This window comes from Cytobacillus oceanisediminis (assembly GCF_004366035.1).
Lineage (GTDB): Bacteria > Bacillota > Bacilli > Bacillales > Cytobacillaceae > Cytobacillus > Cytobacillus oceanisediminis_C.
Window position 1 is genome coordinate 227,629 of record NZ_SOEE01000007.1, and the last position, 57,671, is coordinate 285,299.

Below are 57,671 nucleotides of genomic sequence, written 5' to 3' on the forward strand. Positions count from 1 at the left end.
TGGAACGGGCTCTCTTAAAGGCAATCCATTCACTTGAAGTGAAGGGAAATGATTTGAAATCACCTGGCTTATCAGCTAAATCGATTTCCTCACTTGAGGAACTGCTGTTAAAGCAGACTGATGAAAGATTTTTTACCGTGATTGAATTAATCCGTAGAAATTACTCATTGGAAGCTTTACACTATATCACAAAAATTGATTATTTCTATCTCAATATACTCAATGAAATGGTAGAGCTGGAAAGACAAATTTCTGCTTTAACACTTGATGAAGCAACAAATGAAGAGCTGCAGCTATTTAAGGAAAAGGGTTTCAGTGATAAGTTTCTTGCATTGGAATGGAAAGTTGCGGAGAAAGCAGTCAGGGACAAACGCAAAAAGGCTGGCATTCTTCCTGCCTATAAAATGGTTGACACATGTGCAGCTGAATTCGAAGCACAATCAAATTATTATTACTCCAGTTATTTTGGCGAAAATGAACAAGTAAAGAGTGATAAGAGGAAAGTCCTGATTATCGGAAGCGGCCCCATCAGAATTGGCCAGGGCATTGAATTTGATTATTGCTCCGTCCAGGGAGTATTTGCTCTGAGGGATGAAGGCGTCGAGACAATCATGATCAATAATAACCCTGAAACTGTAAGCACGGATTTTACAACCGCTGACAGGCTTTATTTTGAACCGCTAATTCTTGAGGATATCTTAAATGTGATTGAAGCAGAAGGGATTTCAGAAGCCATTGTGCAGCTTGGCGGGCAGACAGCTCTGAATCTGGCATCCGAACTTGAAAGTTATGGTGTTACCCTGCTCGGAACTGACTCAAATACCATTGATGCATTAGAGGATCGGAAGCTTTTTTATCAGCTATTGGATGATTTGAATATCCCGAGGATAAAGGGAGATGTTGTCCACTCAGAAGCAGAGCTAAAAGAAGCAGCTGAAAACATTGGATTCCCGATTCTTGTCCGCCCATCCTATGTTATTGGAGGCAGAGGAATGGAACGTATTTCTTCACCAGTTGAGCTGGAGGGTTATTTGGAGAAAAGTGATGTCCCTTATCCGATTTTAATTGATCAATTCGTGCATGCTTCAGAAGCTGAGCTTGATCTGGCAGCAGACGGAAATCATATCTGTGCACCTGCAATTATGGAGCATATTGAAAAAACGGGTGTTCACTCTGGCGACAGCATGTCCGTTCTCCCCCCGCAAAATCTTTCAGAAACTGTGCAGAAGAAAATGCTAGCCTATGCAAAAGCCATTGTGCAAAAGCTCCGGTATAAAGGACTCATGAATATTCAGTATATCGTTAATGGCGAAGAGGTATTTATTCTTGAAATAAACCCTCGTGCAAGCAGAACTGTACCAATTATCAGCAAGGTCACAGGCGTACAGCTGGTGGAGATTGCGACAAAAATATTGCTTGGGAAATATAGTTTGTCGAAAGATGAAATTCCGGCTGCTGCAAAACTCCCATTTGTATGTGTGAAATTCCCGGTTTTCTCTAATTATGCCTTAAAGGGATTGGACAGCAAAGTGGGTCCTGAAATGAAATCAACTGGAGAGGCCATTTCACTTGCACCAAATTTTGAGGCAGCAATCAGAAAGTCTTTCCATGCTGGTTTAAATGGTGCTAAAGGCAAATGTGTCGTAATTGCAAACTCTCCAGAAACAGAAGAATTAACTCATTATATTAATAAGGCTAAAGTAGTGCCTGTTTTTCTGACTCAAGACAATATGGATTGGAGTGCCCAGGAAACCTTCGCCTTATATAATCCTGGCATAAGTGAAGAAGATAAAAGAATGAGAGAAATGGGAACCAAAAACAGAATTTTGACTTTCAGCGAAAAAGAAACGCTTATTGCATTATTAAAATCAATGTCTGCTGGCGAGTGGGATGTTAAATCCATTGAAGATTGGCAGGGCATTAAAAATAATACTGGAGAAAAGGAAGTGGGCGTCCTATGATTTCAATTCAGGCTGCTGATAACAGTATAAATATAAAAGGAAAAGACTTTCTAACACTTGCAGACTTTTCATCAGAGGAGATTAAGAGTCTGCTGGAAAAAGCAAAGCAATTAAAAGAAGCCCATCTGCAGGGTGCAGAAACATCCATCCTAAAAGGCAAAATTCTTGGGATGATTTTTGAAAAGTCATCAACACGTACAAGAATTTCCTTTGAGGCAGGTATGCTGCAGCTTGGGGGCCATGCCTTATATTTAAACAGCCAGGACCTGCAGCTTGGAAGAGGTGAAAGCATTGCGGATACAGCTAAAGTGCTTTCACAGTATGTTGATGCGATTATGATCCGCACTTTCTCCCATACGAAGATCCAGGAACTGGCTCATCATGCGGACATACCGGTCATTAACGGCTTGACCGATCTTTATCATCCGTGCCAGGCTCTTGCCGATCTGCTTACAATCGAAGAGAAAAATGGGGAGTTAAAAGGGCAAAACCTGGTATATGTAGGCGATGGCAATAATGTGGCCCATTCTTTAATGATTGCTTCTGCCAAGATGGGGGTAAATATCACGATTGCCTGTCCTGCAGGGTATGAGCCAGATAAATCTGTTCTCCAGCAATCACAAGAGTTTGCCGGACAAAGCGGTTCAAAGGTAGTGATAACGTCTAAACCTGAAGAAGCGGTTGCTAATGCCGATGCCATCTATACAGATGTCTGGACGAGCATGGGTCAGGAAGCAGAGAATGAACAGAGGCTGAAAGACTTTGCTGATTATCAGGTTAATGAATATCTTGTCCAAAAAGCCAAAAAAGATTATGTCTTTTTGCATTGCCTGCCTGCCCATCGGGGTGAGGAAGTTACAGCGGGGGTCATTGATGGAAACAATTCTGCTGTCTTTCAGCAGGCTGGAAACAGACTTCATGTTCAAAAAGCCATTCTTTCAGAGATACTATAATGGAAAAGCCTTCTCAGCGCAGAGAAGGCTTTTTTATTAAGATAGGAAATAAACCAGCGGTCCAACAATAAAACAGTAAATTGCAAAATACTTCAGGTTCCCTTTAGCCATAATATTCATAAACCATTTTAAAGAGAAGTAAGATGCAGCCAGTGAGGCAACAAAGGCAACTGTATAGGGCAAAGCATATTCAGATAAATTGGGATCCGTTAATATGTCATTAAAACCAAGAATCATTCCGCCTGCGCTTACCGGGATATATAAAAGGAAAGAAAACCTTAGAGCGGTTTCCTGTTTCATCCCGAGCCCCATTGCGGCTACAATAGTGGCACCGGAACGGCTGATTCCCGGTATCAGGGCAACTGCCTGTGCAAGTCCTACTATGATTGCATCCTTATAAGATAATTCAGCATCATTTTTCCGTCCGCGTAAATTACGGATCAGCCACAGTGCAAGTCCTGTGACGATAAGAGTAATCCCAACTGTTTTTATATTGGCAAGGTGCATATCGATAAAATCCTCGAACAAAATCCCGATGACACCTGCGGGAATGGTCCCAATAATCAAGTAAATGATAAACCGAAAGTCTGATTCGGCCTGTTTATCTTTGGTTGTAATGTAGGCAAGGCCATTTCGGATGAGTCTCATAATATCTTCCTTGTATATAAGCAGCACAGCTAATAATGAGGCTGTATTTACAAGGAGGGCAAAGCTAAGGCCTTTAATGTCAAGCCCGAAAAAGTGCTGGGCAATCTCCAGATGCCCGCTCGATGAAATGGGAATAGGCTCTGTAAATCCCTGAAATAATCCCAAAAAGAAGTATTTAAGCAATGTCAGAAAATCAGTCACAAGTAAAATCCTCCATAATGAAATCTAATACCCCCCCATTTAACTATAAAAAGGACAGCAGAGTAAAGTGATATCCCCTTCTTGCTTTTGTGCGATGCCAATAGTTTCCCTCATGAGAGATGCAAGAGTGGAAATAATAATAAGTGATTTACGATTAAAGGAGGTATTCAGCATGGGGCAAAACAGACAATTTAAGCCTGGCCAGAAAGCGCCTAATAATGGAATTTATATAGAAATTGGCGAAACGGGAAGTAATGTCAATAATCCTCAAATGCTTAAAATGAGAGCTGGGGACCAATTTCCGGAAACATCCAATCATAACCGGCTATGGACGTATAAAAGAAAGCCTTGATTTTGATTATTGATAAAGAAGATAGGGAATTAGTATAAAAAATAGAGCCATCCCAATTGCGGATGGCTTTTTAGACTTAGAATAAAATGCTGGAAACTTTACATATGAAAAGATTGGCTTATAATAAAATCAAAAGGTCAAATAAGGTCAAAAAGGAGGTTGCACAGTGGATTTAAATCGAATGACAGAGCGGCTTCAGGAAGGGTTATTAAATGCACAGTCCATAGCCATACGCGAGCAGCATCAGGAGGTGGATGAAGCACATTTGTTCCTGGCTTTAATGGGGCAGGAAAACAGCCTGATATCATTAATACTGTCAAAAATGCAGATACCGGCTGATTCTTTTAATAATAAAATGCATGAAGCATTGAGGAAAAAACCGCAAGTGTCTGGTTCAGGAACGGAACAAGGAAAATTGTATATAACCGGTAAACTGCAGCGGCTGCTGGCGGAAGCAGAAAAATATATGAAGATCTATCAGGATGATTTCATGTCAGTTGAGCATGTTTTCATGGCTGCTGCAGCAGCGGAAACCGAAACGGCAGCAGTTTTAAAGTCATATGGAATCAATAAAGAAATAGTGGAGCAGTCGATTAAGGAGATTAGGGGGAATCAGAGGGTGACATCGCAAAATCCGGAATCAACATATGAGGCTTTAAAAAAATATGGACGAGATCTTGTTGCAGAGGTGAAACAGGGGAAAGTTGATCCTGTAATTGGCCGTGATAGTGAAATCAGGCATGTCATTCGCATCCTTTCAAGGAAAACCAAAAATAATCCAGTTTTAATAGGCGAACCTGGGGTAGGAAAGACAGCTATTGTCGAAGGATTGGCACAAAGAATTGTACGTAAAGACGTGCCTGAGGGCCTCAAGGATAAAACCATTTTTGCCCTTGATATGAGCGCTTTAATTGCCGGGGCCAAATTCCGGGGTGAATTCGAGGAAAGATTGAAAGCTGTATTAAATGAGGTTAAGAAAAGCGAAGGCAGAGTTCTTCTTTTTATAGACGAACTTCATACCATTGTTGGAGCGGGCAAGACAGAAGGCGCAATGGATGCAGGGAATATGCTGAAGCCTATGCTTGCAAGAGGGGAACTGCACTGTATAGGAGCTACCACACTTGAGGAACACCGCAAGTATATCGAAAAAGATCCAGCCCTGGAACGGCGTTTTCAGCAGGTATTGGTACAGGAGCCGGATGTAGAGGATACAATCTCAATTCTCAGAGGGCTGAAGGAGCGCTTTGAAATCCATCATGGAGTCAATATCCACGATCGGGCTATAGTGGCTGCCGCAACCTTGTCAGACAGGTATATTACAGACCGGTACCTTCCTGATAAAGCAATTGACTTGGTTGACGAAGCTTGTGCCATGATCAGGACTGAAATCGATTCAATGCCATCAGAGTTGGATGAAGTTACAAGAAGAGTCATGCAGCTTGAGATAGAAGAAGCAGCATTACGAAAAGAGAGTGATGAAGGAAGCAAGCAGAGACTTGCAGACCTGCAAAAAGAACTGGCTGAATTAAAAGACCAGGCTAACAGCATGAAAGCAAAATGGCAGCTTGAAAAAGAAGGAATCCAGAAAGTTCAGGAAAAACGGGAGCAGCTTGAGAAAATGCGCCGTGAGCTGGAAGAAGCGGAAAATAATTATGACTTGAATAAAGCTGCAGAACTGCGTCATGGAAGAATCCCTTCTTTGGAAAAGGAATTGAAAAATCTTGAAAGTGCTGTTAACGAGAATCAAGGGGACCGGCTGCTGAGAGAAGAAGTCACAGAAGAAGAAATTGCCGGCATTGTGGCAAGGTGGACAGGTATTCCAGTAGTTAAACTTGTTGAAGGTGAACGTGAAAAGCTGCTTCGCCTTGAAAGCATTCTTCACGAAAGAGTGATTGGCCAGGATGAAGCTGTGCAGTTTGTGTCAGATGCTGTCCTTAGGGCAAGGGCAGGAATTAAAGATCCGAACCGCCCTATTGGCTCTTTCATCTTTCTGGGCCCAACTGGGGTAGGCAAAACAGAATTAGCTAAGGCACTTGCACAGTCACTATTCGATAGTGAAGAACAAATAATCAGAATTGATATGTCCGAATATATGGAAAAACATGCTGTATCAAGATTGATTGGTGCTCCTCCGGGGTATGTAGGGTATGAGGAAGGCGGTCAGCTGACAGAAGCTGTAAGAAGGAAGCCATACTCAGTAATCCTGCTTGATGAAATTGAAAAAGCCCATCCTGAAGTATTCAATATCCTCCTGCAGATGCTTGATGATGGAAGAATCACTGACTCAAAGGGCCGCACGGTTGATTTTAAAAATACGGTTATCATTATGACTTCCAATATTGGCTCCCATTTTCTTCTGGAACGTTCTCCTGGTGAAGATATATCCGAAGAAACAAGAGACAATGTACTTGGACAGCTGCGGAGCCATTTCCGTCCAGAATTTCTGAACAGAGTGGACGAAATTATTCTGTTTAAGCCTTTAGCTCTTAATGAGATAAAGAGTATTGTTTTAAAATTAATTACTCAGCTTCAAGCAAGATTATCCGATCAGCATATTAAGTTGAGTATAAATGATAATGCCAAAGAATATATTGCAGAAAACGGATTTGATCCCGTCTATGGAGCAAGGCCGCTCAAGCGCTTTATCCAAAGGAACGTTGAAACAGCACTAGCCCGCAAAATAATCGCAGGTGAAATTAAGGATTACAGTGAAGTTGTCATATCCGCAGATAACGGCAAAATGGAACTGCTGATAAAATAGGGAACAAATGAAAAGAATCATCCTGAATCAATCAGGATGACTCTTTTCATTTCCTGCATAAGCAGCAGATTAATGAAGTCCTTCTTTCTCAACAGGACCTTCAGGAATGATGGAAGCGACAACAAAAATTAAAACACTTGTCCCAACCGCCAGAATGGAGCCGGTTACAAAATCGTATGGCGCTCCAAGCATTGAAGAAACTACGTACGTTAACATTTGAACAAGAAGGAAAGTCCAGAAGAATGTCCAAAAGAATCTCATCTATTTCACCTCTAACATAATTAATCCCTTTTCATATTAGCATAAGCTATTAAAGAAATAAATTTATTTTTACATCCTATACATGTACTTTTCAGCTCTCTGATTGGATACATCCTGCTTCATAATGAACTTGTCTAGAACTAGGCAAATCCCCCATTCATTTTAATTTTACTCACATACATTATTATGAACAAACTTGCAAAGGAGTTTTACTATGGAAAGCCGGAACTTCCAGCTGGATACAGAATGGTGCATGATTCATTACCCAGATAAACCTAGTGGTTTCGGTATCCTGATTATTGGGGATGATCGGCACTTTGTTGACAGAAACTGCAGTTTTTGGACTCAAAATGAAGGGAAATATTCATTAATTAAGAAGCTCAGGGAAGATGGCTATACGATTTTTTATTCAAATCTTTATGGGAGGAACTGGGGGAACGATCAAGCTGTCGATAAGGCTAAATGCTTGTATGAACATATTCTGCGAACGGAAATTATTAACGAAAAGATCCATATTATTGCTGAGGGCATGGGAGCATTGGTAGCCCTTAGATTATTGCATGAAATGAGCGATTTAATCCGTTCAGCCGTATTAATCAATCCTATCCTTTCACTAAAGCACCATCTTGAACAGGAAAAAGAGCATAAATTTTTTTACAAGAAACTATTAAAAGAACTGGCAGTTTCATATGAAATAGAAACGGATAAAATAGCGGATCTGCTCAGCAGGCATGAAAAAAACCTAACAACGGGCCTTAAAGTGCCAGTCAGAATCATTCAGGTACTGGCGGGCGGAAGAGCTTACAAGCAATCAGATTATTTAAAGAAACGATCGATACAATGGGAAAATGAAAATAGCCCTATCTCTGTGTTTTATATCCTTCCAGATAAAAAACAGCGAATGTCTTCTCAAATGACAAACTTCTTTAGAAAATATGAAAAAGTTCTATAAAAATCTGCTGCCATTCCGTAAAGAAATAAAGACAATCCCTGAAGCATAGTATACATTAATATGCTTCTAAGGAGGAGTGAAAATGGACAGGGCGGTAATAGTAGGGACGTTTGAATTTATAGGATTCAGCCTGTGCAAGCATCTGCTTGAACAGGGCTGTGAGATAGATGGAATTCATTTCAATAAGGATAAAGAAGATGCTTTAATCAACGAAAAACGCCTGGCAATCGGACGGAATGCCAACTTCTATGAAAAAAACTATTCATCATGGATTAATTCTAAAAGAGAAATAATAAAAAATGATGCAATTTTTATAGATATATACGATTTATATATAAAGAATGAGCTCGCCTCTTTAAGGGAGAAGGAGCTTATTGAGGAATTTCTTTTAAAAAACTTGTCCGAATTCAAGGACCAGCAAGTGAAAATTGCATTCCTTCTCCCTATTCAGTGGCTTAAAGACATCAGCAGAACACACAGCCGCTTGGAAGATGTTATTGAAATCCTTAGAGAAAACAATATTTCAGTTTCATGCTTTTACATGCCTGTCATATACGGTCCTTGGCAGCCAAAGGAATTTAGCTTTCACCAGGCTCTTGCCAATGGAAAAAGAGTAAGGATAAATGAAAGGGAATGGATACATGACGCTATTTTCATTGAGGATCTTATTTGTTTCTTATCGGATTGTGCAGATAAGCCTTTAGGAGAATCCTGCCTTTTAATGAGCAGCGTCACTGGGCATTGGCAAAAATGTGCAGAATACCTTTCACTTGCCTATAATGAAAATTGGCACACTCCCGATCTGGCAAAAGGAAAAGTAATTGAAAAAGCGATTGTGTGTTCTGTGAAATTCTCCGAAGGTCTTGAGAAACAAAGAAGCCATATTCTTTCTATAGAGAGCCCGGATGGTTTGTAAAGTAGAAAAAAAACTTTTCAATTAACATATAGACAAGGTAGAATTGAATTAGTCTGGTAAAATAAACCGGTCATACCATTAGTATGAAGTGAAAGACAGAGAGGCGGAGAAAAAGGAGATGCATAAGACATTAGTGAAATTCGGGATCCTTCTTTTGTGCCTTCTTTTATTGGCCTCCTGCAGACAAGCTATGTCTACAGGAAAACTTGAAAAAGCTGGATTATTAGTGCCCGATACCGTCAATGATCAGGTATGGGGGACCAAAGGCTATAAAGGCATGTTAAAGATTCAATCCCATTATAATGTGGAGGTTTATTATAAAGAGGGCATGAATTCTGAGATGGTTGTTGAAAGAGCTGTTAAAGAGTTTGATCAAAAAGGTGTAAACCTTATTTTTGGACATGGCAATGAATATGCGGCATACTTTAATAACATTTCTAAAAAATACCCAGACATTCATTTTGTCAGTTTTAATGGTGATGCCAAAAATGACAACACCACCAGCTTGAATTTTGAAGCCTATGCAATGGGATTCTTTGGGGGCATGGTTGCAGGCCATATGACGAAAACCAATAATATAGGAATACTCGCAGCTTTTGAATGGCAGCCGGAGGTAGAAGGTTTTTATCAAGGTGTAAGCGAAATTGATGAAGATATAAACGTGCAAATCCAATATGTCGGCAACTGGGACAATGATAATAAAGCCATAGCTCTTTTGGACAAAATGATTGCCAATAAGACAGATGTTGTCTATCCAGCTGGAGATGGGTATAATGTTCCTGTCATCGAGAAACTAAAAGAGGAAGGGCTCTACGCCATCGGCTATATTTCCGACCAGTCTGATCTGGGTGAATCAGTCGTCCTGACCAGTACGGTTCAGCATGTCGATGTTTTGTATGAACTAGTGGCAGAAAAATTCAACGAAGGCGAACTGGAATCTGGAAATTTAACTTTCGATTTTCAGGATGAGGTTATTTCACTCGGGAAATTCAGCCCTGACGTCGACGAAGAATTCAAAAAAGAACTAAACGCCGCCATAGAGAAATACAAAAAAACAGGCAAACTGCCCAACGAGTAATTGCTATACATAGGAGGTACTACAGGATGCAGCTAAACGAAAAAAATATGGAATTCATGCAAATCGCCATGAAATACCTGCCAGAAGCCAAACAGCAGCTCGACGAAGCAGGTATTGAACTATCCATGGAAATGATCCAGCCATTCATGAACCTATTCACTAAAGTCATGAACGAAGCCTACGAAATGGGCAAAGCGGATGCTTTGAAAGAGAGTGAGTAATAGGGAACCAGCCTTTGGGCTGGTTTTTTGTTTGGACTCGTGCGATAGGACAGCGTGAAAAATAAAGTCAGCGCGTCAGTCAAAAAAGTCCACGCCGAAATAGGAAGAAGAAACCGTGCGGAAATCAAAAGAGCACGCGCATAAAGAAGGAGTGTGTCTCTTATGGTAAGAAGATTCTCGTGCAAAAGGAAGGATTTCGCGATGAAATAGGAGGAGTCCGAGAGAAACCAAAGAATCCCACGCAAAAGAGAAGTGCGCGCGTAAACCAATGATATCCGCGCACAAATGAAAAGGGTCCGCGCCGAAACAGGAAGAATCCGCGCGTAAACCGAAGGGCCCGCGCGTAAAGAAGGAGAGTGCGTGTAAACCAATAAGATCCGTGCACAAATGAAAAGGGCCCGCGCCGAAACAGGAAGAATCCGCGCGTAAACCGAAGGGCCCGCGCGCAAAGAAGGAGAGTGCGCGTAAACCAATGAGATCCGCGCATAAATGAAAAGGGTCCGCGCCGAAACAGGAAGAATCCGCGCGCAACCCAAAGGGCCCGCGCGTAAAGAAGGAGAGTGCGCGTAAACCAATGAGATCCGCGCACAAATGAAAAGGGTCCGCGCCGAAACAGGAAGAAACCGCGCGTAAACCAAAGAGTCCGCGCGTAAAGAAGGAGAGTGCGTGTAAACCAATGAGATCTGCGCACAAATGAAAAGGGTCCGCGCCGAAACAGAATCCGCGCGCAAACCAATGAGATCCGCGCATAAATGTAAGGATTTCAGCCCGAACCGGGAAGAATCCCTGCAAATAATATAAAAAATCCGTATTGATAATGGAAGAATCCGCGTACAGACAAGAAATTCATGAAAAAAGAAAATAGGCACCTTAAATTTACATATTAAATAAAGGATTATTCATCATCCATATCGAATTTATAACTTTGGCGATAATGTTCCAAAGGAGGTTTGCTATGATAATGAAGTCTAGATCCAAGCCGATAAGAATATTACAGATTGAAGCGCTGCTGCGCAGATTGCCTGATTACCACCGGAAAAGAGCAGAAATTGAAGTTGATTATAGGAACGGGCTATCAGGTTTTAATGGAGAGAAGCAATTGGATTATTATTTAAGTTTTCTCCCAGGTAAAGATTTTAGAATTTATAATGATCTTCGTTTTATCCTTCATACTCCATTTCAAATTGATTCCCTGCTTATTACCCCATTCTTCGCTGGAATAATTGAAGTCAAAAATTATTCTGGAACCCTATCTTTTGAACCAATATCTGATCAATTAATTCAAAAACACGGACAGAAGGAAAAAGTGATTCCTAATCCAGTTTCACAGGTATTGCGTCAAGTGTCCCAATTTAAAGAATGGCTGTTAAAAGAGAAGTTTCCAGAATTGCCAATAGAGTATTTTGTCGCTATTACTAACCCTGCTACCTATATAAAAACAGAGAAAGAAAATAGCTTTATTTTGAAAAGAGTTGTTCATACCGAAAAAATAATTGATAGACTTATGGATGCCAAATCAAAATATAACAAACAGATATTATGGCCCACCGACATTAATAGACTGAATGAAAAGATTATGTGCAAAAATAGTCCTCTGGATAATAATATTCTAAATACTTATGGAATTAATCGAAAAGATTTACTAAGAGGTGTTCAATGTCATTCCTGCAAATCTTTTGCTGTTGTGAGGAAAGACGGAAAATGGTGTTGTCTTAAATGTAAAATGATTTCAAGAACGAGTCATATGGAAGCAATAACAGATTACCTTTTGCTTTTTAATTCAAAGATAACAAATAAAGAATGCCGGGATTATTTAAATCTCGAATCCAGGCATACAGCATATAGGATATTAAAATCTTTGAATCTATCCGGTGATGGACCAGCTAAAAAAAGGATATATTCTAAAGTAAACGTATAAGGTTTGCCCAGCCACTACTTCTTCAAAAACATCTCCAGCAAAGGCCCTGCTTTTTTCAGCAATGGTTTTAACTGATGAGCTGAAGTCATAAGAGTGTCAATGCTGCCCATTAATTCCTCCAAGTTGATGTTGTTCAGGATATTGTTTCCATTTTCTTTAGGGGGACTTTCCCTTTCATCGGTTTTTCTGTCTTTCCCGCCAAGCAGCCACTCGTCAGCTTCATGTGCATTTCTGCTCCTACCCCCGAAAAGCCAGTCACCATTCCCCTGAACTTCTTCAGCTCTTCTATCGGATTCTTTTTCATCTTGTGCTGATTCATGTCTTCTTACTCTTTCACCAAACAGAAAATGGCTTAAAGGGTCTTCTGTATTTTCTTTAACTTTATCATCCTTATCAAACATATGTCATTTTCCTCCTTTCAGATGCCTATATAACAGCATATGAAGAAAAGTTAACTGGGTATAGACATTTGTGCAGTAATAAGTAAGGGACGGTAAAAAGTGTTGCGTTATTATATATACTTTTGATAAAATTAGTACCAAGTCATAATAATTGATAATAATATTTAAATAGAGAATGCTTATGGGTTTGTAAATATGAAAGGGAGTGGGACTCCATGAATGCTGGAATTATAGGAATAGGAAGATATCTTCCTGAAAAAGTTGTAACAAATGCAGATTTGGAGAAAATAGTTGATACTTCTGATGAATGGATTCGGACCAGGACTGGAATTGAGGAAAGAAGAATAGCAGACGACAGCATAGACACATCTGATATGGCCTATGAGTCAGCACTAAAAGCCTTGGAAAATGCAGGAATTGAAGCAGAGGATTTAGATCTTATTTTAGTTGCAACGGTTACACCGGATCATCCATTTCCATCTGTTGCCTGCATGCTTCAGGAACGATTAAAAGCAAGCAAGGCGGCGGCGATGGATATTAGCGCTGCATGTGCAGGTTTTATGTATGGTATCATAACGGGAAAACAGTTTATTGAAACAGGGACATACAAACATGTATTAGTAGTGGGTGTTGAAAAGCTTTCAAAAGTTACAGACTGGAATGACCGTAATACAGCCGTTTTATTTGGAGACGGAGCGGGTGCAGCTGTAATCGGGCCAGTCTCAGATGGCAGGGGAATATTATCCTTTGAATTAGGTGCAGATGGCACAGGCGCAAAACATCTATATCAGGATGAATATATCATTATGAATGGACGCGAAGTGTTCAAATTTGCGGTTCGCCAAATGGGTGAAAGCTGCATCAACGTACTTGATAAAGCTGGATTATCCAAGGAAGATGTAGATTTCCTGATTCCTCATCAGGCGAATATCCGCATTATGGAAGCTTCCCGCCAAAGATTGGAACTCCCGGTTGAGAAGATGTCGAAAACAGTGGATAAATACGGAAATACTTCTGCTTCATCTATTCCAATTGCATTGGTGGAAGAACTGGAAGCGGGTAAAATTAAAGATGATGATTTGCTCGTGATGGTCGGCTTCGGCGGAGGGCTAACTTGGGGAGCCATTGCGATGAGATGGGGAAGATAAGATACCTCATTTTAAATATGATGATAATTTAAAAGGAGCTGCATCAAAATGAATAAAAGAAGAGTTGTCGTTACAGGCATCGGAGCTGTAACACCGCTTGGAAATAATACAGAGACGACATGGAACAATATTAAATCAGGGGTTTCAGGTGTTGGCCCTCTGACGAGATTAAATGCAGATGAATATCCGGCTAAGGTGGCTGCTGAGGTAAAGGATTTTAATCCAGAGGAATATATTGACAAAAAAGATGCCAGAAAAATGGACCGCTTCACACACTATGCTGTTGCTTCGTCCTTTATGGCTGTAAAGGATGCGAACCTTCAGATCACAGATGAAAATGCGCATCGCATCGGTGTTTGGATTGGATCAGGCATTGGTGGTATGGAAACTTTTGAAAATCAATATGAGATATTTATGAAACGCGGGTATAGAAGGGTGAGCCCCTTCTTCGTTCCGATGATGATTCCGGATATGGCAACGGGTCAAGTCTCCATTTACTTAGGGGCAAAAGGGTTTAACTCTTGTACTGTAACTGCTTGTGCCACTGGTACAAACTCAATTGGTGATGCCTTTAAGGTTATTCAGCGCGGCGATGCCGATGCGATGATCTCCGGGGGAGCAGAAGCGCCAATCACAAAAATGTCTGTGGCTGGATTTTGTGCCAACACTGCGCTTTCAACCAATCCAGATCCAAAAACAGCAAGCCGTCCATTTGATCAGAATCGTAATGGGTTTGTTATTGGAGAAGGTGCGGGGATTGTCGTACTTGAAGAATTGGAGCATGCACTTGCCCGCGGCGCAAAAATTTATGCTGAAATCGTCGGCTATGGCGCTACCGGGGATGCTTATCATATCACTGCACCAGCTCCAGGCGGAGAGGGCGGAGCAAGAGCCATGAAAATGGCGATTGAGGACGGCGGATTAAAGCCGGAGGATATCGATTATATAAATGCGCATGGTACAAGTACCGATTATAATGATAAATTTGAAACATTGGCAATAAAAGAGGTGTTCGGAGAGCATGCCTATAAATTGGCAGTAAGCTCGACTAAATCCATGACGGGACATCTTCTGGGAGCTGCAGGCGGAATTGAAGCCATTTTCACAGTTCTTGCTATGAAGGAAGGGATCCTGCCTCCGACCATTAATCTAGAAAACCCGGATCCTGAATGTGATCTGGATTATGTTCCAAATAAGGCAAGGGAAAAAGAAATAACAGCTGCAATGAGCAATTCCCTAGGCTTTGGCGGCCACAATGCAACCATCGTCTTTAAAAGATATGAATAATAACTAAACCAAAGCCGATTCAATGGATGATGAACCTCCTTTGAATCGGCTTTTTATTTTGAAGAACAAAATGCTGCCGCATACATAAAATTTATTAAATATTGAATAAATCGAGGTGGGGAAATGGGATAGTCAAAACAGATTTATGGCTCGAAGAAAGTTTTAATGAACCGCTTAAAATATGTGAAAAACTTACAGGACCCTTTAATGATCATAATCCCCGAAAAATATACGAATACTTAATGGGTTTCGGCATGTATAAACCTGACCGGTTCAGCAGGAATGATTTTAAGGAATTAAAAGAAAAGCAAACATGGAATATAGCAGAAAAAATATACTTAAAATATAGGAAGAAGTGGGGCGGCCCTAATATTGATGTTTATATCTTCCCGTCGGCAGGAGGAGGCCCATTTTCGCGGCATTCTGGAAAATCGGGAGTATCATTTGCAAATATGCTCTTTCTGTTTCTTCCTTCTCATATAGAAGAAGACGAAGTAGAGGCATTATTTGTGCATGAATATCACCATGCCTGCAGGATTAACTCACAGAAAAAAACGCTTGAAGAATTTACGCTGCTAGATTCCATCATATTGGAAGGGCTTGCCGAACATGCGGTAGAAATTCACTGTGGTAAGAAATTCAGAGGTTCCTGGTGCAGCAGATACTCAAAGGAAGAGATCAGGAATTTCTGGGATAAAATGATTAAAACTCATTTGAAATTAAAAAAGAATGAGAGGCTTCATCAAAAGGTACTTTATGGCGAAAGACCCTACCCTCCATTACTTGGTTATGCTGCTGGCTACGAAATTGTAAGGGAATATAGAGAGAAAAAAAGTTTTTCTACAAAACTATCTTTTATTGCGCCATCCGAATATTTTGTGGACCAAACTTTATATAAACTGGAGTCGTAATCGCTTTAAAGCCCTAAAATGTAGGCTTTTTTTTTAGTGAAGAAAAATGAATCTTAACAAATTTTAAAAAAATCTTGCAATTGTAATAAGTTTGTAATAATATTTTAGACAAATAGAATGAATTAACAGAATAATTCGAAAAGGTAAGAGGTGTCCTATGAGCGCAAATTCCCGTCAACATAAAGACGCACCATTACTAGAGGTGAAGAATTTAGAAACGGCATTTTCCATAGATGGTACATACTATAACGCAGTTGATAATGTTTCTTTTAGAGTTAAGCCTAGACAAATAGTTGGAATCGTAGGAGAGTCGGGCTGCGGTAAATCTGTAATGAGCCTCTCTGTCATGAAGCTCCTGCCAAAAGGAATCGGCCAAATCCGAAATGGAGAAATTATCTTTGACGGTATTCATTTGGAGAAGATGACAGATTCAGAGATTAATAATATCAGGGGAAAAGATATCGCAATGATATTCCAGGAACCAATGACTTCTTTAAATCCTGTTTTCTCTATCGGGTTCCAGCTGCAGGAAGTATTATTCAATCATATGAAAATCTCCAAAAAAGAAGCGCGGCTTAAAAGTATCGCACTTCTAAAAAGTGTGGGAATTTCAAGGCCTGAAAAAATTGTAGATGAATACCCGCATCAGCTTTCAGGAGGTATGAGGCAAAGGGTTATGATCGCCATCGCCATTGCCTGCCAGCCGAAGCTGCTGATCGCCGATGAGCCGACAACTGCCCTGGATGTTACTGTACAAGCCCAAATTCTTGAGCTTCTAAAAGAAATCCAGGAAGTCAATGATATGTCCGTCATTCTGATTACTCATGACTTGGGCGTTGTGGCCGAGATGTGTGATGAGGTAATTGTTATGTATGCAGGAAAGATAGCAGAACGGACAGATGTAGATTCCTTATTTCACAATCCAAAACATCCTTATACTCAGCTCCTGATGGGAGCAATTCCGAAAATGGATGAAGAAGTGGAAAAGCTAAGCACAATAAAAGGAATTGTGCCTTCATTAAAAAACATGCCTAAAACAGGGTGCAAATTTGCGGCGCGCTGCCCTAAGGCAATGCCTGATTGCCTGACAGTTACACCTCAATTGGCAGAAAATGAAGCAGGACATGAGGTTGCCTGTCTGCTTTACGAGACAAGCCATCCGAAACAAGAGGTGAACGCATGATGAGTACAGAGCATAATAATACAGCTGTTTTAAAAAAGGATAAAAGCAGCAATGAAGTGCTTTTAGAGGTTAAGAACCTAAAGACTTACTATCCAATAAAAGGCGGAATCCTTAGAAAGACTGTGGCAGTCGTTAAGGCTGTCGACGATATTTCCTTTGAAATTAAGAAAGGGGAGACGCTGGGGCTGGTGGGAGAATCAGGCTGCGGAAAATCAACCGCAGGCAGAACGATCCTCAGACTTCTAGAACCAACAGACGGACAAATCATATTTGACGGACAGGATATCACAAATGTAAGAGGAACCAGCCTGAGGAAAATCCGCCAGGACTTCCAGATGGTTTTCCAGGATCCTTATGCATCATTAAATCCCACGATGATGGTTGGGCATCTTGTGTCAGAGCCCATCAGGAACTATAACAGCAAATCCGAAAAGGAACTGAAGCCGGAAGTAATGGATCTTCTTGCGAAAGTTGGGCTGCCTGAAGATGCTTACTATAAATACCCGCATGAGTTTTCCGGCGGGCAAAGACAGCGTATCGGTATCGCAAGGGCACTGGCTTTAAGACCAAAGCTCATTATTGCGGATGAGCCTGTTTCCGCCCTGGATGTATCGGTCCAATCTCAGGTATTGAATCTGCTGAAAGAGCTTCAGGATGAATTTGATCTTACTTTCTTATTCATTGCCCACGATTTGAGTGTAGTTAAACATATGAGTGACCGGATAGGGGTTATGTATCTGGGAGGCCTTGTAGAAGTCGCTGAAAAGGACAGCCTCTATGCAGAGCCTTTACATCCTTATACTCAAGCTCTAATCTCTGCGATCCCTGAACCGGATCCGCGCAAGAAAAAAGAAAGAATTATTTTAGAGGGCGATGTGCCAAGCCCGATTGATCCTCCAAAAGGATGTACGTTTCATCCGCGCTGCGCGCATGCAATGCCGGAGTGCCAGAGTGTAAAACCGCACTTAAAGGAGGTGAAGCCTGGGCATAGAGTCGCTTGTCACTTATATAAATAAGGCTTTGTCAAAAAATATTTTTCGGGGGGAAACTAATGAAGAAATCAGCATTTTGGCTGCTATCACTTCTGCTGGTCATGTCTGTATTCCTGGCAGCATGTTCTGGCGGCGGAGAGAAAGCCAGCACTGAAAAGGAACCAAAGGATGATGGGAAAGCATCAGGAGAAGCTCAAGAGGGTGGAACAGTAACATTCGGTTATACTCAGCCATTTAAAGGTGTTTTATCTTATGCTTATTACGAGGGTGAAGATGATGCTAATGCCCTTCAGTTTATGCATGAAGGTTTGCTCAAAGTAAATGATGAGCTTATATCTGAACCGAATCTGGCAGATTATGAGTTATCTGAAGACAAGACGAAATTAACTTTCAAGCTTAAGCAAGGAGTTAAATGGCATGATGGTGAAGAATTAACTGCAGAAGATATGGAATTTGCATGGTATTTAATTGCTGATCCAACTTATGAAGGTGCACGTTTTGCTAACGTAGCAATGATCAAAGGTGCTCAAGAATATAAAGACGGAAAAGCTGAGACAATTGAAGGTATCAAGGTAATTGACGATTATACAATTGAAGTGACAGTAACTGAGCCTTCTGTTAACTTATTGGAGAATATTTGGGTTTATCCTGAGCCAAAGCACCATTATGGGGATATTTCTTCTAAAGAGCTTCCGGACTCCGATCAAATCCGTAAAACACCAATCGGTGTAGGTCCTTTTAAAGTGAAAAACATCGTACCTGGTGAAATGATTGAATTTGAGCGTTTTGATGATTACTGGCAAGGACCAGCTAAATTGGATGGTGTAGTTTACAAAATTATTGATGGTTCTCTTGCGCAAGGTTTAGTGCAAAACGGAGAAATCGATGTTATTGAAGCTCCAAAGGATCAGTGGGAAGCTATTAAAGCTCTTGACAATGTAAATCCAGTAGAAGCAGATGCCATGTCTTACAGCTATATCGCTTTTGACTGGGGTCATTATGACACTAAAAAAGGTGTAGTAGTTTCTGATAACAAGAAGTTCCAGAACAAATCCCTTCGCCATGCAATGGCACATGCAATTGACCGTCAGGCATTTATCGATGGCTTTGCAAACGGATTAGGAAAACCATTAAACACTCCTTTCCCATCAGTATCTTGGGCAAAAATTGATGATTCAGAAATCAATCAATATGAGTATGATCCAGAGAAAGCAAAAAAATTACTTGACGAAGCAGGCTATGTAGATAAAGACGGCGACGGCTTCCGTGAAGATCCAGAAGGCAAGCCATTTACAATTAATTTTGATGCAATGGCAGGCGCTGAAACTTCAGAAGCACGTGCTCAATTCATCCTTCAATCCTGGCAGGAAGTTGGCTTAAATGCTAAGCTAAACGGCGGTTCATTAAAAGATTTCAACTTATTCTATGACACTATTGAAGCAGATGACCCATCTGTTGAAACATTCATGGGTGCTTGGGGACTTGCTAATGATCCAGATCCAGCTGGAATCTGGTTATCTACTGACAAGTGGAACATGTGGAGATGGTACAGTGAAAAGTCTGATGAGCTAATCAAGAAAGGGATAACTTTCCCTGAAGATGCTAGTAAAGATGTAACTGAACACCGTCAGGAAGTCTACAACGAATGGCAGAAGCTTGTTAACGAAGAATTGCCGATCATTTTCTTCGAACAGCGTGTAGATCCATGGGCGATCAACAAGCGTGTTGGCGGAGTGAAAGTAACTCCATTCGGAACTGATGAGTTCCACAAGTGGCACATTGTAGAGTAATAGGATAAAAGGAACCTGTATTCCTTGGGGGATTTGTTCTCCAAGGAATACAAGTTTAACCAGCGAATAAATTTTTGTTTGGTAAGGGGAATGGAAATGCTACAGTACACAATTCGACGACTCATAGGTATGATTCCAATAATTTTCCTTATCTCAGTAGTGGTTTTCACCCTCGCAAAGCTTATGCCTGGTGATGCGCTATCTGGAAAAATTGACCCATTAAACTCAGATCCGGAGTATATTGAAGAAATGCGTGAGCAGATGGGATTGAATGATCCTATTCCTGTGCAGTATGTCCGCTGGATGAGTGGTGTGGTCCAAGGAGATTTTGGAGATTCATTTGTTCATAAGCGCCCGGTTATGGAATTAATTGGTGACCGTTTGCCGAACACGATCATTTTAGGAATATCAGCTCTTTTAATCACTTATTTATTAGCTTTTTTAATGGGAAGATACTCTGGGCGATTTGCCTATAGCATGGGAGATTATTTAATATCAGCATTTAACTATCTAGCACTTGCAATTCCCAGCTTTGTTGCAGCTTTGGTTGCCATTTATGTTTTTGCCATCAATCTTGGATGGGTTCCAGCCAGTGGAAGTATCGGCAGCGGGGTAGAAGCGGGCACACTGGAATATTACTTAAGTAAAGCAAAACATACAGTATTGCCGGCTATTGTCCTGGGAGCCATGGCTACAGCCGCTTACACACAGTTCTTGAGAAATGATATGATCGAAAGCTCTCGCAAGGATTATGTTCGTACAGCAAGAGCTAAAGGTACGAAAGAATCTGCGATTTATAATAAGCACATTCTAAGAAACTCAATCATACCTATTGTTACATTACTTGGATTCGATATTGCCAATCTTTTTGGAGGGGCAATTATCACAGAAACCATTTTCACATACCCTGGCATCGGTTATTTATTCGTAGAATCAGTTAATGCACGTGATTATTCTGTCATGATGGCTATTGCCATGATGTTGACTATCTTGACCCTGATTGGAAATTTAGTTGCAGATTTACTATATGGTCTAGTAGATCCGCGTATTCGTTTAAGTTAGGTAGGTGGGAGTATGGAACCATCAATATCACAGCAAACTTCGCCTGGTTTAACAGAACCTGTTAAACCTCCGAAGAGTCAATCACCATGGGCTCTCGCCCGCCGCAAGTTTTTGCGCAACAAAGCAGCAATGATCAGTCTGGTATTCCTGCTGCTGGTCTGTGCAATGTCCATATTGGCTGAGCCGCTGACTATGCCGGTTGAGGAGACAGCTAAGATCAATTTAACACAAATGAGCAAAGAACCATCTGCTGATCACTACTTTGGCACTGACAAGTCAGGCAGAGACGTTTTTGCCAGAACTCTGCACGGCGGCAAGACTTCACTCTTGCTTGCATTCTCTATCACGCTAGCTGTTATTACTATTGGTACTCTTGTTGGTGCTACTGCGGGGTATTTTGGCGGCTGGGTCGACAATGCCCTAATGAGATTCACAGACTTTATGATGAACTTCCCATTCCTGCTATTTGTTATCGTATTAAAATCAATTTTTATCGAATCAAGTACAGGAACTCTAATATTCGTAATAAGTGTACTCAGCTGGACAGGAACTGCCCGTCTTGTGCGAAGCAAGGTCATGGCTGAGAAGGAAAATGAATATATTATGAGTGCAGTTTCTATCGGATGCTCTGCACCAAAGACCATTTTTAAACATTTGCTGCCGAACGTAATGTCAACCATTATTGTTCAGGCGACCATTACACTGGCAGCGATGATTGTAGCTGAGACGGGCCTAAGCTTCCTGGGATTCGGTGTTCCGATCAACATCCCTACTTGGGGGAATATGCTTCAGGAAGCAAGAAGTCCGGATGTTTTAACCAGTAAGTGGTGGATATGGATTCCGCCAGCTGCGGTTTTAACATTTACAATCCTATCAATTAACTTCATTGGAGAAGGCTTAAAAGATGCCTTCAATCCTAAATCTAACAGATAGTTAAGAAACGCCTATATCAGGCGTTTTTTTGTTGTTTTCAGGCCAATAGCTTGTACATATCCGAACAGATTCCTTCATATACATGTAAAAAAAGACTGGGAGTGAGTTTATGGCAGCATTAAGACCTTTTGGGACTCACGCATATAGGAAAGAAAATGTTATTTAGGGCATTTTGGCTTTTAACCGGATTTGGGATTTCTGTTTCAGGAGGAGTCAGTGTAATAGGGTATTTAAATTTGCTTACAACTGGGCATACCTTCAAAGAATATCTCAATTTTATTATCTCACGTCCAGAATGTTATTTGCTTCCGATCGGAATCGTTATTATAACTGTTAGCATATATTTTCCTTATTCAAATTTGAATGAATAAAGAGAAGGTATTTATTCAGCAATGTCATTTTGAAATTTATTACAAAAAATGGATTACGAGAGCAATATAGGAATAAATTTACTGCCTACTGCCCATACTGAGTGACAAATAGTTTGTTGAAGTGGGGGTTGAAAAATGTTGTATCTTCATGATGTTTGGGTGAATTGGTTTGAAGGAGAAGAGAATGGATACAATGTATGCCATTTTCATGAATGGAGAAAAGATGATGGCGTAGAACTGCTTGATCAGGTTCCGCTGTTAAAGATTGACCCGGTTCTTTTTAATTATATTGAAAATGATCTTTCCGAGCTGCCACAACAACTGCTAGATGATATTTATCAAAAAGCTTACTTAAGGAAAAATCATGAACGCATTCAATTGGAGTATTGTTTTGTTGTTTCAGATGGGACAGGCATATTGGCAGTAGATACGATCGGCTACAATATTCCTATCAGAAAAAGCAGACTTATCCCGCGTCAGGAGCAGCTGGCATATGAAATGCTTGAAAATCAGGAAACGGCAACATACTCATTTAATGATCAAACAGCATTAAAGGAATTTCATATCCTTTCTCCATCTCCGGATTTGATGGCAGGCCTGACGAGAAAAGAAAGACAGCTTAAGCAGCTGCTGTTTATGGCGCTGGATCAGCTTCATTCATCCAAAAATGATGCTGAGATCCGTTATTGGTATACGGAGTGGAGCCCGGAACGCTATTCGAAAATACAGTCAATGAACTTTGAAGAAGCATGGTATGAACTTTACGATGAAAGTAAATACGGCTGGTCAGGTAAACACGAGAAGTTTTGTGAAAATTTAATAAAAGGACAGCCGTTTTTTGAGAAGTTGTGGGAAATGGAGCATGGCCCAAAAGTGAATTAAAGAAAATAAAAAACAGCCAAAAGGCTGTTTTTTATTTTCTCTTACGGCCGAGTCCCATTGCACTTTCCATTTTTTTAACCATTTTGTATGCAGACTTATTGGCTTTTTCAGCTCCCTGATCAAGTACAAGATCAAGTTCTTCCGATTCCATTAGCGCATAATATTTATCCTGAATAGGCTTAATTGCTCCAACAACAACATCTGACAGACCGGCTTTAAAATCTCCATATCCTTTGCCCTCGTATGCTTTTTCGATTTCCGCAACAGTTTTCCCTGAAAGAATTGAGTAAATGGAAAGGAGATTGGATACGCCAGGTTTGTTTTCCTTATCATATTTAACAATGCCTTCAGAATCTGTTACAGCACTTTTTATTTTCTTTTCAATTTGTTTTGGATCATCTAATAATGATATAAATGACTTTTTATTAGGATCAGACTTGCTCATTTTCTTTAATGGATCCTGAAGAGACATAACCCTCGCGCCTTCTTTGGCGATTCTTACATCAGGAATGGTGAAGATGTTGTTGTACTTCTTATTGAATCTTTCTGCAAGATCACGAGTTAATTCCAGGTGCTGCTTTTGATCCTCTCCAACTGGAACCAAGTCGGTGTTGTATAGAAGGATATCGGCAGCCATCAAAGGAGGATAGGTCAGCAGTCCTGCAGATACGGCATCTTTACCTTCTGATTTGTCTTTGAATTGGGTCATGCGTTCGAGCTCACCGATGTAAGCAACACATTGCATCATCCAACCTGCCTGGGCATGGGCTGGAACTTCCGACTGAATGAATAGGGTGGATTTCTCAGGATCAATTCCAACAGCCAAATATAGGGCAGCCAGGCTTCGGATGTTTTTTCTTAATTCCAGTCTGTCCTGGGGAACTGTTATTGCGTGCTGGTCAACAATGCAAAAATAGCAGTTGTAGTCATTCTGCAGTTCAACAAATTGCTTCATGGCACCGATGTAATTCCCAAGGGTAATTGTGCCGCTGGGCTGGATGCCGGAAAATATAGTTTTCATGTTTTTCCTCCTTTAATCGGCTTAAAAGATCATGAATTGACAGGCGGTGAGGAGAAATTTTTGTGCTTTAAGCATAAAAAAGAACCATTCATCCCTATAAAATAGGGACGAATGGTCCGCGTTGCCACCCTAATTACTCAAATACTGAGTCACTCTGCCCTATGCAGAATAATGCATAGGTCCCCGATAACGCAGGGAAGCGCCTGAAAATCCAGAAGCTCAAAAGTCCATTCGATTTACCGGGCTGCCTGTTTGCACCTTCCACAGACTCTCTGTTAACCCTCAGTAAATGTACTACTCTTTTTTCATTGCCGACTAGATAATTAATTTTTATTTGTATTATATAATAAGTTAAACTATACGGATACAAAAATCAAGTTAATAAAAGGTAAAATGAATGTATCGATAGCCTCTATTTCAAGGCTGTATTTGACAATAAATGGGTGATGATTCCTATTAAAATAGCAAATAAACATAAAAAGAAAAATTTTTTTAAAATCTCAAAAATCTTAATTTATAAGACTTTTTGACGAAAAATGTCATACTCGATTGGATTGCATGTACAAAAAGCCACTTGCAATAAGTTTTTAAACTATTTATAATAAACGTAACAAACATAATCTTTACGATTTTGTTACATTTAAAACAAAACTATATCACTCCAGATAGCGAGAGTATGGTGCATATTGAGTAAGTTTATAGCTTACATCTTATAGATTACTCCTTTTAATCTGAATTATCAGAATATAGGGATAATCTATCTTTAAGAGAATATAAACTTGCTTTTTTTGTTGCCTTCTAAATAGTCTGCAAATTTTTTAAATTTAATTAACAGACTATTTGAGCAATATATCTGGGGCGCACAGTTGTGTTTTTTGTGAAAGACAAGCGTAAGGATATTGTTTGAGGAAATTAAATAGGGGGTTAATACCGTGAACAAAAGATTATCGATCTTTTTTAGCATGCTGCTTGTGCTAAGCATGTTCCTTGCTGCATGCAGCGGCGGCGGAGACAATGCTGACGGCGGCGAAAAAGGCGGAGACGACGGCGGAAAGTCTGATGTACCGCAGGAGTTAAGAGTAAACATCAACACTGAACCACCATCATTGAATCCAGGACTAGCAGAAGATTCAACTTCTGGAACTGTACTTCGTAACGTGTTAGAAGGTCTTACTCGCATTAATCAAGATGGTAAGCCTGAAAAAGCAATGGCAGACGACATCAAAGTTTCTGAAGACGGAAAAACTTATACATTCACAATTCGCGATGCGAACTGGTCAAATGGCGATCCTGTAATCGCTAAAGACTTTGAATATGCTTGGAAATGGGCATTAGATCCTGCAAACAACTCAACTTATGCATACCAGCTTTACTACCTTGAAGGCGCTGAAGCATTCAATACAGGCAAAGGTGAAAAGGATGCGGTTGGTGTTAAAGCTATCGATGAGAAAACTTTAGAAGTTAAATTAGTAAATCCGACACCATATTTTGAAGAATTGACTGCTTTCTATACTTATCTGCCAGTTAACAGCAAGATTGCTGAAGCTAACCCAGAATGGGCAACTGACGCTGGTGAAAATTTCACTACTAACGGTCCTTTCCATTTAGTTGAATGGGCTCACAGTGACAAGATCGTTCTTGAGAAGAGCGAGACATACTGGGATGCTGAAACAGTTAAGCTGGACAGCATTGAAATGATCATGATCAATGATCCTAATACTGAATTATCTATGTTTGACAACGGAGAACTAGATTGGGCTGGAGCTCCAACAGGTGCTCTTCCAACTGACGCTATGCAGGCACTTAAAGACGAAGGCCGCTTAGTTACTCAGCCAATCGCAGGTATTTACAATTACAAGTTTAATACAACTGCAGAACCATTTAATAATGTCAATATCCGTAAGGCATTTGCACATGCTATCAACCGTCAGGAGCTTATTGATAACATCCTTCAGGGTGAACAGCTTCCTGCAATGGCAATTGTTCCACCTTCAATGTTTGAAGAAAACGAAAAGGGTTATTTCTCTGATAACGATGTAGAAAAGGCTAAAGAATATTTACAAAAAGGTCTTGAAGAGCTTGGCTATAAAGATGCTTCTGAACTTCCAGCTGTAACTCTTTCTTACAATACTTCTGAGGCACACCAAAAGATTGCACAGGCAATCCAGGATATGTGGAAACAGAACCTAGGTGTTGAAGTAACACTAGATAATGCAGAGTGGAATGTATTCCTTGATAATGTAAACCAAATGGATTACCAAGTAGCACGTATGGGCTGGTTGGGTGACTTTAACGATGCAATCAACTTCTTAGAAATGTACCGTGACGCTGATGGCGGTAACAACAATACTGGATGGGAAAGCAAAGAGTTCCAGGATCTGCTTGCTAAATCTGCAACAGAAACTGACCCTGAAGCTCGCCAGCAGTTATTGAAGGATGCTGAAGCAGTCTTCATGGAAGATATGCCAGTTGCTCCAATCTATTTCTATACTAACAACTGGGTACAGGCTGAGAACCTTAAAGATGTTGCAGTATCCGGTCTAGGTGATGTCCAATATAAGTGGGCACACTTCGAATAAACATAGCTAAACTTTACGAAAGGTATATGGGATGCTCAATCCCATATACCTTCGTTTCTGATTAAGGCATTGTAATAAATTGGAGGTGTTTGACAATGGCGAAATATATTGGAAAACGCTTGGTGTACATGCTTCTGTCTCTTTGGATGATTGTTACAGCAACGTTTTTCTTCATGCGCATTGCACCCGGAAACCCTTTTGCATCTGAGAAAAAACTTCCTCCCGAAATTGAAGCAAACCTGAATGCCCACTTTGGGCTGGACAAGCCATGGTATGCACAGTATTGGGAGTATCTGGTTCGAATTGCCAATTGGGATTTTGGACCATCGTTCAAATATAAAAGCCAAACTGTAAACGACCTGATTAATGAAGGTTTCCCTGTTTCATTTCTTCTCGGAATGGAAGCCATTTTTATCGCCGTTGCAGTAGGAGTTCTATTAGGAATCATTGCGGCATTAAAACACAATAGGTGGCCGGATTACACAGCGATGATTGTAGCTGTATTAGGTATCTCTGTACCTTCCTTTATCATGGCATCATTCCTGCAATATTTCCTTGCAATAAAAATGGGTATTTTCCCTGTAGCACGATGGGAATCATTTATGCACAGCGTTCTTCCAGCCGTTGCACTGGCATCCACACCGATGGCTTTTATAGCCCGGTTAACTCGTTCCAGCATGCTTGAAGTTCTGGCGAATGATTATATTAAGACTGCTAAATCAAAAGGTTTAAGCAGGGGAGTAATTACAGTAAAACATACGATCCGTAATGCACTATTACCTGTTGTAACATATATGGGGCCTTTAACCGCAGGTATTTTAACTGGAAGTTTCGTTATTGAACGAATCTTCGGTATTCCTGGACTTGGTGCACACTTTGTAACAAGTATCAACAATCGTGATTATACGGTAATTATGGGTGTAACAGTTTTCTACAGTATTCTGTTGCTTGTATCTATTCTCCTTGTTGACATTGCATACGGAATCATCGACCCACGCATCAAACTTGCTGGCGGGAAGAAAGGAGAGTAATTATGCAGATTTCGAAGGATAAGTTCAAGTTAGTCGGAACACAGCTTGGTGAAGCTGAAAAAATTTCAAAACCAAGTCTTTCTTTTTGGAAAGATGTATTTATTCGATTTCGAAAAAACAAGCTTGCCCTGTTTGGATTAGTATTATTAGGACTGCTAATCTTCATGGCAATCTTTGGACCATATATGACTCCATATGATTATGCATCAAATGATCTGAGCAACAAAAACCAGCCGCCTTCTTCTGAACATTGGTTTGGTACAGATGATCTTGGCCGTGATGTATTTGCCCGTACATGGGAAGGGGCACGAATTTCTATCTTCATTGGAGTTGCTGCAGCTGTAATTGATTTAATTATTGGTGTATTTTGGGGCGGTATTGCCGGTTATAAGGGCGGACGCACTGACGAGGGTATGATGCGCTTTGCCGATATTTTATATGGTGTACCTTACTTATTATTAGTAATCCTGTTAATGGTTGTGCTTGGACAGGGATTGTCTACTATGATTATTGCAATGTCCATTACAGGATGGATCAATATGTCCCGTATTGTCCGCGGACAGGTGTTATCTCTTAAAAATCAGGAATATGTCCTGGCAGCCAAAACGCTTGGTGCAAATACAAACAGAATTATGGGCAAACACTTAATTCCAAATTCAATGGGACCTATTTTAGTCACAATGACGCTAACGATCCCTTCTGCTATTTTTACTGAAGCATTCTTAAGCTTTATTGGACTTGGATTAACACCGCCTATAGCGAGCTGGGGAACAATGGCCAATGATGGATTGCCGGCTATGCGTTACTACCCATGGCGCTTATTCTTCCCTGCTACGTTTATCTGTTTAACGATTTTTGCTTTTAACGTAGTTGGAGATGGCTTGCGTGATGCTCTGGATCCAAGAATGCGTAAATAAAGGAGTGAGAACATGGAAAAATTACTTGAAGTAAAAAATTTAGAAGTCTCATTCCAAACATATGGAGGTACAGTAAAAGCAGTCCGGGGAGTCAGCTTTGACCTTCATAAGGGAGAGACGCTTGCGATTGTTGGTGAATCAGGTTCAGGCAAAAGTGTTACTTCCCAGTCTATTATGAAGTTAATACCTATGCCGCCAGGCCGAATTTCAGGCGGGCAGATCCTGTTGAACGGTGATGACATCGTACCAAAAACAGAAAAACAAATGGAAAAAATTCGCGGTAAGGAAATCAGTATGATATTCCAGGATCCGATGACGTCATTGAATCCAACGATGAGAGTTGGAAATCAGATCATGGAAGTGCTGATTAAACATCAAAATATGACGAAGACTGATGGCAAAAACAGAGCAGTTGAATTACTGAGACTTGTTGGTATACCGATGCCTGAGAAAAGAGTTAATCAATATCCTCATGAATTCTCCGGCGGTATGAGACAGCGTGCAATGATTGCGATTGCTCTTGCAGCCAATCCAAAGCTGCTTATCGCTGATGAGCCGACAACAGCTCTTGACGTTACTATTCAGGCGCAAATCCTGGAGCTTATGAAAGATCTTCAAAATAAAATGGATACATCCATTATCTTTATCACGCACGACCTGGGTGTTGTTGCAAATGTTGCGGACCGTGTAGCTGTAATGTATGCTGGCCAGATTGTTGAGATGGGCACTGTGGATGAAATTTTCTATGACCCGCGTCACCCTTATACATGGGGACTGCTTGCATCAATGCCAAGCTTAGAAAATGATGATAAAGCTGAATTAGCTGCGATACCTGGAACACCTCCGGATCTGACAAATCCTCCAAAGGGAGATGCATTTGCAGCCAGAAATCAATATGCACTTGCAATTGACTTTGAAGAAGAACCGCCGATGTTCCAGATTTCAGAAACACATTTTGCAAAAACATGGCTTCTTCACCCGGATGCTCCAAAGGTTGAGCCGCCGGAAGCAGTAAAAAGACGTATGCGCCAATTATCCTCCACATTTGAAAATCCTGTATTAGTCAAGGAGGGAAAATAATAATGGCAGAAAAGTTGCTCCAAATTAAAAATTTAAAACAGCATTTTAATGTAGGCCGTCCCAATATGGTAAAAGCAGTTGATGGGATAACTTTTGATATTTATAAGGGAGAGACCCTTGGACTTGTAGGTGAATCTGGCTGCGGTAAATCAACTACTGGACGAACCATTATCAGATTATACGATGCAACAGATGGTCAAGTTCTTTTTGAAGGTGAAGATGTTCACGGCAAAAAGTCAGCCAAAGAACTAAAAAAGTTTAACCGGAAAATGCAAATGATTTTCCAGGATCCTTACGCTTCCTTAAATCCGCGTATGACAGTAGCCGATATCATTGCGGAAGGCATCGATATCCACGGGTTGGCAAAGAGCAAAAAGGAACGTATGGAGAGGGTTTATGAGCTATTGGAAACAGTTGGTTTGAACAAAGAGCATGCTAACCGCTACCCTCATGAATTCTCTGGAGGACAGAGACAGCGTATCGGGATTGCCCGCGCGCTTGCGGTTGACCCTGATTTCATTATTGCCGATGAACCAATTTCTGCATTGGACGTTTCCATCCAGGCTCAGGTAGTAAACCTTATGAAAAAACTGCAGCGTGAAAAAGGATTGACATATCTGTTTATCGCTCATGACTTATCGATGGTTAAGTACATCAGTGATCGTATTGGTGTAATGTATTTCGGTAAACTGGTAGAGCTTGCGCCAGCAGAAGATTTATATGCAAACCCAATGCATCCTTACACTCAATCACTGCTGTCAGCTATTCCGCTTCCGGATCCAGAAACGGAACGTTCCCGCAGAAGGAAATCATATGATACAGCAGTTCACAATTACGCTGAGAATGAAAAGCTGGAAATGCGTGAAATTACTCCGGGACATTTTGTTTACTGTTCTGAAAAAGAGTATAACGAATTAAAAGCTCAATATGCCAAATAACAAAAAACGATCTCAACTGAGATCGTTTTTTACATCTTGGAAAAGTAAGTGTTTGCTAAACTTATGTTAATCCTTTTTTATCGTAAAAGGAGTTACCAAGATGTAAATTGCTCAGTCATATATGTAGATAGGAGAAATATCTCTTTAACACGTTTATTCGCTAACGTAAGCTTTAGTATATAATACAACATTTTCTAGAATATTACTATTAGAATTTTCGATTATTTATATTTTTCCGTCAATTCATTTAATTAAGCAGCATTTTAATATTTTTTAAATATTATTGGTTTAAAGAATACTTATAAAGATAATTTAGTATATAGATAGTCTTAATTCAATGAAATATTTTATAATGGGTAACAGCAAGCAGAACTTTAATAAAGGAGGCATCACACATTTGAAAAAGTCAGTACATTTGACTGCTGCCTTAATGTTAGTATCAGGTCTATTCATTTCTGTCCAGCCGGGGCAGGCAAAAGAACGGGAACACCAGGAACCAGGCCGAAACCCACAAAGGGAACATGTTTCGCTTGTAAAGGCACTTCCAGAAAAAATAAGCCGTTTCCAATTTGATTCCGGCTATCATTTTCAATATCCTGATGCTGTAAGGGGGATATATGTCACCGGACATTCTGCAGGCGGCGCAAAGTTTAATAACTTGGTAAAATTAATGGAAGGTACCGATTTGAATGCGATGGTAATCGATATTAAGGACGATTGGGGAAATCTTACTTATATTCCCGAAGACAGCTCACCATATAAAGAGATTGGAAAACCTTACATAAAGGATACAAAAAAAGTCATGAAAGTCATGGAAGAAAAGCAAATTTATCCGATTGCCCGGGTAGTTGTTTTCAAAGATTCGGTCCTTGCAAATAAAAAGCCGGAATGGTCTTATAGAGAAGGAAATACAGTATGGAAGAATGGCAGAGGTGAATCATTTGTAAATCCATTTTTAAAAGAAGTTTGGGATTACAATGTTGGAATTGCAATTGAAGCTGCAAAAATGGGATTTCAGGAAATTCAATTTGATTATGTCCGGTTTCCTGAAGGATTTGAACACCGCGACAGCTCTTTGAAATACAGTATGGGTGAATATGAAAATCTTAAGATTGAAAATGTTCAAAAGCGTGTAAGCGCGGTCACAGACTTTGTTGAGTATGCAAGGAAGCAGCTTGAGCCATATGGAGTAAAGGTATCGGTTGATATTTTTGGTTACACGGCTACTCTTCCTGAAGCTCCGGGAATTGGTCAGAATTTTTCTGAAATCTCAGAACATGTAGATGTAATTTCTTCTATGATTTATCCAAGCCACTGGACTTCCTATTTCGGAATTGCCAAACCTGATCTTGAACCTTATAAGCTGGTTTCTGAATATGCAAAACTTGAGAATGGGAAGTTGCAAGAGTTGGATAGTCCACCTGTCTCAAGACCGTGGCTTCAGGATTTTACTGCTTCCTATTTAGGAGCCGGAAATTATAAGAAGTATGGAAGGGCCGAGGTTGAAGCTCAAATAAAGGCACTGAACGAACAGGGAATTAATGAATTCCTTTTATGGAATGCTGGTAATTCGTATACACCAAAAGTGGATTATACACCATAAAAGCCAGAAAGAGGCCGATTATTTTGGCCTCCTTCTGGCTTTGTTTATCAATTAATTAAGTTACATATCATTTGACACCAATCTTGAATACGGTATCATAGTATAGAGGCATAGGTTACTGCTTTTTCTTTCCGCCTACGCTTTTCCATCCAGTCTGCACCCTTGCAGATTGATCCACGAATTCGGATTTATTTTTACCGCCAAATACCTTTTCTCCAATACCATTAGTTAGTACACCTAATAAGGCAGTAAATCCAATTATGAGCAGCGCAACAAGTGTTAAATCAGTTATGTAACCAACCATGATAAACCTCCATCTTTCTTTTCACAGTTTCCTGTGATTAATGTATAAACATCCCTAATATTATTTTATTCGAAACTTTCCAGTATTAAAAGGGGTAATTCCACAAATACTTTATCTGATTGGAAATAATATATAAGGCTAAACTTAGAAGTGAGTGGAAAGGAAAGCTGGGAGCTTATCATGCTGGAATAAATATTCATGCTCTAGAGACGGTTTACCGTTTGTGAGCAAAAAAAGGAGAAGATCCATGCATTGGTATGAAAAACTGAATCAATATTTCCCAATTGAAGAAATGAAGTCCAGAGAACACATGGAAACCTTATTAAAGGAACGGTCAGACATTTATCATAAAGATGAAGGTCCACACCATGTTCTTATGTATGTGGAACTGGATAACTTTGTGTTTATTGATTACCTGTTTGTTTCGAAGGAATCCAGAGGACAGGGACTTGGCCATAAATTACTTCAAAAGCTGAAGGCCAAAGGCAAGCCGATCATTTTGGAAGTTGAACCGGTTGATTATGAAGAGACGGATACAGAAAAGCGCCTTCGGTTCTATAAAAGAGAAGGGTTTGAGCACGCACAATCAATTGGATACAGCCGCCGGTCTCTTGCAACCAATGAAATCAATTCAATGGAAATTCTATATTGGTCACCTGAGAATGAAAGTGAAGAAATGATTTATGAAGCCATGAAGAAAACATATGAAATGATCCACACATACAGAGATGCACATTTCTATGGGAAGTCCTATCAGCCTGTAGAAGAGGTCCTGACCTTTGAGGAAAATAAAAATGGGACGGATGTTTTGGAGGATCTTTAAGAATTGGGAAAACACAGCCTTTTTTGTAAATGGCTGTGTTTTCATTTTCATTTATTAATTGAGAAAATATTATTATCTATTTAAGGTTTAATCAAAATTCATTAGGGTAAATATAGAGTAATTTAGTAAAAATAAAATAATTTAATACATAAATTCCCTTGAGCAAAAAGCTTAAGAAACTTTATGGAAGAAATTATAGCAAAAAATATATAAAAAAATGAAACTTTTTGCTTGTTCATTCGTCTTATTAAGTAGATTCTAATTCTTAATCCATTTGTTTAATAAATGTTTAATACTTTTATCATATTTATAAAAAGTTATACCAAATAGATATTGTTTGGTGTATAATAAATAATATAAATTCCTTGATTAAAGTAATTTTAATCTAGAAATCTCTAGAAATATTTAATTAAACAAATCTAAATCTCAGATTGTTTCATATATGTCTAATTTAAGGAGTGTGAATTTGTAAAATGGTCACATTATACACTTCACCAAGTTGTACATCTTGCAGGAAAGCTAAATCATGGTTAGAAGAACATGAGATTGCCTATAAAGAAAGAAATATCTTCTCAGAACCGCTATCTATTGATGAAATTAAAGAAATTCTGCGCATGACTGAAGATGGAACCGATGAAATTATTTCTACTCGATCAAAGACATTTCAAAAGCTTGATGTAAACCTTGAATCAATGCCTCTCCAAGACTTATTTGAGCTGATCAAGGAAAACCCTGGGCTGCTTCGCCGTCCGATCATTCTTGATGAAAAACGTTTGCAGGTTGGATATAATGAAGACGAAATAAGACGTTTCCTTCCGAGAAAAGTTCGCACCTACCAGTTGCGTGAAGCACAGCGCATGGTTAATTAACACCGGTTTGATTTAAAACTGAACATTAGCTCAAGTCCAGATTGTTAATGTACAACCGCATTCAATTATACTTAAAATTAAGAGGCCTTCTTTCTGTTAACAGAAGAAGGTCTTTTTGTCTGTTATGTGAAAAAGAACAAGGAAAATGGATATAATAAGGGAATATATAGTTACAGTCAAATTAGATAAGAATGAAACCTTGCGACAATATAGGCATTTAACGGTTTTTCTAAACATACGACTTTTTAATTCCCTTTATGCTCAATTTGTCATAAAATAAAAGTACAAGGTACAAAATACAGTTTACCTTCAATTAAATCGGGGATTAACCAATTGATTTACGGGTAAATGGATAACACATGACTGCTGGGGGTATTTAGTCCCTTCAATCATAGCCAGAAGGGAGAGTTGCTGCATGGAAATCGAACGTATTAATGATCATACAGTTAAATTTTATATTTCTTATCTTGATATAGAAGAAAGAGGCTTTGACCGTGAAGAGATTTGGTACAATCGTGAGCGGAGTGAGGAACTCTTTTGGGAAATGATGGATGAAGTCCATCAGGAGGAAGAATTTCTAGTTGAAGGACCTTTATGGATTCAGGTTCAGGCATTGGATAAGGGTCTGGAGGTTCTTGTAACAAAGGCCCAGCTTTCAAAGGATGGTCAGAAGTTTGAACTTCCTGTCCCGGATGAAAAAGTGAAAGATTTGCCTGTGGATGAGCATATAGAGGAAATGCTGGATCATCATTTCCGTAAATCCGATGAAGATGAGCCTGGATATGAAGGCGATCTTGAGTTCTTATTATCTTTTAAAGATTTTGAGGACGTTATTTCTTTATCAAAGCGGTCAATTCTTGATTCCATTACTACAAAGTTATATTCCTTTGAAGGGAAGTATTATTTATTCGCGGAGTTCCCTGAAGAGCTTTTTGAAGAGGATGATATAGATAACATGCTGAGCATTCTCCTGGAGTACGGGCACGAAACGAGCACAACTATTCACCGTGTAATGGAGTACGGTAAACTGATTATAGAAAATGATGTTTTTGAAAATCTGAGAAAACACTTTAAATAGTAAAGCAAAGCCGATTTCATTTTTGAAATCGGCTTTATTTTGTTAAGCGTTCGTGTTTAGAAACTGTTTCATTGCAGCTATGAACATAAGCAGATGGCTGCATAAAAAATCTCAAAAAGAATTTCCGGATTATAAAGGAATTTAGCAATTAAATAAAGAACATTTAGCTTAGAAAGGAGATGATCATTTGTTGGTTGCCGAAACAGAGAAAGGGGTTCAAATAAGTCTTATTGGTTCACAGAGTTTCCCGGATTTACAAAAGTATAGGGAAAAGCACACTTTTTTCTGCCCAGAATGCAAAGAGGAAGTAATTATGAAGATTGGTAATAAGAGAATCCCTCATTTTAGCCACAAAAAGGGTTCTGAATGTCCAGAAAGCTATGAAAGGGAGTCTGAATACCATATTTCTGGAAAGTTACTTTTGTTTCAATGGCTTAAGAAAAAAGGGTTAGATCCAATTCTGGAGCCATACTATCCGGACATTACCCAGCGGCCAGATATAGGTGTCCAGTATGAAGGGGTAAATTATGCTCTTGAATTTCAATGTTCAATCATCTCAGAAGAGTTATTTAAAAAACGGTCAGAAGCATATTTTCAGTCAGGCATAGTTCCAATGTGGATACTGGCAGGAAAAAATATTAAGCGCATTGGGAAAACAAAAATTTCTTTATCTGGTTTCCAGTACTTTTTTCTTCGGCAAACCCCTTCAGGCAGATGGGTAATCCCTTCATTTTGCCCCAATACCAAGTCCTTTATCAATGTCCGCCAAATCCATCCCCTAACAGTCAGAAATGCCTGCGCACATTACGATGTGAAAACAATCTTCCATGCTGATCCAGATTTTTTATTTGATCCATATTTTAAAAATGAATTAAACATAAGTGAATGGAAAAATGAAATTCGAAAAATAAAGAATTTCCTGGCTCAAAATAGCAGTGCTTATAAAAATAACTTTCTTCAGGATTTATACTCCCGTTCAATTGCTCCTGCTTTACTCCCACCTGAAATCGGCCTTCCTGTCCGTCATTCTCCTTTTATAGAAACCCCGCCCATACAGTGGCAGACTTACTTGTACATGGATGTCATCGGCAAAGAAAGACCGTTTTCTCATGCGCGAATGGTTGCAGCCTTTCGCAATAGGGTAAAGAATAGTGATATTAAGGTCAGGTCAATTCCACTAATTCACACCGGATCTGAATTCCTGGCAGTTAAAGAATATCTGGATATCCTTATTAACTTAAATATTGTTAAGCAGACAGGAAACGGTCTATATAAAAGAACTGCGCCATGTGGAGAGCCTGATAATTCCTACTGTCTTCTCCAAAGAGATGAGGATTTTTTTAGAGGGATCACGCAAAGCATTTTGCAGGTCAATAAATGAAAATGATCTATTTAACATAAAATAATCAAAGATTTGCACATTCGCTCTTGAAAAGAAGGAATTTGTTTCTTGAAAGAGAAGATAGTGTAATGGGACTTTTGAATGGAGGATGAATGAATGGCTAATGAGACAACTGTAAAGAAACTGCCCGCAAGGAATGAGATTTCACCAGAAGACACCTGGCGTTTGGAGGATATTTTCCCTTCTGATAAGGATTGGGACAAGGAATATAATGAAGTGCAAAAGCTTATCCCAAATGCAGGCAAGTATCAAGGCAGGCTTGGAGAAAGTGCTGAAACATTATATGAAGCGCTGCAGTTCCAGGATCATTTACTCTCTCGCCTTGGGAAGCTTTATACATATGCCCATATGCGTTATGACCAGGATACAACAAACTCATTTTATCAGGGCCTGGATGACAAAATTAAAAATTTATATTCAGAAGCTGCAAGTGCACTCGCATATATTGTTCCTGAATTGCTTGCTGAAGATGAAGAGAAGATTGCCGGTTTTTTAGAGGACAAAACGGAGCTGCAATTATATAAACATTCCCTTGAGGAAATTAATCTCCAAAGGCCTCATGTATTGACTGCTGAGCAGGAATCCCTCCTTGCCCAGGCTTCCGAGGTGCTTGGGGCTTCAAGCAATACATTTGGCATGCTGAATAATGCTGATTTGGAGTTTCCGTCCATTAAAGATGGAAATGGTGAAGAGGTCGAAATTACTCATGGAAGATTCATCCGTTTTCTCGAAAGTGATGAGCAGCGTGTCCGCCATGATGCTTTCAAAGCGGTATATGAGACTTATGGGAAGTTCCGCAATACTTTCGCAAGCACTCTAAGCGGAAATGTTAAAAAGGATAATTTCAATGCAAAGATCCGGAATTATGAATCTGCGCGCCATGCTGCTCTTGCTGCGAACAATATTCCTGAAAGTGTTTATGAAAATTTAGTAAACACCATTAACGATAACCTGCATTTGCTTCATCGATATGTCAAACTCCGCAAAAAGGTTCTCGGTGTCAAGGAGCTTCATATGTATGATCTTTATACTCCTTTGGTGAAGGAAGTAAAAATGGAAATCCCATACAAAGAAGCAAAAGATCTAATCTTAAAAGGGCTGAAGCCGCTTGGCGGGGACTACTTAACTATTCTAAAAGAGGGCTTTGAAAACCGCTGGGTAGATGTTCATGAGAATAAGGGCAAAAGAAGCGGTGCCTATTCATCGGGAACATATGGCACGAATCCATATATACTGATGAACTGGCAGGATAATGTAAACAATCTATTTACCCTTGCTCACGAATTTGGGCATTCTGTTCACAGCTATTACACAAGAAAATATCAGCCATATCCATATGGAAATTATTCAATTTTTGTCGCAGAGGTTGCATCCACATGTAATGAAGCCCTCTTAAATGATTATCTGCTCAAAACAATAGATGATGATAAAAAGCGTTTGTATCTGCTTAATCATTATCTTGAAGGCTTTAGAGGAACTGTTTTCCGCCAGACAATGTTTGCAGAGTTTGAACATCTCATCCATCAAAAGGCACAAAACAATGAAGCTTTGACTGCAGATTCATTGACTAAAGAATATTATGAGCTTAATAAGAAATATTTTGGGGAAGAAGACATTGTTATTGATGAAGAAATCGGCCTGGAATGGTCCAGAATCCCGCATTTCTACTATAATTATTATGTTTATCAATATGCAACTGGCTTCAGTGCCGCAACTGCATTAAGCAAGCAAATTCTTCAGGAAGGCCAGCCTGCAGTTGACAGATACATTGAATTCCTGAAATCCGGCAGCTCAGATTATCCAATTGAGGTGCTAAAGAAAGCCGGTGTTGATATGACGAGCAGCAAGCCGATTGAAGATGCCTGCAAAGTATTTGAGGAAAAGCTTAATGAAATGGAAAGCTTGCTTTCCTAGAAAAGCCGCAAGCAGTTCATAAAAGGTGCCAGGAGTTTGTCTGGCACCTTTTATGTATTGTTCAAAATCCCTTAAATCTCCTTCGGTCATTCAAATATAAAAATAGGATCAGGAGAGAAATAAATAAAATAGGTGAAGTGATGAAAATAGGGATAAGTTTCATCAATCCGAAAATATTTAAAATAAAGGAGAGCAAGATGAGCATCACTATCAATAATACAGGCAGTTTTTTCATATTGCATTCTCCTCCTTGGCAAGGTTTCATCCCTATTATTTTATGCGGTTGTCCAGACAGTCATGACTTGATTTTGACAATATTGTGAAATGAGGCACAAACTTATTGTCGTTGTTTGTTACCTCATTATATAATACAAATGTGAAGTTGATCACATGCAAACATTTACCCCTTTTGTTTGGACGTGAAAAATTTCTCCCATCCCCTTTGTTTGTATAAAACCCGAAAAAGCCGTGCGTATGAACTGCATGGTTTTTTCATTGAAAAAAATAAAGCTGTGCATTTTGCACAGCTTTACATTAACCTAAATATCTCCAGAAATTACCGTATTTTGCAGGTGCATATTCAGCTATTTGTTTTAGCTGAAGCTTTTTCATTTCCCTGTTCACTTCGCTGTCTGACATATTATATACAACAGAGATTTCCTTGCTGGCCACTAGCTTAAAGTATTTTAAGAAATATTCCAGTGGCGGCAAAGGAGCACGTTCAGGTTTAGCAGGAAGCATTTCCTCCAAAATCTGTTCATAAATTTCATAGGGATAATAACCGGTGACTTTGATGCCTTCATCTTCTATATTTTCATTAAAAAAGACAAGAGTGGGTATTTCTTGAACATCCATTTCAGAAGTGATTTTTAAATCACATTGGAAAGCCTTTGCTGCACTATCTGAATGAATATCAGAAACAAATTCTACGACATCCAGACCGACTTCCTTAGCACAATCCTTTAAAACTTCAAAATTAGACACATTCTGCTTTTCAAGAAATAAAACCTCCTGAAGCTTGCGTAAAAATCTGATGCCGGCTTTTCTCCCTTGCAATTCCGCAGCTTTAATTGCAACCGAAGCCAGGTGGGGTGAAGAAATCGGATTTTCGAACCAGACGTTCCCGTCACAGGACATTCCAGAGCGGCTTGCTGTTTTCTCCCACAAATCAGCAATGTTCTCGTAGTTTTGCCTTTTCCCCATATTTAACGTTGCCAGCCTGCCGCTTAATACATGCTTTATGGAAAAATAGCGGCCATATTCAATCAGGAGCTTTTTTAAAATTGGCTCCAAAGCCCAGCATTCTGGGCAAAGGGGATCAACAAACATATAGACTTCTATTGGTTTTTTTTCACTGCCGTGGCAATGTGGAGATGTAAGCTTGTTTGCATTAGATTCTGGCTTATTCACGAGCTTTCACCTTTCACGCCGTTTTCAGGTGTATTGATCATATGCTGGGCAGTGAGCACAAGCCTTGCAAAAAAGTCTTCCCTCAAGCGCCCATCAAGCCTAATTTCGTCCATTGCTTCATTCATGCATGAAAGCCAGGCCTTTGCCCGCGTTTCCGTTATGGGAAAAGGCATGTGCCGAGCACGAAGCATCGGATGTCCATGTTCTGAAGTATATAAAGGGGGTCCCCCTAAATACTGGGTCATAAACTGCTTTTGTCTTCTGGCTGTCTCTGTCAGGTCATCTGGAAAAATAGGAACGAGATCAGGATGTTGTCCTACGCGCCGGTAGAAAGCGTCAATTAGCTGGTGAAGCTTTTCCTCACCAATAGCGTCGAAGGGAGTGTGCATTTTCTCGGCCATATTTAAAACTCCTTTTATGAGTTAATTCGTTTGTAAAAAAAACTTCCTATTTAATATTGAGAGATGTGATCTCTTTATATTCTATCAATGAGGGATTTATATCTCAAACAAATAGCTTACTCAGCCCTTTTGCCCGCTTTTTGATTCTTTTTTAAAAGAAAATGTAAAAATTCTGAAGCAGATAACTGTCTAGTGCAGCCCCACCTCGAGGTAAGGCACCAAGGATGGGGGGTCATGCAAACGTTGCCACAGGACAAGAAAACTGCGGCAGCGATACATCGCACGACCGAAAACGGCAGCTTTTGGGAGGACGTGCCGTTCTTAGTCTGCGCTCCTTCGTGGGCAAGGCGCTTGCGCTTTTCTTATAGTATGGATTAAGCACATGCCGTCAATCCGAAACATTCGCCGAAAAGGATATGAAAAAGCCGCCCGGTAAATTCGGGCGGCTGAAATTAGCCTTAAGCCATAATGGAAGAGGTCACTTTCTTTATGTAATTCAGTGTTTCTCTAAAAGGGGGGACTCCTCCGTATTTATCTACATTTCCAGGTCCGGCATTATAGGCAGCCAGTGCAAGTTCTACATTATCAGCATACCTGTCCATCATTTGCCGTAAATATTTGACTCCGGCAAAAATGTTCTCGGCAGGGTCGAAGATATTTTCAACGCCAAGCCCCTTGGCTGTATCGGGCATAAGCTGCATAAGCCCGGAAGCACCTGCATGGCTGACTGCATTCGGATTAAAATTTGATTCCTGTTTAATGACTGAATTGATCAGGTTAACAGGTACATTAAACAGATCTGAAGCTTTTTGAATCAGATCATCAAAATCACTATTTGAAGTTTCGGCAAATTTGGTTAGTTTAAGGGGCGGAAGAGCTGCAGCTTTAAGGGTATCTGTTTGTAAAACACTAAAATAAGGTTCCAGAGACGCAACTGCCCCCAGTCCTCCTTTTACTTGATGTGATGAACCGGAATTTTCCGTAACTAACCCGGCCAACAGCTCTTGAAACAGAGGGTTTGAAGTATTCGTTTGCTTAGAATTATTAAAACCTTGCAGTGCCTGCAGCTCTATCAATATTTTCAACTGATTTACGTTCATTGTATTGCTCCTTGGCAAAAGGTGTACTTCTATTAATCCTTTTGCTGTCTGTATTTTTCGCTATAAAACCTCTTAATTTTATTTTCGGTCTTCCTGACAGGAATGTTAAGCTGTTTGAGCAAATTATGAAAAATCAATTCACCTTCATTCCTGTTATCCACTTCATATTCTAACTCAAAATCTTCCTTATTTAAATATCGGCTGTGATCAAGAACAGCCACTCCTTTCATGTATTCTTTCTCTGCACGTTTTGTTGCGAGAGTACCAAAGTACTGAAGTTTATCTGTCTTTATGCCCAGCTCCTTTAGGGATCTTATTATCAGTTCAGTGGGAATTTTCCCAGTCTGGATCATCTCTGCAGCTTCGGACTCAGTAAGATTTTCATTGGTCTCCAATAGTCCTTCAGGGTGGGGCTGTTTAAGAGTCAATTCAAATGAGCCATTTTTCTGTCTGATCCTTAAGGCACTTCCTTTAGCCTTCAATAAAAAATCCGGTGTATCAAAGTAATGATTCTCCTGTTCGGAAAAATCCTCTCTCCTTATGTTCAAAAAATCTATTAATGAGGAAAATTCCTCTCTGGTGACCATATTTTTAAATTCAATTTCAATATTTTTGTTAGACAAGCCACTACACCTCAGCTATAAGTAATTTCCTGTATTATCTCCTTAATCAGGATGGACTTCAATCTTTGAAGTTTTTTTTATTTTTGTGATAAAGTCATCAGGGGAGTTTGCTTCATGTTTAACTGAACTTTCGAGGTGCAGGACTGTGGCTGTGAAAATTGAATCAGGGGTTTTACTGTCCATAAAATCTGCGATAGAATAGGTAATGACAATGGAGGTAGAAAAATGAAACAGAAACTTACAGTTGTAAATGCAGAATGGATTGAAAATGAATTAATCTTGGAAATAGATGCTGGAACAGTCTCAGGCTTAACAGCCATGCAGCAAATATTGGCTGATTCCGACAACCTATCATTTATTTACATAGCAGAACAAAATGATGACTATACATATATTTCGCTTCCTGAAACAGTCTGGCCGGAACTAAAAAAGGCACTGGATGGCCAAATGCGTGTTTTTGCTTCTGATCGTAATCATGTTCGCATTGAACTGGCAGGCTTTCATGAGGAATTAGGAGATTTAGTAGAAAATATCCGCGGGAACAGCAATTATGGAAATGAAATGGTAGAAAAAGTAGAGAACTTATTTTAATTAAATGTTTGAATAACGAAAAACTTGGATAAAGAGATAGGCTGTGTTACCCCCTCTCGAAGTCGGGGGTGGTCGAGGCGCTTGCGTTTTCTAACTTCGGATATTTGGTGGTGTTGCAGGTGAAGCATTGGGATTTATTTTTGGCGCCATATAAGCAGGCGATCGAAGAATTAAAAATAAAGCTAAAAGGCATGAGAAGCCAATTTGAAATGGATTCTACCCATTCTCCGATTGAATTTGTTACTGGTAGGGTAAAGCCTATTGCAAGCATTCTTGATAAGGCAAACCAAAAAGGCATTCCTCTCGACAAATTGGAATCTGAAATGCAGGATATTGCCGGTGTTAGAATGATGTGCCAATTTGTAGATGATATTAAGAGAGTGGTTGAACTATTAAGACAAAGAAATGACTTTGAAATTGTTGAAGAAAGAGATTACATATCTCATAAAAAAGCAAGCGGTTACCGCTCTTACCATGTCGTGATCCGCTATCCTGTTCAGACAATAAAAGGAGAGAAGAAAATCCTCGCAGAGATTCAAATCAGAACGCTTGCCATGAATTTCTGGGCCACGGTTGAACATTCGTTAAATTATAAATATAAGGGCCAATTCCCTGAAGATATCCAGATGAGGCTCCAGAGAGCGGCAGAGGCTGCTTTCAGGCTTGATGAAGAAATGTCACTCATTCGCGGTGAGATTCAGGATGCCCAGGCATTCTTTACAAGGAAAAAGGAAAAGCAGCAAAAGGGAGAAAACTAACGTATAAAAGAGGAGCTTGGATAAGATGAAATTTGCCATTACCTCAAAAGGAGATTCAAAATCTAATACACTCATGCACAAAATGAGAACCTATTTATTGGACTTCGAGCTTACATATGATGAAGAAGAGCCTGATATAGTCATATCGGTAGGCGGGGATGGCACCTTGCTTTATGCCTTTCACCGATACAGCAGCCGTCTGGACAAGACCGCGTTTGTTGGTATACATACAGGCCATCTTGGGTTTTATGCAGATTGGGTGCCGGAGGAAATCGAAAAGCTTGTCATTGCAATTGCTAAAACCCCGTATCAGGTGATTGAATATCCGCTCCTGGAAGTGATTATCCGCTACCAGCATGGCGGCAAAGAAACCCGCTATCTTGCATTGAATGAATCAACTGTCAAAGCGGTGGAAGGCACTTTAGTAATGGATGTGGAGATACGCGGCCAGCATTTTGAACGGTTCCGGGGAGATGGTCTTTGTGTTTCTACTCCATCTGGAAGTACAGCTTATAATAAGGCGCTGGGCGGTGCCATCCTGCACCCTTCCTTGCCTGCCATCCAGCTTGCTGAAATGGCTTCCATTAATAACAAGGTTTTCCGTACAGTGGGCTCTCCGCTCGTACTGCCGGCACACCATACATGCATGCTGAAGCCTGTGAATGAGCCGGATTTTCAAATTACCATTGATCATTTGACTCTTCTTCATAAGGATGTAAAATCAATACAATTCAGAGTGGCAGATGAGAAAATCCGTTTTGCCAGGTTCAGGCCATTCCCATTCTGGAAAAGGGTTCACGATTCATTTGTCGCTGATTGAAAAAGGAACTATTCAGTATTTAGAATCGCTTATTTTAATAAGCCCGTTACTTCTTACAGAACAGGAGCCTATAGCTCATGGCGCGTTTTGAATTACAATGGAAAATTACTGCCCTGCAGGCGGGCTCGTTAATCAGGGGATTTTTAAAAGAAAATGATATTTCTAAAACTGCACTCACTGACATAAAATTTGCTGGGGGCTTCATTAAAGTGAACAATCAGGAAGTCAATGTCCGCTACGAGCTAAAGGAGGGAGATATTCTTCGGGTTGGATTCCCTGAAGAAGTTCCCAGTAAAGGCATGAAGGGGGAAGACTTGCCCCTTGATATTCTTTATGAAGATGATTATCTTCTTGTAGTAAATAAACCTGCAGGTGTGAGTACCATTCCTTCCAGAGAACATCCTTCGGGAAGTTTGGCTAATCGTCTGATTGGGTATTATCAGCGAATAGGCTTAAAGTCTGCTGCGCATATTGTGACTCGACTCGATCGAGATACTTCTGGCCTGGTTTTAATAGCGAAACACAGGCATGTGCATCATTTGTTTAGCCAGCAGCAGCGATGCCGTAAAATCCAGCGGACGTATGAAGCCTTTGCAGAAGGGACAATCAGCCGGGATGCCGGTACTATAGAACAGCCGATTGGAAGAAAAGAAGACAGTATTATTGAGCGGAAAGTTAGTGAGGCAGGCCAATATGCATGTACTCATTATCAGGTAATCAGCCGGCACAAGGAATTTACACATGTAAAATTAAAGCTTGAAACTGGCAGAACTCACCAGATCAGAGTCCATTTGGCATGGCTTGGTTATCCTCTTGCAGGTGATGAATTGTATGGAGGCACAAGGCAATTTATCAGGAGGCAGGCACTGCACTGCTGCAGCCTTTCCTTTTATCATCCCTTTCTGCACAGAACTCTTATGTTTAAACAGCTGTTTCCAGAAGATATGAATTGTCTATTATAAAAGCCGGCATTTGCCGGCTTTTTGGATTAAATCTTCCTAAACTTCTCTTCTACATAAGGCATGCCTGACTGGACAGACATTAATTCCATTTCCGGATATCTAATTGCAGTTAATTTATTTCCAAAAACAGCGCCTGTATCAATATTATAGGTGTTATTGATTTTCCTGACTTCCTTTACAGGAGTATGCCCATAGACAACCGCTGCCTTACCCTCATACTGTTTAGCCCAATCCCGTCTCACAGGTGTCCCGTCAGGATTTTTTTCTCCAGTTATATCTCCGTAAAGAACAAAGGTTTTAACTTTTGATGAATGCATCCCAATGTAGCTTTCCTTAATTCCAGCATGGGCGATTACCAGTTTATTGTTGTCAAGCACATGGTATAGCGGTGCACTTTCATATAATTCCATAAATTTACTCTTCATTTCCATCTGTGATTGCGGGTCCAGCTGCTCATATTCAGCTGCTGTGGTTTCCAGGCCATGTGTAATTTGAACTTTATTTCCTAGAAAGTAGCGGTATAGTTTATTGCAATGATTGCCCGGGACATAGTAAGCCAGGTCATTTGCGGCAAGGTTATATACTGCATCGATGACTGCCAGAGATTCTGGTCCTCTGTCTGTTAAGTCTCCAACAAAGGCGAGTTTTCTATTACTTGGGTGGACAGGAAATCCCCTCTTCCATCTATAGCCCATTTTCAAAGTCAGTTCTTTCAATTCAGCAAAGCAGCCGTGAATATCACCAATAATATCAAGTCTCATATATAGGCTCCTTTAATAGTTCTACTGTTATGATATCAATTTTCATAATAATTATCATGACGTTTATTTTCAGCTTGCAGAGAAGCTTTAACGGTTTTAAGTTAAAGGAATGGGAAAATTAAAACTGAAAAGTACATTAACGTTCATTTGAATTTATGAATGTTCAGAGACGACAAAAAAACAAAGATTTGCTAGTATAGTGAAGTACGTTTTCCTGTTAGGCTTTTTAACGGGCAAGAAGCTCGTGGTTTCGTGTTTAACAAAAATACCGCTGGCAATATCAATTCCACAGCAAGAATGAAATTTTTCCAATTCACCTCAGGTTCCTGTGCTGGGGATAACATTTCAAAAAGAAGGTTTCATTGTATGAGAGGAGGTAATTTCTATGGAAGATCGCGCAGTGGAAAGGGCAGATTCCCACATCAATACCAGTCTTCTAATCCAATCTTTACAAAATGAAGAAATTGATATCTTCAGGAATGAATTTCTTGATATGCACCCTTATGATCAGGCTTCATTTTTTAAAGATCTGGATGAGGACATCCGGGCAAAAATTTATCTTTATCTCTCTCCGGAAGAAATGGCAGCTCTATTTGAAAATTTGGAGATTGAGGAAGAAGATTATAAAGACGTCCTTGCTGAGATGAATCCCCACTATGCAGCGGATATGCTTTCGGAAATGTATGCCGATGATGCAGTTGATGTTTTAAATGAACTAGATAAAGACCAGGTAGTCAGCTATTTGACAATTATGGATGATGAATCGGCAAAAGAAATTAAGGATTTGCTTCATTACGAAGAATATACAGCAGGAAGTATAATGACGACGGAATTTGTCTCACTGTCAGCCAATCAGACGGTTCGTTCTGCTATGTATATCCTGAAAAATGAAGCGCCAAGGGCGGAAACCATTTATTATGTGTACGTTGTTAATGACGAAAAAAAACTTATTGGCGTTATTTCATTAAGGGATTTAATAGTAAGTGATGATGATACGATGATTTCGGAAATCACAAATGACAGGGTAGTTTCCGTATCTGTCGGGGAAGATCAGGAAGAAGTCGCAAGAAAAATTAAAGACTATAACTTTCTCGCCGTACCGGTTGTGGATTTTCAAAACCATTTGCTGGGTATTATTACAGTTGATGATGTCATGGATGTCATGGAAGAAGAGGCATCTGATGATTATTCCAAATTGGCTGCTGTATCGGATATGGATCATATTGACAGGAATCCAGTTTCTGCAGCGCGTAAAAGGCTCCCCTGGCTTATCATCCTGCTGTTTTTGGGTATGTTAACTGCAAGCCTTATCGGAAGATTTGAGGATACCCTGGATAAGGTTGCAATTCTGGCTGTTTTCATTCCTCTTATTGCAGGGATGGCAGGAAATACAGGGACTCAGGCTTTGGCCGTTGCTGTCCGGGGTATTGCTACAGGTGACCTGGAGAAAGAAAATAAGTGGAAACTGGTGATAAGGGAAGCAGGGACTGGGTTAATTAATGGCGGAATTTGCGGTGTTCTTGTGACTTTCATTGTTTACTTCTGGAAAGGAAATTTCTTTCTTGGTGTTTTAGTTGGCGTTTCAATTTTGTTTACGTTGATAGTAGCCACCCTTGCCGGTGCGCTGATTCCATTGCTAATGCACAGGATGAAAATTGACCCGGCTGTTGCCTCAGGTCCATTTATTACAACTATTAATGATCTAATCAGTATTTTAATTTATTTTGGAATGGCGACATTATTTATGAGCTACTTAACAGGCTAAGGGGGTTATTTTATGGAACATGGAGCATCAGTAGCTTCGCTGGTCATTGTGATATTGGCTGCTTTTATCACGCCCATTTTGCTGCACCGGCTGAAAATTAATTTCATCCCTGTAGTGGTGGCAGAGATTCTTATAGGTTTGATTATCGGTAAAAGCGGCTTTGATATCGTACATGAAGATATGTGGCTGGAAACTCTTTCGACTCTTGGATTTATATTTCTAATGTTCTTGAGCGGTCTGGAAATTGACTTTACAGCTTTTTCTTCGGCAAAGAAGAGAGTAAAGCTCCCAAGCGGGAAGCTTGAGCCAAACTCTTTTGCTGTTTCTTCCATTGTATTTTTAGGAATATTTTTGGTTTCATTGGGTTTATCGTATTTATTTGTCTGGGCAGATTTCATTGATAATGCCTTTTTAATGACATTAATTATTTCGACCATCTCTCTGGGAGTTGTGGTTCCGACACTTAAGGAAGCGCATTTGATGAAAACAGGCATAGGCCAAATCATTCTGCTGATCGCCGTTATTGCTGATTTGGCTACCATGATTCTGCTGGCTGTGTTTGTTTCATTAAATGATACAGGCGGAGGGAATACCTGGCTGCTTCTCGTCTTATTTGGCGTAGGTGTATTGCTGTATTTCCTGGGGAGAAGGTTTAAAAACCTTAATTTTCTTGAAGCGATGTCTACAGGGACTGTTCAGATTGGAACAAGAGCGGTGTTTGCACTAATCATATTCCTGGTGGCGTTATCAGAAACAGTTGGGGCAGAGAATATATTAGGTGCTTTCCTTGCCGGTGTACTTGTATCATTGCTGGCGCCAAATCAGGAAATGATCCATAAACTGGATTCTTTCGGATATGGATTCCTCATCCCTATTTTCTTTGTGATGGTAGGGGTGGATCTCGACGTATGGACATTGTTTGGAGATCCGAAATTGCTAATGCTTATTCCATTGCTGCTGGTTGCACTGCTGCTTTCAAAACTTTTACCAATCTATATTTTAAAAAGATGGTATGACATTAAAACTGTTATTGCTTCAGGGTTTTTATTAACGTCAACCCTTTCTCTTGTTATTGCTGCAGCAACTATTGGTGAAAGAATGGATGTCATTACCGCCGAAATGAGCGGAACATTGATTTTAGTTGCAGTCATAACGAGTATATTTACTCCTGTAGTCTTTAAAAAGCTATTCCCTATGGAAGCGGCCGAAGAGAAGAAGCTAAAAGTGTCTTTCATTGGTGCTAATCAAATGACGATGCCGATCTATAATGAACTTAAATCATCCCTTTACGAACCAGCTTTGTATCATAAAAAGCAGGAAAAGGCGGAAAAGCAGATAGCTGACTCTTTGTTTGATATCATTGAAGTTGATGAATTTAATATTGAAAATTTTGATGGTACAGAAGCATTTGAATCAGATATTGTAGTAATCTCGACAGGGGATGAAGAGACAAATGCGACATTATCTATTGCTTTTAAAGAAAAGGGAGTGGATCGTGTCATTTGCCGTATGGAAAGCCCTGATATGGAAGAAACTTTACGGGAACATGATATTGAGCTGTTTTCAACCATTCTTTCGTCTAAGGCACTGCTTCGTGCTTTAATTGAATCACCTAGTGTGGTGAACATTTTAACGAACCAGGAGACAGCTTTATACGAGATCCGATTGAAGAATGAGCAGTTTGAAGGCATGATGCTCCGGCGATTCCCGTTTACAGGGGATGTCATATTCGTACGTATATTTAGAGGTAAGGATTCTATTGTTCCGCACGGAGATACAGAACTGCATGTTAATGACCGCCTGATTGTTACGGGATCTAAGGAGTACGTTGATGAATTAAAAAGGGAACTTGAGTTTTGTGAATGGTGTTAGGGCTCTCCGACATCTTTCTTGCCGAAAAAGTTCTGCTTTAATAGCAGGATTTTTTCGGCTTTTCTTTTCAGATAAATTGTTGTACAATTAGTACTAGGTACTAATAACATGTAATAATAAATCAGGAGGATTTTAAAATGACTCTTTCACTAAATGGAAAAACATTCGTTGTAATGGGTGTGGCAAATAAAAGAAGTATAGCATGGGGAATTGCCAAATCCCTTCATGATGCTGGTGCCCGTTTAATTTTTACATATGCGGGAGAAAGACTAGAGAAAAGTGTGCGTGAATTGGCAGAATCATTGGAGGATGCACATTCATTAGTTCTTCCTTGTGATGTAACAAGTGATGAAGACATCGCGAAATGCTTTGGCACGATTAAGGAGGAAGCTGGTGTAATTCATGGAATTGCCCACTGCATAGCCTTTGCCCACAAAGAAGAACTTCAGGGAGAATATATGAACACCACAAGAGACGGGTTTCTCTTAGCTCACAATATCAGCTCTTATTCACTGACTGCCATTGCCAAGGAAGCAAAAGGATTAATGACAGAAGGCGGAAGCATTGTGACTCTCACATACCTTGGCGGTGAGAAGGTTGTGAAAAATTATAATGTTATGGGTGTAGCAAAAGCCTCCCTTGACGCAAGTGTCAAATATTTGGCAAACGACCTCGGTAAAGATGGAATTCGGGTCAATTCCATTTCAGCAGGTCCAATCAGGACTCTTTCTGCAAAAGGAATTAGCGAGTTCAATTCTATCCTGAAAGAAATTGAAGAGCGGGCTCCTCTCCGTAAAACAACAACTCCGGAAGAAGTCGGGGATACAGCTTTATTCTTATTCAGCAGCCTGTCCCGAGGAATAACGGGTGAAAATATTCACGTAGATTCCGGTTATCATATTCTCTAATAGAAATTGCCTGCTCCAATGTGAGCGGGCTTTTTTTATTTCCACCAGAAACGAAAGCCCATCTTCTGCATACATATAATACGACGAACAATAAGATTAGCGGAGGTGGGCAAAAAAATGGCTGAGAAAAAAGTGAAGGAACCATTATTTTATATACAGCAGCCGAGTTTCCAATTTCCAGAGACCAGGATGCAAACAGTCTACTCCAGCAGAAAAGCAGAGCTGGATCGTAAACTGGAACAAAAAGAAAGTGTACCGGAACCCGGGAACAAAATAAATGAACAGGCGATGCCCAAAGAAAAGACTGAAAATATGACCGAAGTAAAGGTGCAGGCAGCTATTGAAGAATTTGAAGCAGGCAGGGAAGAGAAAAATGAAAGTGCATCCTTTGCATTTACGACGGAAAAAAGAAAACCTGCTTTCAATCGTGTAAAAAGCTTTAAGGAAATGGACACGCTTGAGCGCCTGGAGTACTTAATTGATTTTCCAAAACAGCTTCCCCCTATACCCTGTATATTTGAAACCGGCGATAAGGCAATAAGGGGATTTCTGGTTTCGAAAAATGAAGAATCCATCGGGGTTAAGCTATTTGATGAATCGATTGAACAAATTAGTCTTCAATCATTAAATGCTGTCAAAATGATTGGCCTAAGAAGGTAAAAGAAAAGTGCAGGAGCTAGACAGAAAAAAATAGCCAGCCGAATGGACGGCTGGCTCCAAATTAATCTTCACAGATATCAAGGTCTACATCGGCAATACATTGAACAGCGCAGAAGCAGTTTAGGTCAACTGTTACGCAGTCATTAGTACTGCGGAAGTCGTCAACTTCGCAAACTTTTTTAAGGTCGATGCAGCAGTCATCGGCAAGGTTGACTGTTTTGTCTGGACCAGGTTTTCTATTTATTGGCTCTAGGACACGAAGCACTGCACAGCAGTTATCGAACACTTCTTCTACTCTAAAGAAAATGGATACACATGCACAGTCATTTCCTGTAAAGAAAGCATGGAATGGTGAACCGTCCGCAGTTTTTAATGTGAATACGCGGGTATCCGGGCGCTTGTGGCGTTTTCTGCCTGTTGGTGATATAACTCCCAGCGGCTCCAGGAAACAGTTTGAAGGGCATTCGCACACATCTTCTGCGTTATCTTGAATATCTTTTATAGCTCGAACTACTTCACATACACAGCCTTTACCTTTGAAGTCGTCTTTTTTTCCACAACCCATTTTTGTTTTCCTCCTTGTTTGTTTCTTGTGGTCTACACTACTAACATATTGCCGAAGTGCCCTATGGGTTACGGACAAACGCCTTGTTTTTTGAAAAAATAGGCTATTTTTTTATATTGGAGGTGAAAAAAATGGACATAACACCTATGGAATTGCTGATTTTTGCTCTTGCAAGCTTCAGGCTGACCAGACTGATTGTATTTGATAAAATTACCGAGTTTTTGCGCACACCTTTTTTGGAAGAAGTTGAGGAAAAGGATGAAAACGGAGGCGAAATTGAAGTTTATTGGGTTGTGAAAGATGGAAAAGTGCGAGGTTTCTTCGGAGAGCTTTTAAGCTGTTACTGGTGTACTGGTGTGTGGAGTGCGATTTTTTTATATGTGTCATATTACTTCTATGCATCATTGGCAGTTCCGGTGCTGCTGATTTTAGCAGTTGCCGGACTTGCAGCTATTATAGAATCTATGGTGCAAAAATTAATTAATTAGCTCATAGCTATTTGTTCCTTCATGTGGGCGTTTGTTTTACACAAGCTTTGAGGCTCAGCATAAATTAAAAAGAGGAAAATTATTGTTAATGGAGGGCCTCAAAGATGTTAAAGAATCATAAGGATCAGCAAGCTGAAAAATCACAGCCGGTCAAAAAGAAAAAGAAAAAGGGATGCGGCTGCGGAAAAAAAACGAAGAAAGCTCAATAGCCGGAGGACCCGGCTTTTTTTTATTGTTTTTTTTCTGGGAAAAATAGGATGGATAGTAATATTCATAAATCCAAAACTATTCGAGGACAATATAATTAAAGATTCTACATAGGAAGGGACTATTATGAAAAAAAGACTTTTATCGTTTATTGCATTTTCACTGATCTTATTATCAGGCTGCAGCGGAGATGGGAAGGTGACGGATAGCGATCTTGCGCTGCTCAAAACGACTAATCCCCCTGCTGTATTAATTGATAAAAATACAAGGGGAAATATGGATTTAGTCGAAAACATTGAGCATGACGTCGAAAAAATGAAAGAACTGTATGATGTTGCAGTGGTAAAAAGCAATGGGGATACTCTTGTTGCTTACAAAGTGAAGCATTTGCAGCGATTCCACATGAAAAAGATTGAAAAGAAAATGACAAAAATGCTTGAGGAGAAATACCCTGATGAGAACTTCATTGTTTCAAGCGATTATAAAATCTTTATTGAGGCAGTTGAACTTCAGGAAAAAATGAAAGATCCCGATTTTACAGACAATAAGGCTAAAAAGAAACTTGATAAAATCATAAAGCTGAAAAATGAAATGACATAGGAAGGGTGCAGGGGCATGAGTAAAAAAACAAAAACACCGGAACAGCAGCAATATGAGAAGCTTGAGCAAAAACATGAGCTGAAGCGCCCAGTCCTGAAAAATTGCATTCGTGCTTTCTGGGTGGGAGGTCTCATCTGTGTTGTTGGACAGGCAATAACTTATTTTTATATCTACTTTTTTAATTTCACCGAACAGACGGCCGGTAATCCAACTGTTGCTACGATGATCTTTATCTCCATGCTTCTGACAGGTTTTGGCGTTTATGACCGTTTGGGCCAGTTCGGCGGAGCAGGCAGTGCCGTTCCTGTAACGGGCTTTGGAAATGCTGTAATTTCAGCTGCTATTGAGCATCGCACGGAAGGCTTTGTGCTGGGTGTAGGGGGAAACATGTTCAAGCTTGCTGGGTCGGTTATTCTTTTTGGTGTGTTTTCGGCTTTTGTAGTGGCCCTAATTAAAACGCTATTAATTATTTGGGGGGTTATTTAATGCTAAAGGGAAAACAATCCTGGGTCTTTCAAAACCGTCCGGTAATTGCAGCTGCAGGTGTATCCGGCGGGCCATTTGAGGCAAACGGCAATCTGTCAGAAGATTTTGATGTTCTGCATGATGATTTGTGGATGGGTGAAGATTCTTATGAGAAAGCACATCGGATTCTTCTGGAAGAGGCGGGACAGACAGCCTTAAATAAGGCAAATGTCCAGAAGGAGGATGTACAATTTTATATTGCCGGGGATTTAATCAATCAGATTACTCCTTCCAGTTTAAGTGCAAGAACGATACAAATCCCATATTTCGGGGTTTTCGGAGCTTGCTCAACTTCAATGGAAGGACTTGCGCTGGCATCCTTCATTGTTAATTACCGTGGTGCTGATCACGTTTTGACAGGTGCTTCGAGCCATAATGCTGCTGTTGAAAAACAATTCAGATACCCGACAGAATACGGTGGCCAAAAGCCCCCAACAGCCCAATGGACAGTAACTGGTGCAGGTGCCGCTCTGGTTTCCGCAAAATCAGCTGGTTCGAATTTGCCGGTTACCACTTCTGCTACAATTGGTAAAGTAATCGACATGGGTCTGACAGATCCTTTTAATATGGGAGGAGCTATGGCGCCTGCAGCAGCAGATACCATTACTGCACACTTCAAAGACATGCAGCTGGATCCATCACATTACGATTTGATTGTCACAGGGGATCTTGGGAGAATAGGGCAGGAAACTGCTTATGAACTGCTCATAAATAATGGATTGAAAATTGATAGAGAGAAATTTAAAGATTGCGGATTAATGATTTATAAAGATGATCAGCCTGTCCAGTCTGGAGGAAGCGGCGCAGGGTGCTCGGCTGCTGTCCTGTATGGACACCTTTTGAATCAAATGAAGCAAGGGACTTATAGAAGAATCCTTGTTGTCGCGACGGGCGCCTTATTATCGCCATTGACATTCCAGCAGAGTGAAAGCATCCCTTGTATTGCACATGCAGTTTCAATTGAAATGACTTAAAGAGGATGTTTAAAGGAGGAATATTTGCATGCTGCCTATGTTTTTTTGGGCTTTTGTAATTGGAGGCCTATTTTGCGTATTTGGACAAATATTATTTGATATTTTTAAGTTAACACCTGGCCATACATTAAGCCTTTTGGTTGTAATTGGAGCTGTTCTTGATGGAGTTGGGCTGTATGAACCGCTAGCGGACTTTGCGGGGGCAGGAGCGACAATCCCTATAACAAGCTTTGGCAATTCCCTCGTCCATGGAGCCCTTCAGGAAGCTGATCAGCACGGGCTAGTCGGCGTATTGACCGGAATGTTCGAAGTAACCAGCTCCGGTATTTCAGCTGCGATAATCTTCGGCTTTATCGGTGCACTAATTTTCAAGCCAAAAGGGTAAATGAGATGGTAAATACACTAGTATTTCCTTCAAGGTATTAAAAAACAAGCCTTTTATTTCAATCTGACTGAATAAACCAAGCCTCCCTTGGGAGCTTGCCCATTCACCATGCTATATTTTCACATATGTTGCAGGGAGAAATCCAAGTGAGGTGAGAGGCATGGGCTATGGCTATGGAGGCTGCGGATATGGCGGGGGCTATGAGAATACGTTTGTTCTAATCGTTGTCCTATTCATATTACTCATTATCGTCGGAGCAAGTTTCTACAATTAGATTTCACAAAGGCTGACTCAGAACCAGCAGCAGGTTTTGTGTTGGCTTTTTTGCGTATCAAGTACATAAATTTTTAATACATTTCACGTTTTTCGCCCACCTTCATAAGATATAAAGGAGTAAATGAAGGAGCGTGATTGATCAGCATGGATAACAACTTTTTTAAAAACCTTGAAAAGAAAACAGGCGTAAATATGAAGGATGTACTTGAACTGGCCGGCTCATTGCAGAATGCAAATTTTAAAGATGAAAAAACAGTACGAAATGTAATCAAGAGAGTTTCGCAAATTGCAAATAAACCCGTTTCCAAGGATATGGAAGATAAAATTGTGAAATCAATTGTTGCTGATGGAAAGCAGCTTGACTTTAACACAATTTCCCAGATGATGAATAAAAAATAACAGAAGGGCCTGGCCAGGTTGCAGCCAGGTCTTCTGTTTATTTTCCGTCTTTGTTCCTGCCGCTTCTTGTGATGGGGGCAATGAACCTTGAGGCATATGCCTTCCGTCCCCGCCTTTTTTCCGGCACAGAAATGTATAAGTCCTTCCTTGCCCTTGTAACGGCAACGTACATTAACCTTCGTTCTTCCTCTAGCGGTGCAGACTCACCTGAACGGTAAGCTTCCAGTGCATGATCATGCGGGAGGTTTCCTTCAACTGCACCGGCAACATATACCACATTATATTCAAGGCCTTTTGCACGGTGGATAGTGCTTAAAGTAATGGCATTATCATTATTCCTGCTGAGGCGCTTGATTTCTTTGTTCATGGCTCTCATATGTTCAGTATGCTCCAGAAATTCATGAAGAGATTCAAAGTTGCGCGCAGCGACCTTCAAATCTTTTATATCATCAGAGCCTTTATCCATTTTATTGCCTTCATTGCCGCGTTTTTTTAAAAAGTCCTGGAAGCCCAGCTCTTTTTCAACAGTTTCAAATGCAGTGATGGGACTAAGTCCGGAGATTGATCTGGTAACAGAGATCACTTTTTTTAATTTGCTTTCCTGAAAAGCAAATCCTGTTTTTATAAACTTTAGACACTCCAGCATTGAGCAATCCTGCAAGATGCTTTCTGCCTTAATATCCTGAAGGACTGATTGTTTAACAAATAGAGACGGAAGCATATCTTTCAAAGCATTCTGGTCATCTTCATTTAATGATAACTTTAGAAAAGCAAGCATGCTTCTAACAATAAACCGATCATAAAATGATTCGGCATCCTGATCCAATTTAAACGGAAGGCTGGAATTGGCCAGCCTTTCAAAAATGGCCCTGCTGCCAGTATGAGTGCGGAATAATACTGCAAAATCCCGCGGCTCATATCCTTCTTCAATTTTTTCCTGAATATCAGTCATGATCATCGTTGCTTCTTCTTCCTCATCAAAAGGAAAAAAGAGAAATGGGTGCTGCCCGCCAGAAAATTGGGCATTCATGCTTTTGGCACGTCTATGTTTATTTAGAGAAATGATTTGGTTTGCTGCTGATACGATCTCGTGAGCAGAGCGGTAATTCTGATTCAATGTTATAACCTTAGCACCAGGGAAATCTTTCTCGAAATCTAAAAGATATTGGGGATCGCTTCCTCTGAAAGCATAAATAGATTGATCATCGTCACCCACTGCACAGACGTTTTTTGTTTTATCGGACAGCATTTTCATAAGCTCATATTGAACATTATTAATATCCTGGAACTCATCGATCAGGAAATAATGAAAGCGATTTTGATATTGTTCAAGAATTTCAGGCTTTTCATGAAAAAGAGCATGGCAGCCTGTCAGCATGTCATCAAAATCAAATAATTCTCTTCTTAATTTTGTTTGTTCATACCTTTGATAAAGTATCGCGGTCTGTTCCTCCCAATCATTCTTTGGATGAACCTTCCCAGGACCAATAAGAGAGTTTTTCCAATAGCTAATTTGCTGGAGGGCAAGGTCAAAGGCAAATTCCTTTTCATCGAGCTTTAAGTCTTTGCTGGATTCCTTAATGATCTGTTCCCGCTGCCACTCTTTATTAAGGAGCTTGACGGAAGACCATTTTCCCGGATTGTGGAAAGAGAGAATCCGGTAAAATAAGCTGTGAAAAGTCCCTGAAACGATTTGCCTGACTTTTCGTGAATCCATTCCGGGATATTGGATAAGGCGCTCCTTCATTTCAGCCGCAGCCTTAGCTGTAAAAGTAACGAGCATTATTGATTTAGGATCGATATTTTTCTCGCGAAGCATAAAAGCAGTCCTGGTTGTTAAAACTCGGGTCTTGCCGCTCCCTGCTCCTGCAAGAACGAGC

At 40.1% G+C, this 57,671-nt stretch carries 56 protein-coding genes and 1 other annotated feature (2 of these 57 only partly in view); of the genes, 44 read left to right on the forward strand and 12 right to left on the reverse strand.

The window, feature by feature from the left end:
* Positions 1-1,961 carry the 3' portion of a carbamoyl phosphate synthase large subunit gene (locus DFO72_RS18705; protein WP_113883355.1) on the forward strand. Its footprint begins 1,165 nt before the window's first position, so only the last 1,961 of its 3,126 coding nucleotides appear in the window; the start codon falls outside the window, past its left edge; it ends in the stop codon at positions 1,959-1,961.
* Positions 1,958-2,914, forward strand: coding sequence for an ornithine carbamoyltransferase (gene argF, locus DFO72_RS18710; RefSeq protein WP_113883354.1), 957 nt, complete (start codon positions 1,958-1,960; stop codon positions 2,912-2,914). Before DFO72_RS18705 ends, argF begins: the two co-directional genes overlap by 4 nt.
* Positions 2,915-2,950: 36 nt before the next feature.
* Here the strand turns inward: argF and DFO72_RS18715 are convergent, their stop codons facing one another.
* Positions 2,951-3,763 (reverse strand): undecaprenyl-diphosphate phosphatase, encoded by an 813-nt coding sequence (locus tag DFO72_RS18715; RefSeq protein WP_113883353.1) that lies wholly within the window; start codon positions 3,761-3,763, stop codon positions 2,951-2,953.
* Positions 3,764-3,935: 172 nt separating this feature from the next.
* Here DFO72_RS18715 and DFO72_RS18720 point away from each other — a divergent pair, with 172 nt between their 5' ends.
* The gene (locus DFO72_RS18720; protein ID WP_009331234.1) at positions 3,936-4,115 is read left to right on the forward strand and encodes a YjzC family protein; all 180 of its coding nucleotides are present in this window, start codon (positions 3,936-3,938) and stop codon (positions 4,113-4,115) included.
* 166 nt (positions 4,116-4,281) lie between these two features.
* A complete protein-coding gene (gene clpB / locus DFO72_RS18725) occupies positions 4,282-6,876 on the forward strand; it encodes an ATP-dependent chaperone ClpB (protein ID WP_113883352.1) in 2,595 nt (864 codons plus the stop codon).
* Positions 6,877-6,945: 69 nt separating this feature from the next.
* On the opposite strand, the gene DFO72_RS18730 is transcribed toward clpB, so the two are convergent.
* The gene (locus DFO72_RS18730) at positions 6,946-7,137 is read right to left on the reverse strand and encodes a DUF2929 family protein (RefSeq protein ID WP_009331232.1); all 192 of its coding nucleotides are present in this window, start codon (positions 7,135-7,137) and stop codon (positions 6,946-6,948) included.
* A gap of 214 nt (positions 7,138-7,351) precedes the next feature.
* On the opposite strand from DFO72_RS18730, the gene DFO72_RS18735 reads away from it, so the two are divergent.
* From DFO72_RS18735 to DFO72_RS18755, 5 genes are all read left to right on the forward strand, one after another.
* Positions 7,352-8,089: a serine aminopeptidase domain-containing protein gene (locus tag DFO72_RS18735; RefSeq protein WP_113883351.1), complete on the forward strand. Its 738-nt coding sequence runs from the start codon at positions 7,352-7,354 to the stop codon at positions 8,087-8,089.
* An 82-nt stretch (positions 8,090-8,171) separates the two neighbouring features.
* Positions 8,172-9,005 (forward strand): hypothetical protein, encoded by an 834-nt coding sequence (locus tag DFO72_RS18740; protein ID WP_113883350.1) that lies wholly within the window; start codon positions 8,172-8,174, stop codon positions 9,003-9,005.
* Positions 9,006-9,123: 118 nt separating this feature from the next.
* Complete coding sequence (locus DFO72_RS18745; protein ID WP_113883349.1) at positions 9,124-10,083, forward strand: BMP family ABC transporter substrate-binding protein; 960 nt, start codon at positions 9,124-9,126, stop codon at positions 10,081-10,083.
* A gap of 26 nt (positions 10,084-10,109) precedes the next feature.
* Positions 10,110-10,304, forward strand: coding sequence for a ComZ family protein (locus DFO72_RS18750; protein ID WP_009331228.1), 195 nt, complete (start codon positions 10,110-10,112; stop codon positions 10,302-10,304).
* A gap of 961 nt (positions 10,305-11,265) precedes the next feature.
* The gene (locus DFO72_RS18755; protein WP_279587084.1) at positions 11,266-12,222 is read left to right on the forward strand and encodes a nuclease-related domain-containing protein; all 957 of its coding nucleotides are present in this window, start codon (positions 11,266-11,268) and stop codon (positions 12,220-12,222) included.
* 14 nt (positions 12,223-12,236) lie between these two features.
* On the opposite strand, the gene DFO72_RS18760 is transcribed toward DFO72_RS18755, so the two are convergent.
* Positions 12,237-12,623 carry a hypothetical protein gene (locus tag DFO72_RS18760; protein WP_113883347.1) on the reverse strand — a complete coding sequence of 129 codons (387 nt, stop codon included), beginning with the start codon at positions 12,621-12,623 and terminating at the stop codon, positions 12,237-12,239.
* Between the two features lie 215 nt (positions 12,624-12,838).
* Between DFO72_RS18760 and DFO72_RS18765 the strand changes: the two genes are divergently transcribed.
* From DFO72_RS18765 to DFO72_RS18810, 9 genes are all read left to right on the forward strand, one after another.
* Positions 12,839-13,771 (forward strand): beta-ketoacyl-ACP synthase III, encoded by a 933-nt coding sequence (locus tag DFO72_RS18765; protein WP_113883346.1) that lies wholly within the window; start codon positions 12,839-12,841, stop codon positions 13,769-13,771.
* A 48-nt stretch (positions 13,772-13,819) separates the two neighbouring features.
* The gene (gene fabF / locus DFO72_RS18770; RefSeq protein ID WP_113883345.1) at positions 13,820-15,058 is read left to right on the forward strand and encodes a beta-ketoacyl-ACP synthase II; all 1,239 of its coding nucleotides are present in this window, start codon (positions 13,820-13,822) and stop codon (positions 15,056-15,058) included.
* Positions 15,059-15,312: 254 nt separating this feature from the next.
* Positions 15,313-15,969 carry a DUF2268 domain-containing putative Zn-dependent protease gene (locus tag DFO72_RS18775; RefSeq protein ID WP_243856204.1) on the forward strand — a complete coding sequence of 219 codons (657 nt, stop codon included), beginning with the start codon at positions 15,313-15,315 and terminating at the stop codon, positions 15,967-15,969.
* Positions 15,970-16,126: 157 nt separating this feature from the next.
* Positions 16,127-17,152 (forward strand): ABC transporter ATP-binding protein, encoded by a 1,026-nt coding sequence (locus DFO72_RS18780; RefSeq protein ID WP_113883344.1) that lies wholly within the window; start codon positions 16,127-16,129, stop codon positions 17,150-17,152.
* Positions 17,149-18,168 (forward strand): ABC transporter ATP-binding protein, encoded by a 1,020-nt coding sequence (locus tag DFO72_RS18785; RefSeq protein ID WP_009331221.1) that lies wholly within the window; start codon positions 17,149-17,151, stop codon positions 18,166-18,168. The genes DFO72_RS18780 and DFO72_RS18785 overlap by 4 nt, the downstream gene beginning before the upstream one ends.
* A 35-nt stretch (positions 18,169-18,203) precedes the next feature.
* Positions 18,204-19,934 carry an oligopeptide ABC transporter substrate-binding protein gene (gene opp4A, locus DFO72_RS18790; protein WP_113883343.1) on the forward strand — a complete coding sequence of 577 codons (1,731 nt, stop codon included), beginning with the start codon at positions 18,204-18,206 and terminating at the stop codon, positions 19,932-19,934.
* A gap of 96 nt (positions 19,935-20,030) precedes the next feature.
* The gene (opp4B, locus tag DFO72_RS18795) at positions 20,031-20,996 is read left to right on the forward strand and encodes an oligopeptide ABC transporter permease (protein ID WP_113883342.1); all 966 of its coding nucleotides are present in this window, start codon (positions 20,031-20,033) and stop codon (positions 20,994-20,996) included.
* Between the two features lie 12 nt (positions 20,997-21,008).
* Positions 21,009-21,929, forward strand: coding sequence for an oligopeptide ABC transporter permease (gene opp4C, locus DFO72_RS18800; protein ID WP_113883341.1), 921 nt, complete (start codon positions 21,009-21,011; stop codon positions 21,927-21,929).
* Between the two features lie 506 nt (positions 21,930-22,435).
* Positions 22,436-23,182, forward strand: coding sequence for a YjbA family protein (locus DFO72_RS18810; RefSeq protein WP_113883339.1), 747 nt, complete (start codon positions 22,436-22,438; stop codon positions 23,180-23,182).
* A 31-nt stretch (positions 23,183-23,213) separates the two neighbouring features.
* On the opposite strand, the gene trpS is transcribed toward DFO72_RS18810, so the two are convergent.
* Positions 23,214-24,203 (reverse strand): tryptophan--tRNA ligase, encoded by a 990-nt coding sequence (gene trpS / locus DFO72_RS18815; protein WP_113883338.1) that lies wholly within the window; start codon positions 24,201-24,203, stop codon positions 23,214-23,216.
* A gap of 100 nt (positions 24,204-24,303) precedes the next feature.
* Positions 24,304-24,521, reverse strand: a binding site (T-box leader).
* A 614-nt stretch (positions 24,522-25,135) separates the two neighbouring features.
* Here trpS and DFO72_RS18820 point away from each other — a divergent pair.
* The 6 genes from DFO72_RS18820 to DFO72_RS18845 all read left to right on the forward strand — a co-directional run bounded on the left by DFO72_RS18820 (position 25,136) and on the right by DFO72_RS18845 (position 32,351).
* Positions 25,136-26,782 carry a peptide ABC transporter substrate-binding protein gene (locus tag DFO72_RS18820; protein WP_113883337.1) on the forward strand — a complete coding sequence of 549 codons (1,647 nt, stop codon included), beginning with the start codon at positions 25,136-25,138 and terminating at the stop codon, positions 26,780-26,782.
* A gap of 95 nt (positions 26,783-26,877) precedes the next feature.
* Positions 26,878-27,813, forward strand: a complete 936-nt coding sequence (locus DFO72_RS18825) for an ABC transporter permease (RefSeq protein ID WP_113883336.1) — start codon at positions 26,878-26,880, stop codon at positions 27,811-27,813.
* On the forward strand, positions 27,813-28,730 hold the full coding sequence (locus DFO72_RS18830) for an ABC transporter permease (protein ID WP_395858188.1): 918 nt from the start codon (positions 27,813-27,815) through the stop codon (positions 28,728-28,730). The genes DFO72_RS18825 and DFO72_RS18830 overlap by 1 nt, the downstream gene beginning before the upstream one ends.
* 12 nt (positions 28,731-28,742) lie before the next feature.
* Complete coding sequence (locus DFO72_RS18835) at positions 28,743-29,810, forward strand: ABC transporter ATP-binding protein (protein ID WP_113883334.1); 1,068 nt, start codon at positions 28,743-28,745, stop codon at positions 29,808-29,810.
* Positions 29,811-29,812: 2 nt separating this feature from the next.
* Complete coding sequence (locus tag DFO72_RS18840; protein ID WP_113883333.1) at positions 29,813-30,748, forward strand: ABC transporter ATP-binding protein; 936 nt, start codon at positions 29,813-29,815, stop codon at positions 30,746-30,748.
* Positions 30,749-31,145: 397 nt separating this feature from the next.
* On the forward strand, positions 31,146-32,351 hold the full coding sequence (locus tag DFO72_RS18845; protein WP_113883332.1) for a putative glycoside hydrolase: 1,206 nt from the start codon (positions 31,146-31,148) through the stop codon (positions 32,349-32,351).
* A 115-nt stretch (positions 32,352-32,466) separates the two neighbouring features.
* Here DFO72_RS18845 and DFO72_RS18850 read toward each other — a convergent pair whose 3' ends face one another.
* Entirely contained in the window at positions 32,467-32,655 is a 189-nt protein-coding gene (locus tag DFO72_RS18850; protein ID WP_113883331.1) for a hypothetical protein, read from the reverse strand.
* A gap of 247 nt (positions 32,656-32,902) precedes the next feature.
* On the opposite strand from DFO72_RS18850, the gene DFO72_RS18855 reads away from it, so the two are divergent.
* From DFO72_RS18855 to pepF, 5 genes are all read left to right on the forward strand, one after another.
* Positions 32,903-33,478, forward strand: a complete 576-nt coding sequence (locus DFO72_RS18855) for a GNAT family N-acetyltransferase (RefSeq protein ID WP_113883330.1) — start codon at positions 32,903-32,905, stop codon at positions 33,476-33,478.
* Positions 33,479-33,951: 473 nt separating this feature from the next.
* Positions 33,952-34,347, forward strand: a complete 396-nt coding sequence (gene spxA, locus DFO72_RS18860; RefSeq protein ID WP_009331204.1) for a transcriptional regulator SpxA — start codon at positions 33,952-33,954, stop codon at positions 34,345-34,347.
* A 415-nt stretch (positions 34,348-34,762) separates the two neighbouring features.
* Complete coding sequence (mecA, locus tag DFO72_RS18865; RefSeq protein ID WP_009331203.1) at positions 34,763-35,425, forward strand: adaptor protein MecA; 663 nt, start codon at positions 34,763-34,765, stop codon at positions 35,423-35,425.
* Between the two features lie 190 nt (positions 35,426-35,615).
* On the forward strand, positions 35,616-36,806 hold the full coding sequence (locus DFO72_RS18870; RefSeq protein WP_243856213.1) for a competence protein CoiA: 1,191 nt from the start codon (positions 35,616-35,618) through the stop codon (positions 36,804-36,806).
* A 117-nt stretch (positions 36,807-36,923) separates the two neighbouring features.
* The gene (gene pepF / locus DFO72_RS18875) at positions 36,924-38,741 is read left to right on the forward strand and encodes an oligoendopeptidase F (RefSeq protein WP_113883328.1); all 1,818 of its coding nucleotides are present in this window, start codon (positions 36,924-36,926) and stop codon (positions 38,739-38,741) included.
* A gap of 534 nt (positions 38,742-39,275) precedes the next feature.
* Here the strand turns inward: pepF and DFO72_RS18880 are convergent.
* The 4 genes from DFO72_RS18880 to DFO72_RS18895 all read right to left on the reverse strand — a co-directional run bounded on the left by DFO72_RS18880 (position 39,276) and on the right by DFO72_RS18895 (position 42,275).
* Positions 39,276-40,151 carry a ClpXP adapter SpxH family protein gene (locus DFO72_RS18880; RefSeq protein WP_113883327.1) on the reverse strand — a complete coding sequence of 292 codons (876 nt, stop codon included), beginning with the start codon at positions 40,149-40,151 and terminating at the stop codon, positions 39,276-39,278.
* On the reverse strand, positions 40,148-40,552 hold the full coding sequence (locus tag DFO72_RS18885) for a globin (RefSeq protein ID WP_113883326.1): 405 nt from the start codon (positions 40,550-40,552) through the stop codon (positions 40,148-40,150). Before DFO72_RS18885 ends, DFO72_RS18880 begins: the two co-directional genes overlap by 4 nt.
* 458 nt (positions 40,553-41,010) lie before the next feature.
* Positions 41,011-41,652: a lytic transglycosylase domain-containing protein gene (locus tag DFO72_RS18890; RefSeq protein WP_113883325.1), complete on the reverse strand. Its 642-nt coding sequence runs from the start codon at positions 41,650-41,652 to the stop codon at positions 41,011-41,013.
* 32 nt (positions 41,653-41,684) lie between these two features.
* Entirely contained in the window at positions 41,685-42,275 is a 591-nt protein-coding gene (locus tag DFO72_RS18895; RefSeq protein ID WP_113883324.1) for a CYTH domain-containing protein, read from the reverse strand.
* 225 nt (positions 42,276-42,500) lie between these two features.
* Here DFO72_RS18895 and DFO72_RS18900 point away from each other — a divergent pair, with 225 nt between their 5' ends.
* The 4 genes from DFO72_RS18900 (at position 42,501) to DFO72_RS18915 (ending at position 45,406) form a co-directional block, all read left to right on the forward strand.
* Positions 42,501-42,866, forward strand: a complete 366-nt coding sequence (locus DFO72_RS18900; RefSeq protein ID WP_113883323.1) for a hypothetical protein — start codon at positions 42,501-42,503, stop codon at positions 42,864-42,866.
* A gap of 119 nt (positions 42,867-42,985) precedes the next feature.
* Complete coding sequence (locus DFO72_RS18905) at positions 42,986-43,624, forward strand: GTP pyrophosphokinase (RefSeq protein WP_113883322.1); 639 nt, start codon at positions 42,986-42,988, stop codon at positions 43,622-43,624.
* Positions 43,625-43,649: 25 nt separating this feature from the next.
* Positions 43,650-44,444 carry an NAD kinase gene (locus DFO72_RS18910; protein ID WP_009331194.1) on the forward strand — a complete coding sequence of 265 codons (795 nt, stop codon included), beginning with the start codon at positions 43,650-43,652 and terminating at the stop codon, positions 44,442-44,444.
* 77 nt (positions 44,445-44,521) lie between these two features.
* Positions 44,522-45,406, forward strand: a complete 885-nt coding sequence (locus tag DFO72_RS18915) for an RluA family pseudouridine synthase (protein WP_113883321.1) — start codon at positions 44,522-44,524, stop codon at positions 45,404-45,406.
* 26 nt (positions 45,407-45,432) lie between these two features.
* Here the strand turns inward: DFO72_RS18915 and prpE are convergent, their stop codons facing one another.
* The gene (prpE, locus tag DFO72_RS18920; protein ID WP_113883320.1) at positions 45,433-46,167 is read right to left on the reverse strand and encodes a bis(5'-nucleosyl)-tetraphosphatase PrpE; all 735 of its coding nucleotides are present in this window, start codon (positions 46,165-46,167) and stop codon (positions 45,433-45,435) included.
* 385 nt (positions 46,168-46,552) lie between these two features.
* On the opposite strand from prpE, the gene mgtE reads away from it, so the two are divergent.
* The 4 genes from mgtE (at position 46,553) to DFO72_RS18940 (ending at position 51,372) form a co-directional block, all read left to right on the forward strand.
* Positions 46,553-47,932: a magnesium transporter gene (gene mgtE, locus DFO72_RS18925; protein WP_113883319.1), complete on the forward strand. Its 1,380-nt coding sequence runs from the start codon at positions 46,553-46,555 to the stop codon at positions 47,930-47,932.
* 12 nt (positions 47,933-47,944) lie between these two features.
* Complete coding sequence (locus DFO72_RS18930; protein ID WP_113883318.1) at positions 47,945-49,804, forward strand: monovalent cation:proton antiporter family protein; 1,860 nt, start codon at positions 47,945-47,947, stop codon at positions 49,802-49,804.
* Positions 49,805-49,941: 137 nt separating this feature from the next.
* Positions 49,942-50,712 carry an enoyl-ACP reductase FabI gene (gene fabI / locus DFO72_RS18935; protein WP_113883317.1) on the forward strand — a complete coding sequence of 257 codons (771 nt, stop codon included), beginning with the start codon at positions 49,942-49,944 and terminating at the stop codon, positions 50,710-50,712.
* Between the two features lie 117 nt (positions 50,713-50,829).
* The gene (locus tag DFO72_RS18940) at positions 50,830-51,372 is read left to right on the forward strand and encodes a CotO family spore coat protein (RefSeq protein WP_113883316.1); all 543 of its coding nucleotides are present in this window, start codon (positions 50,830-50,832) and stop codon (positions 51,370-51,372) included.
* 61 nt (positions 51,373-51,433) lie between these two features.
* On the opposite strand, the gene DFO72_RS18945 is transcribed toward DFO72_RS18940, so the two are convergent.
* Complete coding sequence (locus DFO72_RS18945) at positions 51,434-51,937, reverse strand: CotY/CotZ family spore coat protein (protein WP_113883315.1); 504 nt, start codon at positions 51,935-51,937, stop codon at positions 51,434-51,436.
* 131 nt (positions 51,938-52,068) lie between these two features.
* Here DFO72_RS18945 and DFO72_RS18950 point away from each other — a divergent pair, with 131 nt between their 5' ends.
* From DFO72_RS18950 to DFO72_RS18980, 7 genes are all read left to right on the forward strand, one after another.
* The gene (locus DFO72_RS18950) at positions 52,069-52,425 is read left to right on the forward strand and encodes a DUF1360 domain-containing protein (protein WP_113883314.1); all 357 of its coding nucleotides are present in this window, start codon (positions 52,069-52,071) and stop codon (positions 52,423-52,425) included.
* Positions 52,426-52,758: 333 nt separating this feature from the next.
* Positions 52,759-53,232: a YhcN/YlaJ family sporulation lipoprotein gene (locus DFO72_RS18955; RefSeq protein ID WP_113883313.1), complete on the forward strand. Its 474-nt coding sequence runs from the start codon at positions 52,759-52,761 to the stop codon at positions 53,230-53,232.
* Positions 53,233-53,247: 15 nt separating this feature from the next.
* A complete protein-coding gene (gene spoVAC, locus DFO72_RS18960) occupies positions 53,248-53,718 on the forward strand; it encodes a stage V sporulation protein AC (RefSeq protein ID WP_009331179.1) in 471 nt (156 codons plus the stop codon).
* Positions 53,718-54,731, forward strand: a complete 1,014-nt coding sequence (spoVAD, locus tag DFO72_RS18965) for a stage V sporulation protein AD (RefSeq protein ID WP_113883312.1) — start codon at positions 53,718-53,720, stop codon at positions 54,729-54,731. The genes spoVAC and spoVAD overlap by 1 nt, the downstream gene beginning before the upstream one ends.
* A gap of 28 nt (positions 54,732-54,759) precedes the next feature.
* Positions 54,760-55,116 carry a stage V sporulation protein AE gene (gene spoVAE, locus DFO72_RS18970; protein WP_113883311.1) on the forward strand — a complete coding sequence of 119 codons (357 nt, stop codon included), beginning with the start codon at positions 54,760-54,762 and terminating at the stop codon, positions 55,114-55,116.
* A gap of 160 nt (positions 55,117-55,276) precedes the next feature.
* On the forward strand, positions 55,277-55,390 hold the full coding sequence (locus tag DFO72_RS18975; protein ID WP_113883310.1) for a YjcZ family sporulation protein: 114 nt from the start codon (positions 55,277-55,279) through the stop codon (positions 55,388-55,390).
* Positions 55,391-55,536: 146 nt separating this feature from the next.
* Positions 55,537-55,791: a stage VI sporulation protein F gene (locus tag DFO72_RS18980; RefSeq protein ID WP_009331176.1), complete on the forward strand. Its 255-nt coding sequence runs from the start codon at positions 55,537-55,539 to the stop codon at positions 55,789-55,791.
* A 37-nt stretch (positions 55,792-55,828) separates the two neighbouring features.
* Here DFO72_RS18980 and DFO72_RS18985 read toward each other — a convergent pair whose 3' ends face one another.
* A protein-coding gene (locus tag DFO72_RS18985; protein WP_113883557.1) for a UvrD-helicase domain-containing protein crosses the window boundary here: on the reverse strand, positions 55,829-57,671 show its 3' portion. It continues 476 nt past the right edge of the window; 1,843 of the gene's 2,319 nt are visible here — the last part of the coding sequence; its start codon lies off the right edge, out of view; the stop codon is at positions 55,829-55,831.

Coding starts and splice junctions, on each gene's coding strand:
- spoVAD (WP_113883312.1), top strand. CDS start 53,718: ATGCTAAAGGGAAAACAATCCTGGGTCTTTCAAAACCGTCCGGTAATT.
- DFO72_RS18945 (WP_113883315.1), bottom strand. CDS start 51,937: ATGGGTTGTGGAAAAAAAGACGACTTCAAAGGTAAAGGCTGTGTATGT.
- DFO72_RS18750 (WP_009331228.1), top strand. CDS start 10,110: ATGCAGCTAAACGAAAAAAATATGGAATTCATGCAAATCGCCATGAAA.
- mecA (WP_009331203.1), top strand. CDS start 34,763: ATGGAAATCGAACGTATTAATGATCATACAGTTAAATTTTATATTTCT.
- prpE (WP_113883320.1), bottom strand. CDS start 46,167: ATGAGACTTGATATTATTGGTGATATTCACGGCTGCTTTGCTGAATTG.
- DFO72_RS18975 (WP_113883310.1), top strand. CDS start 55,277: ATGGGCTATGGCTATGGAGGCTGCGGATATGGCGGGGGCTATGAGAAT.
- DFO72_RS18730 (WP_009331232.1), bottom strand. CDS start 7,137: ATGAGATTCTTTTGGACATTCTTCTGGACTTTCCTTCTTGTTCAAATG.
- mgtE (WP_113883319.1), top strand. CDS start 46,553: ATGGAAGATCGCGCAGTGGAAAGGGCAGATTCCCACATCAATACCAGT.
- DFO72_RS18915 (WP_113883321.1), top strand. CDS start 44,522: ATGGCGCGTTTTGAATTACAATGGAAAATTACTGCCCTGCAGGCGGGC.
- DFO72_RS18810 (WP_113883339.1), top strand. CDS start 22,436: ATGTTGTATCTTCATGATGTTTGGGTGAATTGGTTTGAAGGAGAAGAG.
- DFO72_RS18940 (WP_113883316.1), top strand. CDS start 50,830: ATGGCTGAGAAAAAAGTGAAGGAACCATTATTTTATATACAGCAGCCG.
- DFO72_RS18980 (WP_009331176.1), top strand. CDS start 55,537: ATGGATAACAACTTTTTTAAAAACCTTGAAAAGAAAACAGGCGTAAAT.
- DFO72_RS18855 (WP_113883330.1), top strand. CDS start 32,903: ATGCATTGGTATGAAAAACTGAATCAATATTTCCCAATTGAAGAAATG.
- DFO72_RS18885 (WP_113883326.1), bottom strand. CDS start 40,552: ATGGCCGAGAAAATGCACACTCCCTTCGACGCTATTGGTGAGGAAAAG.
- DFO72_RS18825 (WP_113883336.1), top strand. CDS start 26,878: ATGGCGAAATATATTGGAAAACGCTTGGTGTACATGCTTCTGTCTCTT.
- DFO72_RS18780 (WP_113883344.1), top strand. CDS start 16,127: ATGAGCGCAAATTCCCGTCAACATAAAGACGCACCATTACTAGAGGTG.
- DFO72_RS18850 (WP_113883331.1), bottom strand. CDS start 32,655: ATGGTTGGTTACATAACTGATTTAACACTTGTTGCGCTGCTCATAATT.
- spoVAE (WP_113883311.1), top strand. CDS start 54,760: ATGCTGCCTATGTTTTTTTGGGCTTTTGTAATTGGAGGCCTATTTTGC.
- DFO72_RS18735 (WP_113883351.1), top strand. CDS start 7,352: ATGGAAAGCCGGAACTTCCAGCTGGATACAGAATGGTGCATGATTCAT.
- DFO72_RS18775 (WP_243856204.1), top strand. CDS start 15,313: ATGTATAAACCTGACCGGTTCAGCAGGAATGATTTTAAGGAATTAAAA.
- DFO72_RS18950 (WP_113883314.1), top strand. CDS start 52,069: ATGGACATAACACCTATGGAATTGCTGATTTTTGCTCTTGCAAGCTTC.
- trpS (WP_113883338.1), bottom strand. CDS start 24,203: ATGAAAACTATATTTTCCGGCATCCAGCCCAGCGGCACAATTACCCTT.
- DFO72_RS18910 (WP_009331194.1), top strand. CDS start 43,650: ATGAAATTTGCCATTACCTCAAAAGGAGATTCAAAATCTAATACACTC.
- DFO72_RS18720 (WP_009331234.1), top strand. CDS start 3,936: ATGGGGCAAAACAGACAATTTAAGCCTGGCCAGAAAGCGCCTAATAAT.
- DFO72_RS18760 (WP_113883347.1), bottom strand. CDS start 12,623: ATGTTTGATAAGGATGATAAAGTTAAAGAAAATACAGAAGACCCTTTA.
- opp4B (WP_113883342.1), top strand. CDS start 20,031: ATGCTACAGTACACAATTCGACGACTCATAGGTATGATTCCAATAATT.
- DFO72_RS18835 (WP_113883334.1), top strand. CDS start 28,743: ATGGAAAAATTACTTGAAGTAAAAAATTTAGAAGTCTCATTCCAAACA.
- opp4C (WP_113883341.1), top strand. CDS start 21,009: ATGGAACCATCAATATCACAGCAAACTTCGCCTGGTTTAACAGAACCT.
- DFO72_RS18745 (WP_113883349.1), top strand. CDS start 9,124: ATGCATAAGACATTAGTGAAATTCGGGATCCTTCTTTTGTGCCTTCTT.
- DFO72_RS18840 (WP_113883333.1), top strand. CDS start 29,813: ATGGCAGAAAAGTTGCTCCAAATTAAAAATTTAAAACAGCATTTTAAT.
- DFO72_RS18930 (WP_113883318.1), top strand. CDS start 47,945: ATGGAACATGGAGCATCAGTAGCTTCGCTGGTCATTGTGATATTGGCT.
- DFO72_RS18765 (WP_113883346.1), top strand. CDS start 12,839: ATGAATGCTGGAATTATAGGAATAGGAAGATATCTTCCTGAAAAAGTT.
- spxA (WP_009331204.1), top strand. CDS start 33,952: ATGGTCACATTATACACTTCACCAAGTTGTACATCTTGCAGGAAAGCT.
- pepF (WP_113883328.1), top strand. CDS start 36,924: ATGGCTAATGAGACAACTGTAAAGAAACTGCCCGCAAGGAATGAGATT.
- DFO72_RS18900 (WP_113883323.1), top strand. CDS start 42,501: ATGAAACAGAAACTTACAGTTGTAAATGCAGAATGGATTGAAAATGAA.
- opp4A (WP_113883343.1), top strand. CDS start 18,204: ATGAAGAAATCAGCATTTTGGCTGCTATCACTTCTGCTGGTCATGTCT.
- fabI (WP_113883317.1), top strand. CDS start 49,942: ATGACTCTTTCACTAAATGGAAAAACATTCGTTGTAATGGGTGTGGCA.
- DFO72_RS18785 (WP_009331221.1), top strand. CDS start 17,149: ATGATGAGTACAGAGCATAATAATACAGCTGTTTTAAAAAAGGATAAA.
- DFO72_RS18755 (WP_279587084.1), top strand. CDS start 11,266: ATGAAGTCTAGATCCAAGCCGATAAGAATATTACAGATTGAAGCGCTG.
- argF (WP_113883354.1), top strand. CDS start 1,958: ATGATTTCAATTCAGGCTGCTGATAACAGTATAAATATAAAAGGAAAA.
- fabF (WP_113883345.1), top strand. CDS start 13,820: ATGAATAAAAGAAGAGTTGTCGTTACAGGCATCGGAGCTGTAACACCG.
- DFO72_RS18955 (WP_113883313.1), top strand. CDS start 52,759: ATGAAAAAAAGACTTTTATCGTTTATTGCATTTTCACTGATCTTATTA.
- spoVAC (WP_009331179.1), top strand. CDS start 53,248: ATGAGTAAAAAAACAAAAACACCGGAACAGCAGCAATATGAGAAGCTT.
- DFO72_RS18740 (WP_113883350.1), top strand. CDS start 8,172: ATGGACAGGGCGGTAATAGTAGGGACGTTTGAATTTATAGGATTCAGC.
- DFO72_RS18890 (WP_113883325.1), bottom strand. CDS start 41,652: ATGAACGTAAATCAGTTGAAAATATTGATAGAGCTGCAGGCACTGCAA.